We start from the raw sequence: 57671 nt of genomic DNA, 5'->3' as shown, positions 1-57671 counted from the left end.
GCTGAATGTCGGCTGAATCGTCCGTTCATCCGCCAGAGGCTTTTCAAGACCGGCACCGGGGCAAAATTTTGCAGGATCGACAAAATATTCTGGAAATTTCTGCTTTCACCGCCTCGAATTCGACGAAAATTGCCTAGCTATGACATCAACCGCGACATCCTCCCCTGCCTGTGGCCTGAAGAGCCAAGACGGGAGGCGCAAAGGACCTGGCCGCGGAAAACCGTTTGCCGTGCGACCGACAAGCCCATCAGGAGGGCGTGCTGCCCGATGAAGACGCTCTCCATTGCCTCACCGCTGCGACTGGGCCAGACCTGGATCAAGCTTGCCAAGAAAAAGGCCTTTGCCCGCGGCAGTGAGATCGGCCTGGTTCTCGCCGCGGTGCTGATTGGCCTTGCGGCGGGAACCGCCGTCAGCGGCATGAGCTTCCTGTCGCGCAGCCTACACAGCCTGATCTTCGGCATCACCATCGACGACTGGCTGAGTTCGTCCACCATCGAAAACCAGTTGGTGGTGCTGGTGGCGCCAATTATCGGCGGCATTCTGCTCGGGCTGGTGCTCTATATCCTCGCCCGGCGGCGCAAGCGCGCCATCGTCGACCCGATCGAGGCGAACGCGCTCTATGGCGGACGCATCTCGCTCACCGACAGCATTATCGTTGCCGGCCAGAACCTCATCTCCAACGGCTTCGGCGCCTCGGTGGGTCTGGAGGCGGGCTATACGCAGCTTTCGGCAGGCCTTGCCTCGAAGCTCGGCACCAAGCTCAACCTGCGGCGCGAAGACATGCGCATCCTCGTCGGCTGCGGGGCGGCCGGCGCCATTGCCGCGGCCTTCAACGCGCCGCTGACCGGCGCTTTCTATGCCTTCGAACTGATCATCGGCACCTACAGCATGGTGGCGCTTGCCCCCGTCGTCGTCGCCGCCATTATCGCAACCTTCGCGGCGCGGGCCTTTTCCGGCAACAGTTTCATCATCGAGGTGGGTGAGATCGGCGTGATCACACCGGCCGACTACGTGCCGGCCATCGTGCTCGGAGCCATCTGCGCCGGTGTCGGCATTCTCATCATGCAGGGCGTCGCCTTTGTCGAGGAACTGGCGCGTAAAAGCTCGCTGCCGCCTTATGTGCGCCCGGCGCTCGGCGGCATCGTCGTCGGGCTTCTCGCCATGGTCACGCCACAGGTTCTGTCTGCCGGCCACGGCGCGCTGCATCTCAACCTCGACAGCGAGGCGCCGGCCAAAATCCTCATCGGCATCCTGCTGCTGAAATCGCTCGCCTCTGCGGTGTCGATCGGCTCGGGCTTCCGCGGCGGCCTGTTTTTCGCCTCGCTGTTCATGGGCTCGCTGATCGGCAAGATTTTCGGCACGCCGGCCGACTTCATCACCACCGGCACGCTGACACCGACCGTGCTTGCGGTGGTCGGCATGAGCTCGCTTGCCGTTGCCATCATCGGCGGGCCACTCACCATGACGTTTCTGGCGCTTGAAATCACCGCCGACTTTCCAATCACCGCGCTGGTTCTGGCCGCCGTCATCACCTCGTCGCTCGTGGTGCGCACCACCTTCGGCTATTCCTTTGCCACCTGGCGTTTTCACCTGCGCGGTGAGAGCATCCGCAGCGCCCATGACGTCGGCTGGATCCGAAACCTCACCGTCGAAAAGCTGATGCGTGCCGATGTGAAATGCGCAAAGCTTGGCGTGCCGCTTGCGGAGTTTCGCGAGGCCTTTCCGCTGGGCTCGGCCAAGCGTGTCATCCTGCTCGACGACCAGGACCGCTATGCAGGTCTGATTTCCCTGCCCGACATCTATGCCGAAGAGGCGGAAACCGCCCGGCCGCGCACGCAGCTTGCCGATTTCGTCAGCCACCAGAACGATTTCCTGCTGCCGCAGATGAACGCCAAGCAGGCCGCCGAAATCTTTGACCATGCCCGTGCCGAAGCGCTGCCGGTGATCAGCAACTTGATCGACCGGCGGGTAGTCGGCCAGCTCAGCGAAGCTCATACGCTGCGCCGCTACAGCGAAGAACTGGATCGGCGCCGCCGCGAGGCCGTGGGCGAAGTCTGACACCTCCGCCCATGACGCACCGCGCTCCCTGAGTTGCGCCGCCTGCCTCAGCGCAAATGAAAAAGGCACCGGATTGCTCCGGTGCCCGTTCGTCATGAAAAGTCTTGGGTAAGAAGGCTTATGCAGCGCTCTTGGCGTAGTCAGCCGTCGGCACTTCGGCAATCGTCTTCAGAACGATGGAGGCGATCTGGTAGGGGTCGCCCTGCGAGTTCGGGCGGCGGTCTTCGAGGTAGCCGCGGTAGTCGTTCTTGACGAAGGAGTGCGGAACGCGGATCGAGGCACCACGGTCAGCAACGCCGTAGGAGAACTTGTTCCACGGAGCCGTCTCGTGCTTGCCGGTCAGGCGCAGATGGTTGTCCGGACCGTAAACGTCGATGTGCTCCTTCCAGTTCTTCGCGAACGCTGCCATGAGCGCTTCGAAGTACTCCTTGCCGCCAACTTCGCGCATGAAGGTGGTGGAGAAGTTGCAATGCATGCCCGAACCGTTCCAGTCGGTGTCGCCGAGCGGCTTGCAATGGAACTCGACATCGATGCCGTACTGTTCGCACAGACGCAGCAGAAGGTAGCGTGCGATCCAGATCTGGTCGGCGGCGCGCTTGGAACCCTTGCCGAAAATCTGGAATTCCCACTGGCCCTTGGCCACTTCGGCATTGATGCCTTCGTGGTTGATGCCGGCGGCGAGGCAGAGATCCAGGTGCTCTTCAACGATTTCGCGGGCAACCGAACCGACGTTCTTGAAGCCGACGCCCGTGTAATACGGACCCTGCGGAGCCGGATAACCCTGTTCCGGGAAGCCGAGCGGACGGCCGTTTTCGTAGAAGAAATATTCCTGTTCGAAACCGAACCAGGCGCCTTCGTCGTCGAGGATCGTGGCGCGGCTGTTGGACGGATGCGGCGTGACGCCATCGGGCATCATGACTTCGCACATGACCAGCGCACCATTGGTGCGGGCCGGATCAGGATAGACGGCGACCGGCTTCAGGACGCAATCGGAGCTATGACCTTCGGCCTGCATGGTGGACGAGCCGTCAAAACCCCAGAGCGGCAGCTGCTCAAGCGTCGGGAATTCGTCGAATTCCTTGATCTGCGTCTTGCCGCGAAGATTGGCGACCGGCTTGTAACCATCGAGCCAAATATACTCGAGCTTGTATTTCGTCATAGTCATCTCTCGTTTCTATGCTGCGAGGTGTGAGCACATCCCGCGCCAGGGCACCGCATCATGGGCGCCACCGCCGGGACTGCCAGTGGAAATGCATAATGCGTGCCAGTTGGAAGCAGAGCCTCTAGCGCTGCCCATTTCCCACCGTATCCGACAGTCCAGCCCGCGGCGGTGACGGCCATCACGTAGCGCCCTCAACAGCGCTTGGATGGAACCGGACGAAGCTTCGCGTGTTGAGGGGGGAGGATCGTCAAGCACGGCTCCACCCACGCCCCCTCATTCCTTAGCCCTCACTTATCGCAGTTGCCAAATGCGTAGATTCTGGGCATAATGCATAAAATTAGACCACCAAGAAGATGCAAAAGAATGCATCGTGATCGAAATTTAGGCAAATAAGCCTCCTGGAATGGAAGAATGAACGAAGGATAAGACCATGGCCACCGCAATCGAACCCACCACTGCGCAGATCATCCCCTTCCCCGCTGGCGGCATCCGCCGGCTGCGCGAGCGCGCACCGCGTGTCGAGGTTCAGAAGCAGGCAGAAGTGGTGCGTCATACCGACCTCGCCTTTGGCGGGAGCTGGTATCACGAAGAAGCGATCAGCGGATCCGACAAGCCCGTCAAGCCGCACGCTTGAGCGCATCTGCACACAAGACAGGCAGAACAGCGCAAATATTAGGCTAAAGCCTTCTCAATGGGCAATTGGGGAGGTGCGGCGGCTGCAAGCCGCCTCGCAGCCTGGAACACGCGCCTCATATTACGGCAGCCCGAAACATAAAAGGGCAGAAAATCAAGCTCTTCCGCAGAACGAGCGACAGATTTCGCCGCCGCATCATGGTAAAATGCCGCCCGCCGCTCCTCTCTTGTCCGGATCACCTTCCGGTCTGCTTGCGCATGCCGTCGCACTTTGCCGGATATGCGTGGAAGCGCCTTGCTTTCTTCTCCTGCATTGCACAAACTCTGGGCCTTCATGCGCGCCGGGTCCATTTGAGGGAACCCGACAAGGAGTTCCATGTCGATCAAGGCCAGTATCTATCACCTGACTCATTACAAATATGACAGGCCCGTTCGCCTTGGGCCGCAGATCATTCGACTGAAGCCGGCCGCGCATTCCAGAACGCGCGTCATCAGCCATTCGCTGAAAGTCTCGCCGTCGAACCATTTCGTGAACCTGCAGCAGGACCCTTACGGCAATTACCTTGCCCGCTACGTCTTCCCGGAACCGGTGACGGAACTGAAGATCGAGGTCGATCTGGTCGCCGACATGACGGTCTACAATCCGTTCGACTTCTTCGTGGAGGAGGAAGCCACCCGCTGGCCCTTCGATTATCCGCAGGATCTTATCGAGGACCTGTCGATCTATCGCAAGCCGGAAGAGCCCGGGCCGCTGCTGTCGGCCTTCATGAAGACGGTGGACTGGTCGCCGGACCAACCCACCGTCGATATGGTGGTCGGCCTCAATGCGCGCCTGCAACGCGATATCGGCTATGTCATCCGCATGGAACCCGGCGTTCAGACGCCCGAGCAGACGCTGCAGACGGCGCGCGGATCGTGCCGCGATACCAGCTGGCTGCTCGTGCAGGTGCTGCGCCACCTGGGCTTTGCTGCCCGTTTCGTTTCCGGCTACCTGATCCAGCTGACGCCGGACCTGAAGGCCCTCGACGGCCCGTCCGGCACGGAAGTGGATTTCACCGACCTGCATGCCTGGGCGGAAGTCTATCTGCCGGGCGCCGGCTGGATCGGGCTCGATCCGACGTCGGGGCTTCTGACCGGCGAAAGCCACATCCCGCTGGCCGCCACCCCGCATTATCGCAATGCCGCGCCGATTTCCGGCGGCTATTTCGGCGAGGCTGAAACCTCTTTCGAATTCGACATGCGTGTGTCGCGCGTCGCCGAGCATCCGCGCATCACAAAGCCGTTTTCCGACGAGAGCTGGCAGACACTCGATGCCTTGGGCCGCAAGGTGGACAAGGTGCTGGCCACCGAAGACGTGCGGCTCACCATGGGCGGCGAGCCGACTTTCGTGTCGATCGACGATTTCCAGTCGGACGAGTGGAATACGGCAGCCGTCGGGCCGACCAAGCGCGACAAGGCCGACATCCTCATCCGCAAGCTGCGCGAACGTTTTGCGCCGGGCGGCTTCCTGCATTACGGCCAGGGCAAGTGGTATCCGGGCGAAAGCCTGCCGCGCTGGACCTTTTCGCTCTACTGGCGCCGCGACGAAAAGCCGATCTGGCGCGATGCCAGCCTGATTGCCGAGGAAGGCGAGGACTACAAGGTCACCGAAGCGGATGCCGGACGCTTGCTGACGGCCATTGCCGGCGAACTGGACATTACGCCCGACATGGTGGTGCCGGCCTTCGAGGACCCGGGCGAATGGATTTTGCGGGAAGCAAACCTTCCCGACAATGTCGATCCGGCCAATTCCAAGCTGAAGGACCCGGAAGAGCGCAACCGCCTGGCGCGCGTGTTCGAGCGCGGGCTTACAAGGCCGTCCGGCTATGTGCTGCCCGTGCAGGCCTGGAACAGCCGGGCAAGCGGCATGCGCTGGGTGAGCGAAAAATGGCGCACGCGCCGCGGCCGCATCTTTCTGGTGCCCGGCGACAGCCCCGTCGGCTACCGCCTGCCGCTGAACTCGCTGCCATACATTCCGCCCTCGCAATACCCCTATATCAACCCGATGGACCCGACGATCGAGCGCGCGCCGCTGCCGGATTTCCATGAGGAACCAGCCGCTTCCCAGATCAAGGAGCGCAAGCTTTCGGCAGCGCATTTCGAGCCGACGGCCGAAAATTCGCAGCCGCAGCAGCGGGTGAGCGAGGAAATCATCGGTTTCGTGCGCACGGCCATCAGCGTGGAAGCGCGCGATGGACGGCTCTGCGTGTTCATGCCGCCGACCGTCAGCATCGAGGAATATCTCGATCTGATCGCGTCTGCCGAACGCGCTGCAACCCAGCTTGGCCTTGCCGTCCACATTGAAGGCTATGCGCCGCCGCACGACGAGCGGCTGAACGTCATTCGCGTCGCGCCCGATCCGGGCGTCATCGAGGTCAACATCCACCCGGCCTCCAGCTGGCAGGACTGCGTCGACATCACCACCGCCATCTATGAGGAAGCCCGCCAGAGCCGGCTCGGCGCCGACAAGTTCATGATCGACGGGCGCCATACCGGCACCGGCGGCGGCAACCATGTGGTGGTCGGCGGCGCCAATCCGAATGACAGCCCGTTCCTGCGCCGGCCGGACCTGTTGAAAAGCCTTGTCCTGCACTGGCAGCGGCACCCGGCGCTCTCCTATCTGTTCTCCGGCCTGTTCATTGGCCCGACCAGTCAGGCGCCCCGCATCGATGAGGCCCGCCACGACAGCCTCTACGAACTCGAAATCGCCATGGCGCAGGTGCCCCTGCCCGGCACCGGGCCGGCACCCCTGCCCTGGCTGGTGGACCGCCTGTTCCGCAACCTCCTGACCGACGTCACCGGCAATACCCACCGTTCGGAAATCTGCATCGACAAGCTGTTTTCGCCGGATGGGCCGACGGGACGGCTTGGGCTTGTGGAATTCCGCGGCTTCGAAATGCCGCCGAATGCGCGCATGTCGCTTGCCCAGCAATTGCTGGTGCGCGCGCTGATTGCCCGCTTCTGGAAAAACCCGCTGCAGGGCTCCTTCGTGCGCTGGGGAACGGCGCTAGCCGACCGCTTCATGCTGCCGCACTATGTATGGGCCGATTTCATGGACGTGTTGGCGGACCTTCGGGAGCATGGTTTCGATTTCCGCCCCGAATGGTTTGCCGCCCAGCTCGAATTCCGCTTCCCCTTCTTCGGAGAGGTGGAATACGAGGGCGTGAAGCTGGAACTGCGCCAAGCGCTGGAACCGTGGCACGTGATGGGCGAACAGGGGGCCATCGGCGGCACCGTGCGCTATGTGGATTCCTCGGTCGAGCGCCTGCAGGTCAAGCTGCAGACGGACAATCCGGAGCGCTACCGCGTCACCTGCAACGGCCGGGCCGTGCCGCTTGCCGCCACCGGCCGTTCGGGCGCGTCGGTTGCCGGCGTGCGCTTCAAGGCCTGGCAGCCGGCAGCCGGCCTGCATCCGGTCCTGCCGGTCAACACGCCGCTCACCTTCGATATCTACGACACCTGGTCCAGCCGCTCGATCGGCGGTTGCGTCTACCATGTGGCGCATCCGGGCGGTCGCAATTACGAGACTTTCCCCGTCAATGGTAACGAGGCGGAGGCCCGCAGGCTTGCGCGCTTCGAGCCATGGGGGCATACGGCTGGCCGTTACGACGTGGCGCCGGAGCGAGTCTCGCCGGAGTTTCCGCTGACGCTCGACATGCGTCGGCCGAGAGGAGTGTGATGTGGGAGTGACCCGGGCCGGCGATCTGAAGGCGCAAGACGAGGCGATCAGGGAAGACCCGATCCTCGGCTACCGCGCGCTGCCCGGCGTTTCCGACGAAATGCTCGACCGCGACGGCGAAATCCGCCCGGTCTGGCAGAACATGATCGATGCGCTCGGCCGCCTGTCGGAGGCCGAACTGCACGAGCGCTTTGCCCGTGCCGATCGTTATCTGCGCGATGCCGGCGTGTTCTACCGCGCCTATGGCGCCAAGGGCAGCGGCGAGCGCAGCTGGCCGATCTCGCATGTGCCGGTGCTGATCGACGGCAAGGAATGGGAAAAGGTCTCCGCCGGCCTCATCCAGCGCGCCGATCTCATGGAAAAGATCGTCGCCGACATTTATGGCGACAACACGCTGGTGCGCGATGGCATTTTACCCCCGGCGCTTGTTGCCAACAATCCGGAATTTTTGCGGCCGCTGGTCGGCGTGAAGCCCGCCAATGGCCATTACCTGCATTTCTGTTCCTTCGAAATCGGCCGCGGGCCGGATGGCAACTGGTGGGTGCTGGCCGACCGCACGCAGGCGCCCTCCGGCGCCGGTTTTGCGCTGGAAAACCGCGTTGCGACCACACGCGCCTTTTCCGACATCTATGGCGAAACTCATGTCCATCGGCTGGCCTCCTTCTTCGGGGCCTTCCGCAATGCGCTGCAGGCCCACAAGAAGAGCCCGGATGATCGGATTGCGGTCCTGACGCCCGGTCCCGCCAACGAGACCTATTTCGAGCACGCCTATATCGCCCGCTATCTCGGCTTCATGCTGCTGGAAGGCGAGGACCTGACTGTCGTCAACGACAAGGTGATGGTGCGCACCGTTGCCGGCCTGAAGCCCATCGGCGTGCTCTGGCGCCGCCTCGATGCCGCCTATGCCGACCCGCTGGAACTCAACCAGTTCTCGCATATCGGCACGCCGGGCCTGGTGCAGGCGCTGCGCGCCGGCTCTGTCTCCATCGTCAATGCGCTCGGCTCGGGCATCCTGGAAACGCGCGCGCTTCTCGCGTTTACCCCGACCATCTGTCACCACCTGCTGAACGAGGAACTGCTGCTGCCGTCCATCGCCACCTGGTGGTGCGGACAGAAGGCGGAGCGCCAGCATGTCGCCGACAATATCGGCCGCATGGTGATCGGCCCTGCCTATTCGCGCCTGCCCTTCTTCGATGACAGCGGCCAGTCGGTGCTCGGCGCCACGCGCAAGAACGCCAAGCAATCCGTCGAGGAATGGCTGGCAGCCGAGGGAAGCCGGCTCGTGGGCCAGGAAGTGGTGACCCTGTCGACCACGCCGGCCTATGTCGATGGCAAGCTCACACCTCGGCCGATGTCGCTGCGTGTCTTTGCCGCGCGCACCGAAAACGGCTGGCAGATCATGCCGGGCGGCTTTGCACGCATCGGTTCCGGCGCGGATGTCGCCGCCATCGCCATGCAGGCCGGCGGCACGGCAGCCGATGTGTGGATCGTCTCCGACAAGCCCGTCGAGCGCCAGACGCTGTTGCCGCCGGAAGAAAGCTTTTCGCGCAACATGCCCGGCAGCCTGCCGAGCCGTGCCGCCGACAACCTGTTCTGGCTCGGCCGCTATATCGAGCGGGCGGAAGGGGCGCTGCGCATCCTGCGCGCCTGGCACATGCGCTATGCGGAAGCCGCCGATCCCGGGCAGCCTCTGCTCGCCGATGTGACGCGCTACCTCAAGGGCATCGACATGGACATGGCCAAGGCCGTGCCGGAGCCGCTGATCCGCAACATCGACAGCGCCATCTATTCGGCAAGCAATATCCGCGACCGCTTTTCGCCCGACGGCTGGCTGGCGCTCAACGATCTCGCCAAGACCGCCAAGCGCTTCCACGAGGCGGTGCAGGCTGGCGACGATGCCGCGCATGCCATGACGGTGCTGTTGCGCAAGCTCGCCGGCTTTGCCGGTCTCGTGCACGAAAACATGTATCGTTTCACCGGCTGGCGCTTCCTGTCCATCGGCCGCTATCTGGAACGCGGCCTGCACATGACGCGGCTTCTCGGCCATATGTCAGGGCCGGATGCGCCGGATGGTTCGCTCGACATGCTGTTGGAAATCGGCGACAGCGTGATGACCCATCGCCGGCGGTATAATGTCAATACGGCGCGCCTCACCGTGACCGATCTTCTGGCGCTTGATCCGCTCAACCCTCGTTCCGTGCTGTTCCAGCTGAACGAGATCCGCACCGAAGTCGAGCAATTGCCGCATCCCTACGGCACGGGCCAGATGTCGGCGCTCGACCGGGAAGCCATGCGCCTGCATTCCGGCCTTGCGGTGATGACGCCGGAGGGCATGAGTGCCGATATCTACAGCAAGCTGGAGAGCGAGATGGAAAAGCTATCCGATCTCATCGGCCAGACCTATTTCGGATAATCCATGCTTTACGATCTGTCGCTGCACATGGGCTATCACTACGAGGCGCCTGCCTCCGGCGCACGGCACATGCTGCGCCTCATGCCGCTGTCGCTCACCGACCGGCAACGGCTGATCGCAGGCGCGCTCACCGTCTCGCCGACGGCCGACGAGCGCAGCACGTTTACCGATTTCTTCGGTCAGCAGACCACCTCCATCCTGTTTCGCGCCCCGCATGAACGCCTCGACATCCGCATGCAGGCGCGCGTGCAGGTGGATAGCGTCCCCCTGACAGCCGACCTTTCGCCGCAACTGCCGAAACTGCATCAGGAACTGGCCGATCTTCTGTCGGTCGATGCCGCTTCGCCGCATCATCTGTCGGGCGCCAGCCCGCTTCTGCCGGACGTGCCCGACATCGCAGCCTATGCGCGCGAGGTGCTGAAGCCCGGGCAGACGGTGCGCGAAATCGCCACCGCCCTTTGCGCCCGCATCCACAAGGACTTCAAATACGACCCCGACGCCACCACCGTCGATACGACGCCGCGCGAAGGGTTCCGGCTGAAGCGCGGCGTCTGCCAGGATTTTTCCCATATCATGATCGTGGCGCTGCGCAGCCTTGGCATTCCCTCCGGCTATGTCAGCGGTTTTCTGCGCACACTGCCGCCGCCCGGCAAGGAGCGGCTGGAAGGCGCCGATGCCATGCATGCCTGGGTGCGCGTCTGGTGCGGCAAGGCCGCCGGTTATATCGAGCTTGATCCGACCAACAACATTCCCGCCAGCAGCGACCATATCGTCGTCGGCTACGGGCGGGACTATGCCGACGTGGCACCGGTGATCGGCGTGGTCAAGACCTATGGCCGGCACAAGACCGAGCAGGCGGTGGACGTCATTCCGGTCAAGGGGTGAGCGAACCGTCGCCCGAAGGACGGCTGCACGACATCCTCTCAAGACCGTCGCCGGGGCAAACGAGCCGGTGAGGCCGCCTGCGCTTATCTTTTTTTCTCAGGATGTTGAGGGGTTTCCGGGCCGCTTTGCGATGAACGCCAAGAACATCGCAGAGGATGATTGCAAGTGCCTGCCAACGATGCATAAACTGTGTTCCGACACCATGGCGGATTGCGTTAGAACCATCCCTCCTCGTTTCAAAAAGCAAAGTTGGGCGACCTCATGAACAACAGCGTTTCCCCGGTAGATATCCCGCAGCCGGCCCCCCGCAGCTCGAACCCGGAGATCATGGCCGAAGAAATCATCGAGCGCCTGACCTACCGCATCGGCAAGGACGCCAAGGTTGCAAAGCCGCATGACTGGCTGACGGCAACCATTCTGGTGGTGCGCGACCGCATCATTGACCGCTGGATGGAATCCACCCGCAAGGTCTATGCCACCGGCGACAAGCGCGTCTATTATCTATCGCTGGAGTTCCTGATCGGTCGACTGATGCGCGATGCGGTGAGCAATCTCGGCCTGATGGAAGAGATCACCGATGCGCTGACCTCGCTTGGCGTCGACATCAACGTGATTGCCGGGCTTGAGCCGGATGCGGCGCTCGGCAATGGCGGCCTCGGGCGCCTGGCGGCCTGTTTCATGGAGAGCATGGCAACCGTCGAAATCCCGGCCTATGGCTATGGCATCCGCTATGTCCACGGCCTGTTCCGCCAGCAGATGGCCGATGGCTGGCAGGTGGAGCTGCCGGAAACCTGGCTTGCCCACGGCAACCCCTGGGAATTCGAACGCCGCGAAAGCTCCTACGAGATCGGCTATGGCGGATCCGTGGAGAGCGTCGGCGGTTACGACGAGCCCCCGCGCTACGTATGGAAACCGGCCGAGCGCGTCATTGCCATGGCCTATGACACGCCGATCGTCGGCTGGCGCGGCAAGCGCGTCAACACGCTGCGCCTGTGGTCGGCACAGCCGATCGACCCGATCCTGCTTGATGCCTTCAATGCCGGCGACCATATCGGGGCGCTGCGCGAAAGCAACAAGGCCGAGGCGCTGACGCGCGTCCTCTATCCGGCAGACGCCAATCCGGCCGGCCAGGAACTGCGCCTGCGCCAGGAATATTTCTTCTCGTCGGCCTCGCTGCAGGACATCCTGCGCCGCCACCTGCAGCAATATCCCGATTTCACCAACCTGCATGAGAAAGTGTCGATCCAGCTCAACGACACGCATCCGGCCGTGTCGATTGCCGAGCTCATCCGCCTTCTCGTCGACGTGCACGGCATGGACATGGACGAGGCCTGGGAGATTACCCGCCAGACCTTCTCCTACACCAACCACACGCTTCTGCCGGAAGCGCTGGAAAGCTGGCCGGTGCCGCTGTTCGAGCGCCTGCTGCCGCGCCTGATGCAGATCGTCTATGCGATCAACACCAAGATCCTGCTCGACGCGCGCAAGGAGAAGAAGTTCAGCGACAGCCAGATCCGCTCGATCTCGCTGATCGATGAAAACGGCGACCGGCGCGTGCGCATGGGCAATCTCGCCTTTGTCGGCTCGCACTCCATCAACGGCGTCTCGGCGCTGCATACCGACCTGATGAAGGAAACGGTGTTTGCCGACCTGCATGCGCTTTATCCCAAGCGCATCAACAACAAGACCAACGGCATTACCCCGCGCCGCTGGCTGATGCAGTGCAATCCGGGCCTGACCAGTCTCATCCGCGAGGCAATCGGCGACAGTTTCGAGGACGACACGCAAGCCCTGAAGGCGCTTGATGCCTTTGCCGACGACAAGAGCTTCCAGGAAAAGTTCGCCGCCGTGAAGCGCGCCAACAAGGTGAAGCTTGCCAATCTCGTCGGCAGCCGCATGGGAATCCGGCTCGATCCGTCGGCCATGTTCGACATCCAGATCAAGCGCATCCATGAATACAAGCGCCAGCTTCTCAACATCGTGGAAGCCGTGGCACTCTACGACCAGATCCGCTCGCATCCCGAACTGGACTGGGTTCCGCGCGTCAAACTGTTCGCCGGCAAGGCGGCGCCGAGCTATCACAATGCCAAGCTGATCATCAAGCTTGCCAATGACGTGGCGCGCGTGATCAACAACGACCCGGCCGTGCGCGGCCTGCTGAAGGTCGTCTTCGTGCCGAACTACAATGTGACGCTTGCCGAAACCATCGTGCCGGCAGCAGACCTCTCCGAACAGATCTCGACGGCGGGCATGGAAGCCTCCGGCACCGGCAATATGAAGTTTGCGCTGAACGGCGCGCTGACCATCGGCACGCTCGATGGGGCCAATGTCGAAATGCGCGATCATGTCGGCGCCGACAACATCGTGATCTTTGGCATGACGGCCGAGGAAGTGGCACGCGTGCGCGCCGACGGCCATGAGCCCCGCGCCATCATCGCGGCCTCGCGCGAGCTGTCGCAGGCGCTGGCCGCCATCGCATCCGGCGTGTTTTCACCGGACGACCGCTCCCGCTTTGCCGAACTGATCGACGGCATCTACAATCACGACTGGTTCCTCGTGGCGGGCGATTTCGATTCCTATGCCAATGCTCAGCGGCAGGTGGACCAGATCTGGACCGACCAGACGCTCTGGTACAGCAAGACAATCCGCAACACCGCCCGCATGGGCTGGTTCTCCTCGGATCGGACCATCCGCCAATATGCGACGGAGATCTGGAGAGCCTGATGAACCAGACGCCCATCCCCCTCGGCAAGGACGCAGCTGGCACCACTGAACTTCCCCTTCCCGAGATCGAGGCGATCATCCGCGGTTCCCACGGCAATCCGTTTTCGGTTCTCGGCACGCACAAGATCGGCAGCGGCGTGATCGCCCGCTGCTTCATTCCCGGCGCAGAAGCCGTCACGGCCCTGGCGCTTGATGGAACCGAAATCGGTGAACTGACCCAGCGTCACGTCGATGGCTTTTTCGAAGGGCGCGTGGCGATTGCGGTTCCGCGCGCAATCCGCTACCGCGCACGGCGCGGCGACGTGGAATGGGCGCTCACCGACCCCTATAGTTTCGGGCCGGTGCTTGGCCCGATGGACGACTATTTTTTGCGCGAGGGCTCGCATCTGCGGCTCTTCGACAAGATGGGCGCACATCCGCTGAAGCATGAGGGCGTGGACGGTTTTCACTTCGCCGTCTGGGCGCCGAATGCCTCGCGCGTCTCGGTCGTTGGGGATTTCAACGCCTGGGATGGACGGCGCAATGTGATGCGGCTTCGCATCGATACCGGCATCTGGGAAATCTTTGCGCCGGACGTGCGCCCCGGCGCCACCTACAAGTTCGAAATCATCGGCAAGACCGGTGAGGTGCTGCCGCTGAAGGCGGATCCTTACGCGCGCCGCGCCGAGCTTCGTCCGCAGACAGCTTCCATTGCGGCACCTGAACTCGTGCAGAAATGGGAAGACGCCGCCCACCGCGACTTCTGGGCCAAGGCCGATCACCGCCGTCAGCCGATCTCCATCTATGAGGTCCACGCCGGATCCTGGAAACGCCGCGCCGACGGCACGTTTCTAAGCTGGGACGAACTGGCCGCCGACCTCATCCCTTACGTGGTCGACATGGGCTTTACCCATATCGAATTCCTGCCGATTACCGAACATCCCTATGACCCGTCCTGGGGTTACCAGACGACCGGGCTCTACGCCCCGAGCGCCCGCTTCGGCGAACCGGAAGGCTTTGCCCGCTTCGTCAACGGCTGTCACAAGGTCGGCGTCGGCGTCATCCTCGACTGGGTGCCGGCGCATTTCCCGACCGACGCCCACGGGCTTCGCGAATTCGACGGCACCGCGCTTTACGAGCACGCCGATCCGCGCCAAGGCTTTCACCCCGACTGGAACACGGCGATCTACAATTTCGGTCGTCTGGAAGTGCTGGCCTATCTCGTCAACAATGCGCTCTACTGGTCGGAGAAATTCCATCTCGACGGGCTGCGGGTCGATGCGGTCGCCTCGATGCTGTATCTTGATTATTCGCGCAAGGACGGCGAATGGGTGCCCAACGAATATGGCGGGCGGGAAAACCTCGAGACAGTGCGCTTCCTCCAGAAGCTCAACACGGTGAGCTATGCCGCCCATCCCGGCGTCATGACCATTGCCGAGGAAAGCACCTCCTGGCCGAAAGTGTCGCATCCGGTGCATGAAGGCGGGCTCGGCTTCGGCTTCAAGTGGAACATGGGCTTCATGCACGACACGCTGAGCTACCTGAAGCGGGAGCCCGTGCATCGCAAGCATCACCACAACGAGCTGACCTTCGGCCTGCTCTACGGCTTTTCGGAAAACTTCGTGCTGCCCCTCAGCCACGATGAGGTGGTCCACGGCAAGGGTTCACTGATTGCCAAAATGGCCGGCGATGACTGGCAGAAGTTTGCCAACCTCAGAGCCTATTACGGTTTCATGTGGGGCTACCCGGGCAAGAAGCTTCTGTTCATGGGCCAGGAATTTGCCCAGTGGAGCGAATGGAGCGAGGCGCGGTCTCTTGACTGGAACCTGCTGCATTATCACCCGCACGAGGGCGTTCGCCGGCTGGTGCGCGATCTCAACTTCACCTACCGGTCAAAGAAGGCGCTGCACCAGCGCGACTGCGAGCCGGAAGGCTTCGAGTGGCTGATTGCCGACGATTCGGAAAACTCGGTCTATGCGTGGCTGCGCAAGGCGCCCGGTGAAAAGCCGGTGGCGGTGATCACCAATTTCACACCGGTGCTGCGTGAAAACTACCGCGTGCCGCTGCCGAGCGCCGGCCGCTGGCGCGAAGTCTTGAATACCGATGCGGAAATCTATGGCGGCAGCGGCAAGGGCAATGGTGGACGGGTGCAGGCGGTTTCGGCCGGCGGCGTCATCCATGCAGAAGTCACATTGCCGCCGCTTGCCACCATCATGCTGGAACCGGAAAACTAAAAGCCAGGCACATCAGGGAGGGATATCAATGACCACGAAACGTGTACAGCCGCTGGCACGCGATGCCATGGCCTATGTGTTGGCCGGCGGCCGGGGGAGCCGCCTGAAGGAACTGACGGACCGGCGCGCCAAGCCTGCCGTCTATTTTGGCGGCAAGGCCCGCATCATCGATTTTGCCCTCTCCAATGCGCTGAATTCCGGTATCCGCCGCATCGGCGTTGCCACGCAGTACAAGGCCCATTCGCTGATCCGCCACCTGCAGCGCGGCTGGGACTTTTTTCGCCCGGAGCGGAATGAGAGCTTTGACATCCTGCCGGCGTCGCAGCGCGTGTCCGAGACGCAGTGGTACGAAGGCACGGCCGATGCCGTGTTCCAGAACATCGACATCATCGAGCCCTATAACCCGGAATATATGGTGATCCTCGCCGGTGACCATATCTACAAGATGGACTACGAGCTGATGCTGCAGCAGCACGTGGATTCCGGCGCCGACGTGACCATTGGTTGCCTGGAAGTGCCGCGCATGGAAGCAACCGGCTTCGGCGTCATGCATGTGGATGACAAGGACCGGATCATCGCCTTCGTGGAAAAACCGGCCGATCCGCCGGGCATGCCCGACCGCCCGGATTTTGCGCTCGCCTCCATGGGCATCTACGTCTTCCACACGAAATTCCTGATGGAATGCCTGCGCCGCGATGCGGCCGACCCCAATTCCAGCCGCGACTTCGGCAAGGACATCATTCCGTGGATTGTGGCGAACGGCAAGGCGGTGGCGCACCGCTTCAACGAATCCTGCGTACGCTCGGATTTCGAAAAGCAGGCCTACTGGCGTGACGTCGGCACGATCGATGCCTACTGGCAGGCCAATATCGATTTGACCGGCATCGTTCCGGAGCTCGATATCTACGACAAGTCCTGGCCGATCTGGACCTATGCGGAGATCACGCCGCCGGCAAAATTCGTCCATGACGACGAAAACCGCCGCGGCTCGGCCGTCTCCTCCGTGGTGTCGGGCGATTGCATCATCTCCGGCTCCTCTCTCTACAATTCGCTGCTGTTTACCGGCGTGCGGGCCAATTCCTATTCACGCCTCGAAGGAGCCGTCGTGCTGCCCAATGTGCGCATCGGCCGGCGCGCGCAGCTTCGCAATGTCGTCATCGATGCCGGTGTAACCATTCCAGAAGGTCTGGTGGTCGGCGAAGAGGCCGAACTCGATGCAAAGCGGTTCCGCCGCAGCGAGAACGGCATCTGCCTGATCACGCAGGCGATGATCGACAAGCTGGACCTCTAGGGCGGATAACGGAGACACGATGAAGGTTCTTTCGGTTGCTTCCGAAATCTATCCGCTGATCAAGACCGGAGGGCTCGCCGACGTGGCGGGCGCTCTGCCGCTTGCGCTGAAACCCCAGGGGATCGAGACCAGGACGCTGGTGCCCGGCTATCCTGCAGTGATGGCCGCACTTGGGGAAACGACAGCCCTCATGCATTTCGAGGATCTGTTGGGCGCTTCCGCACAGGTGCTTGAAGCAACCGTTGCCGGGCTCGATCTGCTGGTCCTGGATGCCCCTGCCCTTTTCGATCGGGCAGGCGGGCCCTATCTCGACACCGATGGCAAGGATTATGCAGACAACTGGCGCCGCTTCGCAGCGCTCTCCAAGGCCGGCGCCGAGATTGCTGCGGGCGCCATTGCCGGCTGGCAGCCGGACCTTGTGCATGTGCATGACTGGCAGGCCGGCCTGCTTCCCGCCTACCTGCTTTATGGCGACAAGCCGGCGATCCCGAGCGTGATGACTATTCACAACATCGCCTTCCAGGGTAATTTTTCCGCCGGCATCTTTCCCGAACTCGGGTTGCCGGCCCATGCCTTTGCCGTGGAGGGCATCGAATATTACGGCATGGTCGGATATCTGAAGGCCGGCATCCAGACGGCGTGGGCCATCAGCACCGTCAGCCCTTCCTATGCGGAGGAAATCCTCACCCCCGAATTCGGCATGGGGCTGGAGGGGCTGCTCAACCGGCGCACGCTCGACCTTCACGGCATCGTCAACGGCATCGACACGGATGTCTGGGATCCGGCCATCGACCCTCTCATCCACAGCGACTACTCGGCCGCCGACACCTCGGCAAGGATTGCCAACAAACGGGCGCTGGAGTCACAGTTCGGGCTTCACGAGGATGACGATCCGCTGTTCTGCGTCATTTCGCGTCTGACCTGGCAAAAGGGCATGGACCTGGTGGCGGACGCCGTCGATGAACTGGTGGCGCTCGGCGGCAAGCTTGCCGTGCTCGGCTCGGGTGACGCAACGCTGGTCGCGGCCCTTCGCGAAGCTGCTGCCCGCCATCCCGGCCGCGTCGCCATTACCGTCGGATATAATGAGCCGCTGTCGCACCTGATGCAGGCCGGTTCCGACGCCATTCTCATCCCCTCGCGCTTCGAGCCCTGCGGCCTCACCCAGCTTTACGGCCTGCGCTATGGCTGCGTGCCTGTGGTGTCGCGCACCGGGGGCCTCAACGACACCGTCATCGACGCCAATCCGGCAGCGCTTGCCAGCGGCAGCGCCACCGGTGTTTCCTTCGGCCCTGTCACGCTCGACGGGTTGAAGCGCGCCATCCGCCGCACCATAAGGCTCTACCGGGAGCCCGAAACCTGGGCCGGCCTCCAGACGCAGGGCATGCACAGCGATGTCTCCTGGGACAAGAGTGCCGCCCTTTACGCCAAACTGTATTCCAGCCTTCTACCGAAAGGTTCGCATTGATGATCAAGACCGTTTCCACCACGCCCTACAAGGACCAGAAGCCCGGCACGTCCGGTCTTCGCAAGAAGGTCCCGGTTTTCGCCCAGGAAAACTATGCCGAAAACTTCATCCAGTCGATTTTCGACAACCTGGAAGGCTTTGAGGGCAAGACGCTGGTGATCGGCGGCGACGGCCGGTATTACAACCGCGAAGTCATCCAGAAGGCGCTGAAAATGGCCGCGGCCGCCGGTTTCGGCAAGGTGATGGTTGGCAAGGGCGGCATCCTGTCGACGCCGGCCGCCTCCCATATCATCCGCAAGTACGGCGCCTTCGGCGGCATCGTTCTGTCGGCCAGCCACAATCCCGGCGGCCCCACCGAAGATTTCGGCATCAAGTACAATATCGGCAATGGCGGACCGGCGCCGGAAAAGATCACCGATGCGATCTTTGCCCGCACCCAGGTCATCGACAGCTACAAGACGCTCGACGTCGCCGATATCGATCTCGACGGGATCGGCAGCTTTGATCTGGCCGGCATGGTGGTCGAAGTCATCGATCCGGTGACCGATTATGCCGATCTCATGGAAACGCTCTTCGACTTTGCCGCCATTCGCGGTCTCATTGCCTCCGGCTTCCGCGTGGTCATCGATTCGATGAGTGCCGTGACCGGCCCCTATGCCGTCGAAATCCTTGAAAAGCGTCTGGGTGCTGCCAAGGGCTCGGTGCGCAATGAAATTCCGCTGCCGGATTTCGGCCACCACCACCCGGACCCGAACCTCGTCCACGCCAAGGCGCTCTATGACGACGTGATGAGCCCCGAGGGCCCCGATTTCGGCGCCGCATCCGATGGCGACGGCGACCGCAACATGGTGGTCGGCAAGGGCATGTTCGTGACCCCGTCGGACAGCCTTGCCGTCATTGCCGCCAATGCGACGCTGGCGCCCGGCTATGCCAGCGGTATTGCCGGGATCGCCCGCTCGATGCCGACCAGTGCGGCCGCCGACCGCGTCGCCGAAAAGCTCGGCATCGGCATGTATGAAACACCGACAGGCTGGAAATACTTCGGCAACCTGATGGATGCCGGCAAGGTGACGGTCTGCGGCGAGGAAAGTTTTGGCACCGGTTCGTCGCATGTGCGCGAAAAGGACGGCCTATGGGCCGTGCTGTTCTGGCTGAACATCGTAGCCGCGCGCAAGGAAAGCGTGAAGGACATCGTGACCAAGCATTGGGCCGAATACGGCCGCAATTATTATTCGCGTCACGACTATGAAGAGGTCGACACGCAAGCCGCCAACGGCCTCGTTGCCAACTTGCGCGACAAGCTTGCGACGCTGCCCGGCCAGACCTTCGGCGACCTGACGGTCGAAAGCGCCGACGACTTCGCCTATCTCGATCCGGTCGATGGATCGGTCTCGAAGAACCAGGGCATCCGCATCCTGTTTAAGGGCGGCAGCCGCGTCGTGTTCCGCCTCTCGGGCACCGGCACATCGGGGGCGACGCTGCGCCTCTATGTGGAGCGCTACGAGCCCGACGCCTCGCGCCACGCCATCGAGACGCAGGCAGCCCTTGCCGACCTCATCGCCGTGGCCGACGAGATCGCCGAGATCAAGGCCCGCACCGGCCGCGATGCCCCGACCGTGATCACCTGATCCACCTGCACGAGCCTTGGCTTTCCTCCCTTGCCGGAGGGAAGCCGTCAACCTTCGCGAATGTCCGGCTCCACCAGAAGCGCCAGCTGGCCGAGCGATTCCTGCCAGCCGAGATAGCAGGCCGATTCCGGGATCATGTCTGGAATGCCAGCCTGGGTGATCTGGATGTCGGTTCCGACGGCGACCGGCTTGAACTCCACGGTGGTGATCATCTCGCCCGGCAGCGACGGATCATCGAACTTGTCGCTATAGCTGATCTTGCTGTCGGCAACGATGTCCAGATAGGTCCCGCCAAAGCTGTGCGTTTGCTGGGTCGAAAAATTGGTGAAGGACATGCGGAATGCGCCGCCCACGACCGGCTCGAAGGCGTGCATATGGGCGGTGAACCCATGCGGCGGGTTCCATTTCACCATGGCATCGGCATCGGTAAAGGCCCGAAAGACACGCTCGACCGGGGCTTTCAGAACACGGTGCAGGGAAATGGTGAAAGGCATGGCTTTTCCTCCTCGTTAAGCGCCAGGGACTATGGTGTAGAAGCGAGGGCGCGAATAGCCTTTTGATCAGCAGTTGCGGGACATTTTGCGAGTGTTCCGCCTCACCAGGAGCTGGAGTGTTCATGACCCGTGTCCCGCTCGGAGCCGTCGTGCATGACCACGGCACCACTTTTGGCGTCTTCTCCGCCCATGCGCAGACGGTGGATCTTTGCCTGTTCGACGGCGAGACCGAAGCGCAGCGCCTGGCGCTTGTGCCGGATGGCAAGGGACTGTTCAGCCTCGACGTTCCAGGCATCGGGCCAGGCACGCGCTATGGCTTTCGCGCTGGCGGCGTCTACGATCCGGACCGCGGCCTGTGGTTTGATCCTTCAAAACTTCTGACCGATCCTTATGCAAAGGAACTCGACGGCCCCTACCGTCACGATCCCCGCCTTGCGCAGTTCGGCGTGGATACGGCAGCGCTGGTGCCGAAAGCCCTTGTGGGGCAGGAGGTGCCGGTTCCCCGCCGGAAGGCGCTCTTTCAGCCGGGAGGCCTCATCTACGAGATTGCGGTGCGCCCGTTCACCCTGCTCCACCCGGACGTGCCGGAAAACCAGCGCGGCACGGTGGCAGCGCTTGCCCATCCGGCTGTTCTGGCGCATCTGAAACGGCTCGGCGTCGATGCAGTGGAGCTCATGCCGATCACCGCCTGGATCGACGAGCGCCATCTGCCGGCGCTCGGCCTCACCAATGGCTGGGGCTACAATCCCGTGGCCTTCATGGCGCTCGATCCGCGCCTTGTGCCGGGTGGCGTGGCAGAACTTGCAGCAACCGTGAAGACGCTGCACGACAACGGTATCGGCGTGATCCTCGATCTCGTCTTCAACCATGCCGGCGAAAGCGACCGCTTCGGCGCGACGCTCTCGCTGCGCGGGCTGGACAACCTCACTTATTACCATCACATGCCCGGCGCGCCGGGTGTGCTCGTCAACGATACCGGCACCGGCAATACGGTGGCCTGCGATCATCCCGTCGTGCGGCGCCTCATCGTGGATACGCTGCGCCATTTCGTCCTCCATGCCGGCGTGGATGGCTTCCGCTTTGATCTGGCGACCATTCTCGGGCGCAGCATGGAAGGCTTTGCCCGCGACAGCGATACGCTGGCGGCGATCCTTCAGGATGATGTGCTCTCGGATCGGATGATAATTGCCGAACCCTGGGACATCGGCCCGGGCGGCTATCAGCTCGGACAATTTCCTGCCCCCTTCCTCGAATGGAACGACCGCGCCCGCGACGACATGCGCTGCTTCTGGCGCGGGGACGCGGGAAAAACCGGCGCCCTCGCCTCCGCCCTTGCCGGCTCCTCTGGCCTGTTTGCCACCCATGGCCAGACGGAAAGCCGCAGCGTCAACTTCCTTGCCGCCCATGACGGCTTCACACTGATGGACCTCGTGTCCCACGCGCACAAGCACAATGAGGCCAATGGCGAAGATAATCGCGACGGCCATAACGAGAACCATTCCTGGAACAATGGCGTGGAAGGCAGAAGCGACGACCCCGGCGTCCAGGCCGCGCGGCAAAACGATATCAAGGCGCTGCTGGCCACCCTGTTTGCGACGCGCGGCAGCATCATGCTGACGGCGGGCGATGAAGGCGGCCGCTCGCAGCAGGGCAACAACAATGCCTATGCGCAGGACAATGCCCTCACCTGGCTCGACTGGGCGGCGCTGGATGATGATCTGGTGGCTCACACCGCCGCGCTATCGGCGCTCCGCAAGCGCTTTTCCGTCTTTTCCGACACCCACTTCTTCACCGGAGAGGAGGGTGACGTCGCCTGGCTGAATGAACAAGGCCAGCCGATGACGGTGGCGGACTGGGAAACGCCCGAGCGCGTGCAGCTCACCATGCTTCTGGCGACGGGCGACCGAAAGAGTGCTGCCGATGCGAAGTGCCGGACCTCGCTCGCGGTGATCTTCAATCGCGGCAATACGCCCCTCCCCGTCACGCTGCCTCCTGGAAAATGGGCAAATCTTATTTCCGGTCAGCCGCTTGGGGATGCACCGATTGCCCCGCGCAGCGTCGTCTGGGCAAGCAATTGCTGATGTGTGCACTGCACCCTATCGGCGCCACGGTTTTTCTGTAAGAGTTCCATCAGGGTTATCAAGGGACAGAGTCTGCAATGCCACGTGACGTTTCCCTGAGCGATGTAAAGGATCTGGTCGGGCAGGAAATCGGCGTTTCCGACTGGATCACCGTCGACCAGACGATGATCGATACCTTTGCCGATGCGACCAACGACCACCAGTTCATCCACACGGATCCGGAACGCGCCGCCGCCGAAAGCCCGTTCGGCGGCACCATCGCGCATGGTTTCCTGACGCTCTCGCTGCTGTCGGCGATGAATTATTCCGCCGTACCGCGCATCCGCGAGCAGACGATGGGGCTGAACTACGGCTTCGACAAGATCCGCTTCGGTTCTCCGGTGCGCGCAGGCCGCCGGGTGCGGGCGCATTTCACGCTGACGGAAGCGCGCTTTCGCGGCGCCAGCATGCTGATGGTGACATACGACGTGATGATGGAAATCGAGAGCGAAAAGAAGCCGGCGCTGACAGCCACCTGGAGCACCATCATCCAGTTCGACCCGAAAGACCGGCCACCCGAGGCCTGAATGAGGCGGCCATCTTTCGGCCACCTCAACACCCCAGTTTGCCAACCGGTCTCCCAGGAAAACAGATAGAGCATTCCCGCATTTCATCTCCAGCGAGGGTTTTGATGTTCCCGCTTTCCCACATGATGAAATCCTTCATTCGCAAGGGCCGCCTCACGGTGATCGATGCCGAAGGCAAGAGCCACGTCTTTGCCGGCACACCCGGCATCGAAGTCACCATGCGACTGACCGATCCAAAACTCTACAAATCGCTGATGTTCAATCCGGAACTGGCCGCGGGCGAGGCCTATATGGATGGCACGATGCGGTTCGAGCAGGGATCGACGCTGCGCGATTTCCTGCAGCTGTTTTCAGTCAACCGCCTGTCGCTCGGCTCCTATCCGCTGCAAAAGGTGCTGCGCGCCATCAAGATGAAATTCCGCAAGCGCCAGCAATCCAACCGCAAGGGTGAGGCCCAAGAGAACGTTGCCCACCACTACGATCTCGGCAATGATTTCTACAAGCTCTTCCTCGACAAGAACATGCTCTATTCCTGCGCCTATTTCCGCGATCCGGCCGAGACGCTGGAAGAGGCGCAGCGCAACAAGCTGCGGCTGCTGGCCGCCAAGCTCTGCCTGAAACCCGGCATGAAAGTGCTCGACATCGGCTGCGGCTGGGGCGATCTGGCGCTCTATCTGGCCACACTCGAAAATGTCGAGGTCACCGGCGTGACGCTGTCGAAGGAACAGCAGGCGCTGGCCTCCAAACGGGCGCAGGAGGCGGGTCTGTCGGACCGCGTGCGCTTCGAGCTGAAGGACTACCGCAACGTCAAAGAGCAGTTCGACCGCATCGTGTCAGTCGGCATGTTCGAGCATGTCGGCGTTCATCACTACGACGAATTCTTCAAGAAGCTCAACGCGCTGATGCCCGATGACGGACTTGCCGTCATTCACTCCATCGGCCATATGAGCCCGCCCGGCATGGCAAGCCCCTGGCTGCGCAAGTATATCTTCCCGGGCGCCTATTCGCCGGCGCTGTCGGAAGTGTTCGAGGTAGTCGAGCAGAACAGCCTTTGGGTGACGGACCTGGAGTTTCTGCGCCTCCATTACGCCGAAACGCTGCGCCATTGGACAGAGCGTTTCGAGGCAAACCGGGACCAGGTGATCGCGCTTTACGACGAGCGCTTTGCCCGCATGTGGGAATTCTACCTGATCAGCGCCGAGATGATGTTCCGCACCGGCAGCCAGCTCGTCTTCCACATGCAGCTGTCGCGCCGCCGCGACGCAGCCCCGATCGTGCGCGATTACGTTACGGACCAGCAGCGGCTCTATATCGAGCGCGAACGTGAGCTCAACATGTCGGTGGAACCCGCGCCGGCCTTTCTCACGCCGGCGCCCTGAGGATAGGGGCGGCCTCGTTCAGACCGCCGCGTCCTCCGCCGCGTCCTGAAGCAGGCCAAAGGCGTACTGCGAAAACGAGCGCCAGAATTCCACGCGGAAGGCATCCTCTGCGGTGCGCAGCACCACCACTTCGATCTTGCCGAAGAGGGTGCGGGCGCAGGCTCCGACGGGAAACATCTTCAGTGACAGGTCGAGCGGGCAGCCGCCGTTCAGCGTCTTTGCCGCCCCCGGACCGGCAACAAGAACGGCCGTGTTGCGATGCGACACATCGGTTGCCGAATGCAGCGCGCCAGAGCTGCCAAGCACCGCCATCAGGCCACCCTCGCCCTCGTCGATGACCAGCCATTCGTCCGGCCCGAGCCACAGGGCCGACCGCTTGCCGGCCGTTGCGGACGTTTTGGCCTGCGTGGGAAGCGACAGGCCGAGCGCTGCCGAAAGGGCTGCGACATCCTCCGGCCGTGCGCGCAGCGACACACGCTCGGCGGGCTGCGCCGGCGTCAGGCTAGTGACGGCCGATCCACCGTGGAAGCCGGAGAGCGGCAGGGTGCGGTTTGCAAGCTCAACCATGGATGCGGCCTCCTTCCTTGTCGAAGAACACCATATCGGTCACTTCGACGGCAATCGTCTTGTCCTTCATCGGCACGTAGAGCGTTTCGCCCATTCTCGCACGACCGCCGGCGACCAGCGCAATGGCAATCGAGCGGCCAAGCGTTTCCGACCAGTAGGCCGAGGTCACATGGCCGAGCATGGTCATCGGCTTCGGCTGGTTCGGGTCGGCAACGATCTGGCCGCCCTCCTCCAGCACTTCCGTCGGATCCTTGGTCAGGAGGCCGACAAGCTGCTTGCGGTTCTCGCGGATGAGATCGGGGCGCTGCAGGCCGCGAATGCCGACGAAATCCGGCTTCTTCTTCGACACCGCCCAGCCATAACCGGCATCATCCGGCGTCACCGTGCCATCGGTATCCTGGCCGACGATGAGATAGCCCTTTTCGGCGCGCAGGACGTGCATGGTCTCGGTGCCGTAGAGGCAGGCGCCGAGCGCTTGCCCGCGCTCCCAGATGGCCTTCCAGACGGACGCGCCATAATCGGCCGGCACGTTGATTTCAAAGCCGATCTCGCCGGTGAACGAGACGCGGAACAGGCGGGCCGGCACGCCCATCACCGTGCATTCGGCCACACTCATGTGCGGGAAGGCCTCATTCGACAGGTCGAGACCCTCGACGAGCGGCGCGATGATGTCGCGTGCCTTCGGTCCCTGTACCGCAATCACCGCCCATTGTTCGGTGGTGGAGGTGAGCCAGACCTTCAGATCCGGGAATTCCGTCTGCAGATAGTCTTCCATATGGGCGAGCACACGCGGCGCACCGCCCGTCGTGGTGGTCACATGGAAGCGGTCTTCCGTCAGGCGCCCGACGACACCGTCGTCATAGATGAAACCGTCCTCGCGGGTCATGATGCCATAGCGGCATTTGCCGGGCTTCAGCGTATCCCAGGCATTGGTATAGAGGAGGTTGAGGAACTTTGCCGCATCCGGCCCGACGACCTCGATCTTGCCGAGCGTCGAGGCATCGAAAATGCCGGCCGTTTCGCGTGCCGTGCGGCATTCGCGGTTAACGGCCTGATGCATATCCTCGCCGCGACGGGGAAAATACCAGGCACGCTTCCAGTTGCCGACATCCTCGAATTCTGCACCCTGCGTCGCCAGTTCATCGTGCAACGGCGTCTTGCGGGCGGGGTCGAACAGGTCGCCGCGCGAATGCGCAATCAGCGTGCCATAGGTGACGGGCGTATAGGGCGCGCGGAACGTCGTGAGACCGACCTCGGGAATATCCTTGCCGAGCATTTCGGCGGCGATCGCCAGCCCGTGCATGTTGGAGAGCTTGCCCTGGTCGGACGCCATGCCGTTGGTGGTGAAGCGCTTGATATGCTCGATAGACTGCATGCCTTCGCGCACGGCGAGGCGGATATCCTTGGCCGTCACGTCGTGCTGGAAATCGACGAAGGCTTTGACGGCGGTTTCCGGGCCTGCCCCTTCGGCCGCCCCTATCATGCCACCCGTCCAGCCATAGAGCGAACTGCCGGAGACAGACAGCGTGCCGCCGCCGGCAGCCGCCGCCTCGGCAAGCAGGGCCGGGAGATCGTCAGTGCCGTTGCAGGCGCCGATGGAAACGCCATCCTGCACATGGAGACCGGGCAGGAAGCGGTCTTTGGCCTTGTCGAATTTCAGCTTTCCGCGCGACTGCGAGAACAGATGCACCGAGGGCGTCCAGCCGCCGGACATCAGCAGCGCATCGATGGCGATGCGGCGCTTGCCGTTGCCACCATTTGGCGCAACCGTCATGGAGGAGACCCGCAGGCGCCCGGCCGTATCCAGCACGCTGTGGCCCGTCAGAACCTCGATGCCAAGCGCACGGGCGGCAGACACCACAGCCTCGCCGGGATGGGTGCGGCAATCGACGATGGCGGCAATCTCGACACCGGCATGCTTGAGGTCGATCGCTGCCTCGTACGCGCTGTCATGGGCGGTATAGACGCCGATCTTTTCGCCGACGGCCACGCCGTAATGGTTGAGATAAAGCCGTGCGGCCGAGGCGAGCATGATGCCCGGACGGTCGTTGTTGGCAAAGACCATGTGCCGCTCGATGGCGCCGGTTGCCATGATCACCTTTTTCGCCCGGACCTGCCACAGCCGCTCGCGCGGCAGATGCTTGCCGGGGCGCGGCAGATGGTCGGTGACGCGCTCGGCAAGGCCGATAAAATTGTGGGTGTAATAACCGAAGGCCGTGGTGCGGGTGAGCACCGTGACGTTCGCCATGGCTTTCAGCCGGGAGAGCACATCCTGCGCCCAGTCATAACCGGGTCTGCCGTCAATCATCGTGGACGTATCAAACAGCAGCGCGCCGCCGACCTCTGCCCGCTCGTCGACGAGGATCACCTCGGCGCCGGTTTCTGCCGCAGACAGGGCTGCCGTCAGACCGGCAACACCGGCACCGGCCACCAGCACATCGCAATGGGCAAAGCGGTTGGCATAGTGGTCGGGATCGTCTTCCTTCGGCGCCACGCCAAGGCCTGCCGCCCGGCGGATGATCGGCTCATAGAGCTTGGCCCAGGCCTCTTTCGGCCACATGAAGGTCTTGTAGTAGAAACCGGCGGCGAAGAAGGGCGACAGAAGATTGTTGATCGCGCCCGTATCAAAGGCCAGCGTCGGCCAGCGGTTCTGCGAACGGATGATGGCGCCGTCGAACACGTCCTGAACGCTGGCGCGCACATTCGGCTGGCGGCGGGCAGCATCGCGCGCCACGTCGATGAGCGCATTCGGCTCCTCAGCACCGGCCGACAGCACACCACGGGCGCGGTGATACTTGAACGAACGGCCCATCAGGTGGACGCCGTTGGCAAGCAGCGCAGAGGCCACCGTATCGCCCTCATAGGCGGTATAGGTCTTTCCATCGAAGGTGAAGCGAGCGGTACGAGCCGGCGTCAGGCGGCCAGCACCCTTGATGCGGAAGGATTTTTTCGTCATGCGGCACCGCCTTCGGGGGCATCGGGGGTCACAGGCTGAGGCCCGGGCACGGGCTGGCGTGGCAGGCCGGCCTTGTAGGTCAGGAGGAAATTATCGCTCACGGTATCGCGGATGGCATTAAAGAAGCGGCCGCAGCCATGGATATGGCGCCAGCGCTCGTATGCCACACCCTTGGTGTTGTCGCGGAGGAAGAAATACTCCGCAAATTCCTCGTCGGAAATTGCCGCGATGTTTTCCGGCCGTGCAATATGCGCCTCGCCAGCCCAGCGGAATTCCAGCTCGGAACGCTCATCGCCGCAATAGGGACATTTGATCAGAAACATGGTGTCCCTCCCCTCAATGCGCGACGGCGGCGGCGGCCGCTTCGTCGATCAGGCGGCCGGTACGGAAGCGGTCGAGCGTCAGGCCGGCAGCCAGCCGATGCGGTTCACCGCGTGCGATGAGATGCGCGAACAGATTGGCCGAGCCGGGCGTTGCCTTGAAGCCGCCGGTTCCCCAGCCGCAATTGACGAACAGGTTCTTGACCGGCGTCACGCTCTGGATGGCCGAGCGGTCCGGCGTGTTGTCGGTGATGCCGCCCCATTGGCGCATCATCTTGACGCGCCGGAAGATGGGGAACAGCTCGCAGATCGCATCCAGCGTGTGGGTGATGATCTGCAATCCGCCGGTCTGGCTGTAGGAATGATACTGGTCGGTGCCGGCACCGATCACCAGCTCGCCCTTGTCGGACTGCGAGATATAGGCATGCACGGTGTTCGACATGACGACGCAGGGGAAAATCGGTTTGAGCGGTTCCGAGACCAGCGCCTGCAGCGGATTGCTGGTCAGGGGCACGCGCACATCGGCCATCTGCATGATCATGGAGGAATGGCCGGATGCCGAGACGCCGATCTTCTTGGCGCCGATGAAGCCACGTGCGGTTTCGACGCCGGTGACTTCGCCGCCCGGGCCGCGGCGAATACCCGTCACTTCGCAGTTCTGGATGATATGGACGCCGAGATCGGAGGCGGCGCGCGCATAGCCCCAGGCCACCGCATCATGACGGGCCGTGCCGCCACGCTTCTGCAATGCCGCACCGTTGATCGGGTAGCGGGCCGTCTTGGAGATATCGAGCGGCGGACAGAAGGCCTTTGCCTGTTCCGGCGTCAGCCATTCATTGTCGATGCCGTAGAGGCGGTTGGCGTTGATATGCCGCTTGAAGCTCTGCTGGTCATGGGTGTTGTGCGACAGCATCATGACGCCGCGCGGCGAATACATGACGTTGTAGTTCAGCTCCTGGCTCAAGCCTTCCCACAGTTTCAGGGAATGCTCGTAGATATCCATGCTCTCTTCATAGAGATAGTTGGAGCGGATGATGGTGGTGTTGCGGCCGGTATTGCCGCCGCCGAGCCAACCCTTTTCGATCACCGCGACATTGGTAATGCCGTGCTCCTGGGCCAGATAATAGGCGGCCCCCAGACCATGGCCGCCGCCGCCGATGATGATCACATCATAGCTGGCGCGCGGTTCCGGAGAGACCCATTGCGGCTCCCATCCCTTATGGCTGCGCATGGCCTCGCGGGCCACAGCAAAGACCGAATATTTGCGCATGTTCGCCTATAGCTCCTTCGCCACCCCAAGCCTTGGGTAGAAGCATACTGATCGCAAATCAACCGGCGTCGCAATGGCTGCTTTGCGACGCATTGTGTCCCTTGTTTCGACACGGGCGGAAATAACGTCCCGCCACGCAACGACGATTGGCGTCGTGCTGCGCGACGGGTGCGGGTCAATCCTGCAGGCTGAGCAGAACCTTGCCCTTGCGCCCCGATTCGGCGGCTGCGGTCATCGCGGCGGCAGCGTCCTTCATTGTGTAGATGCCATCGGTCTGTAGTCGCATCTCGCCGCTTGCGGCGCGTGTCACGAGTTCGGAGACCAACCGGCGCATGCGTTCCGGCTCCATGGTGGTCATCAGCTTTGCGAGCCAAAAACCCTTCACCACCGCCTGCTTGAAGATGACGTCGCCCGAGGAAATCTGCATCGGCTGGCCGGACATGACACCGAAGGAGATGAGCTGCCCGCCCTCCCCTAGAAGCGACAGGAGGTCTCCGGAGGCGGTTCCGCCAACGCCATCGACGCCGACGGCAATGGGCTGACCGGCGGTGATCTCGCGCACGCGGTCCTTCCAGCCGTCATTCGACGTTGCCACGACATTGTCGATACCAAGCTCTGTCAGTTCGGCAACCGCGTCTTGGCGGCGAACGAGGTTGATCACGTGGATGCCGCGTGGTCGGGCAAGCTGGGACACCACTTTCGCCACGGCGCCATTGGCGGCATTCTGGATCAGCCACTGCCCTTCAGCGATTCCGGTGAATTCCAAAAGCGTAAGCGCGCTCAGCGGCATGGCGATCAGCTGCGCGCCGACCTCATCGGAAATCGCATCCGGCAGCGGCACGACGGAGGCGGCACGTGCGATGGCAAAATTGCTCCAGGCGCCTTTAAGCCCGCTTGCGGCAACGCGCTGGCCAACGGCAAGCCCTTCGACGCCCTCTCCCAGGGCATCGACCACGCCCATGCCTTCGCTGCCCGACAGCGCCGGCAGCTCCGGCTTGTAGCCATACTGGCCGCTGATCGTCAGCAGGTCATGATTGTGAATGGGGGACAGGCGCATGCTGAGCCGCACCTCCCCGGCCCCCGGCTCGGGCTGCGGCTGGTCCGAAACCTGAAGCACTTCGGCGGGCTTGCCGAAACGGGAATAGGATAAACTGTGCATGTAACACTCCTTGAAGGCTTGCGTGAGACTCAACATCCTGTCAGGGCCTCCACATGGTGCCGGAGACGTGGATTGCAAACCGCAACCCCTCTTTTGCACCCCGTTGAAAGGCCGTGCAGGCCCTGCGGCATAAGGGATGCGGGGATTTTGGGAGATTTTCGTTTGGCAGGCTGGAAGGCCGCTAGACTTTGAAAAAACCTTCTGTTATGTGCCTTCCCCAATTGCACGGCCTTTGCCGCGCGACCCACTTGTTTCGTTCCGGACTGGGCAGTTTCGGAGCGGTAGATTTAAAAAAACCAAAGGAACGGGATTCACGTGCAGGTACTTGTCCGCGACAATAATGTCGATCAGGCTCTCCGCGCTCTCAAGAAGAAGATGCAGCGCGAAGGCATTTTCCGTGAAATGAAGATGCGCGACTACTACGAGAAGCCCTCGCAGAAGCGCGCCCGCGAAAAGGCTGAAGCCGTTCGCCGCGTTCGCAAGCTGGCCCGCAAGCGCATGCAGCGCGAAGGCCTGATTGCAGCACCGCGTCCCGCCGCTCGTTAATCGGCCGTTTTTTCGACGTTTTTCCGTGATTTAGGGGCGGGGGCGAATTTATTCGCCACCGCCTTTTTCGGTTTATCCGCACCGCCCCATTCCCATGAGTGACACGAGGATCTGCGCCTGATGGCCAAGACCGCCGCAAATTCGCATTCCGCCTGCCCGTCCGTTCAGCCGACGCGCAGAAAGCGCATTTCACGCGGTGGTCTTCCGGGAACAGCCCTCCTGCTTGCGGGCCTTGCACTCGCCGGTTGCCAGACCAATACCAGCACCGATCTTATCCGGCTCGACCGCGCGCAAGGCTCCGAGCAGAACATTGCCTCCCTCTCCTCCGTCATCCAGTCCAATCCGCAGGATCCGGAAGGCTATAACGTGCGCGGCACGGCTTATGGTCGCGCCGGCGACTTCCGCAAGGCACTCGACGATTTCAACCGCGCTCTGCAGCTCAACCCGCGCTATTACCAGGCCTATGCCAACCGGGCGCTGGTCTATCGCAACATGGGCAAGCCTGCCGAAGCGGTGAACGACTACAATGCCTCGCTGCAGATCAACCCGAATTACGACGTGGCGCTAATCGGGCGCGGCAATATCTATCGCCAGGCCGGACGCACGAACGAAGCCTTCAACGACTTCAACCGGGCCATCCAGCTGGAAACGACCGATGGTCGCGCCTTCCACAATCGCGGCCTGATCTACCAGCTGCGCAACCAGCATGCGCAGGCCATCGAAGACTTCTCCAAGGCCATCTCGCTGTCGCCCTCTTCGCCCGAGCCCTATAACGGCCGTGGCGTCTCCTATCTGGCGCTGAACGATGACGAAAATGCCTTCGCCGACTTCAACCACGCCATCGACCTCAACGACAAGCTGGCCGAATCCTGGGTCAACCAGGCGCTGGTTTATGAACGCAAGGGCGACAAGGCCCGCGCCTTCAAGTCCTACAACCACGCCGCCCGCCTCGACCCGAACTATAAGCCGGCGCAGGACGGCGTTGCGCGCACGCGCTCGGGGTCTGCCGAGTAAGGACAGGCCCGCAAGCCGCCTGTCACCGAGGGTTCATTCGCGCCTGATAGATCGGCCGTATGATGCATGTCGACGAACTTATTGCGGATGAGGAGGCGGTTTTTCGCCTCATAGAGGCGCAGGCGCCCGAATGGGCCGACCTTGCCCTTTCTTCGATTGCCTCGACGGGCACGGACAACTGGCTCTTTCGCCTTGGAACCACGCAGGTGCTGCGGCTGCCGCGCCGGCCCTCCGCCATCGCCCTGATGGCAAAGGAGCTTGACTGGTTGCCGCATCTCCAGGGCTTATCCCTCGATGTGCCGCATCTTCGCTTTCGCGGCCATGCCGATCTTGGCACCCTTTGCGAATTCGGTATTTTTGACTGGATGGACGGTGACATCGCGTCTGCCGATGCCATTGCAAACTGGGCCGATGCGGCGCAGGCGCTTGCGCGGTTTCTCCTGTCCCTGCAGGCAAAAAGCACGGCCGGCGCACCAAGGGCCGGGCCGAGTAACAGCCGCCGCGGCGTGCCGCTCCACGATCTCAACGACGTGACGCTTTCCTCCATCGACGTCCTTTGCGACGAGATCGACGTATCCGCAGCAAAAGCCATCTGGCACAAGGGGCTGAGCGCGCCTTATGCCGGCCCCGGCGTCTGGCTGCATGGGGACCTGAAGGCCGACAACCTGATTGCGAGATGCGGCGCGCTTGCCGGCGTCATTGACTGGGGTCTCGCAGCGGTTGGAGATCCCGCCGCCGATTACGCCAGCGCCTGGTCCTGGGTAGACCCGTCCGCGCGCGACGTCTTTCGCACGCAATGCGCAATCGACGATGGTGACTGGCACCGCGCCAGAGCCTGGGCACTCTACGGCGCCGTCATCGCCCTCAGCTATTACCGCGGCGGCAAGAACGAGGCCTTGTGCCGTCAATCGCGCCAGACGCTTACCCGGCTCGGCCTATTGCTGTGATTAAAGTCCTTGCGCGACAGGCATGAAAAGCCCGGATCGCTCCGGGCCTCTTTCAGTGTCAGTGCTTCATCGCCTTGACGATGTCTTCCGTCATCTTCTTGGCATCGCCGAGCAGCATCATCGTGCCGTCCTTGTAGAACAGCGTATTGTCGATGCCGGCATAGCCGGAGCCGAGGGAGCGTTTGACGAAGAGGCAGGTCTTGGCCTTGTCGACATCGAGGATCGGCATGCCGTAGATCGGCGACGACTTGTCGTCGCGGGCGGCCGGGTTGGTGACGTCATTGGCGCCGATCACATAGGCGACGTCCGCCTGGGCAAATTCGGCATTGATGTCTTCCAGTTCGAACACTTCGTCATAGGGAACGTTCGCTTCGGCAAGCAGCACGTTCATGTGACCGGGCATGCGACCGGCGACCGGGTGGATCGCATATTTCACCTCCACACCGTGTTCCTTCAGCGTATCGGCCATTTCCCGCAGCGCATGCTGGGCCTGGGCGACCGCCATGCCGTAACCGGGCACGATGATCACCTTGGTGGCGTTCTGCATGAGGAAGGCGGCGTCGTCGGCCGAGCCCTGCTTGACCGTGCGCTGCACGCCGTCATCTGCGCCGGCTGCTGCCGTCTCCCCGCCGAAGCCGCCGAGGATGACCGAGATGAACGAGCGGTTCATGCCCTTGCACATGATATAGGAGAGGATGGCGCCCGAGGAGCCGACGAGCGCGCCGGTGATGATCAGCGCCAGGTTACCGAGCGTAAAGCCGATACCGGCGGCTGCCCAGCCGGAATAGGAATTCAGCATCGAAACGACGACCGGCATGTCGGCGCCGCCGATCGGCACGATGATGAGTACGCCAAGCACCAGCGCCAGCGCGACGATTAGCCAGAAGGCAAGATGGCTTTCGCTGGAGGCAAGGCTTGCGATCGCAAGCACCGTCAGCACCAAAAGCGCGATGTTGATGACATGGCGATAGGGCAACAGGATCGGCTTGCCGGACATGCGCCCGTCGAGCTTCAGATAGGCGATGACGGAGCCGGTAAAGGTGAGCGCGCCGATGGCCGCACCGAGCGCCATTTCCACCAGCGCCTGCGCATGAATGGCGCCGACCGCGCCGATGCCGAAGGCGGAGGGCGAGTAAAGGGCAGCCGCGGCCACCATCACGGCGGCAAGGCCGACCAGCGAATGGAAACCGGCAATCAGCTGCGGCATGGCGGTCATGGGAATGGTGCGGGCAATATAGGCGCCGCCGCCGCCGCCGATGGCGATCGCCAGCACGATCAGCACGAAGCCGCCAAAGTTCGGGGTTGCCAGCAGAAGCGTCGTGACGATGGCAATCGCCATGCCGACCATGCCGTAGATATTGCCCTTGCGGCTCGTCGTCGGATGCGACAGGCCGCGCAGCGCCATGATGAACAGGACGCCGGAGACGAGGTAGAGGAAGGCTGCAAAATTCTGTGACATCGGCCCGCCTCAGCGCTCTTTTTTCTTGTACATGGCCAGCATCCGGCTGGTGACCAGGAAGCCGCCAAAGATGTTGACCGAGACCAGGATCAGCGCCACGAAGCCGAAGCCGGTGGCAAGGCCGCTCAGCGACACACCGACCGCCAGAAGCGCGCCAACGACGATGACCGAGGAAATGGCGTTGGTGACGGCCATCAGCGGCGTGTGCAGTGCTGGCGTGACCGACCAGACGACATAATAACCGACGAAGATCGACAGCACGAAGATCGCGAGCTGGAAGACGAACGGATCGATCGCACCGCCGGAGACGCCATGGGCGGCAAGGCTCACCGCATCCGGGGTCTGCTCGGCAGCACTCCTGACGGCAGCGACGGCCTGATCAAGCGCGTTCAACGCCGTGTTCATGGTTTCGCTTGCCATCACAGCTCCTCCTTGTTGTCCGGTGCGTCCGTCAGTGCTTCAGGTGCTTGCGCCTTTTCCGCCGGTTTTCTGCGGGCGCGCGGTTTTGGCGCCTCGGGCGCTTCGGCCGCTGCTGTCACGACGACAGGGGCGGCAAGCCGGGCCGCATCGGCAGCCTCGCGAAAGGTCGGGTGAACCACGGCGCCGCCATGGGTCAGCATGGTCGCCTTCACCAGTTCCTCGTCCGGGTTGAACGAGAATTCCTTCGTTGCCTTGTCCACCATGGTCTCAAGAAAGGCGTAGAGGTTGCGTGCATAGAGCGCAGACGCCGAGGCAGCGACCCGGCCCGGCACGTTGGCATAGCCGATGACCTTCACGCCCTCGACATCGGCGATGGTGCCGGCAACCGAGCCCTCGATATTGCCGCCGCGCTCGACGGCGAGATCGACGGCGACGGAACCGGGCTTCATCGCCGAAAGCATGGCGCGTGTGACGAGCCGTGGCGCGGCGCGCCCGGGGATCAGCGCCGTGGTGATGACGATATCCTGCTTGGCGATATGATCGGCCACCAGCGCCGCCTGCTTGGCCTGATAGGCTTGCGACATCGGCTTGGCATAGCCGGCGGCGGTTTCGGCAGCCTTGAATTCCTCGTCCTCGACCGCGATGAATTTTGCGCCGAGCGAGGCGACCTGTTCCTTGGCGGCGGGTCGCACGTCGGTTGCGGTGACGACAGCGCCGAGACGCCGGGCCGTTGCAATCGCCTGAAGCCCGGCAACGCCGGCGCCCATGACGAAGACTTTTGCCGCCGGAACCGTGCCGGCTGCCGTCATCATCATCGGAATGGCCCGGCCATATTCATGCGATGCATCGATCACCGCCCGGTAGCCGGCAAGGTTTGCCTGGCTCGACAGCACGTCCATGGATTGGGCGCGGGTGATACGCGGCATCAGTTCCATGGCAAGGGCGGTAATGCCGGCATCGGCAAGCCGGTTCAGCGCTTCAGCGCTGTCATAGGGATTGAGCGTCGCCAGCAGAACTGCGCCGGGCTTGGCCGCGGCGATCACCGCATCGGGCGGCGAGACGACCTGCAGCAGGATATCGGCGCGGCCCACATCGGCAATCGACCCGATCGTCGCCCCGGCTGCGGCAAAATCTTGATCCGGCACACCGGAGCGAAGACCCGCGCCGCTTTCGACGATCACCTCAAATCCAAGTCCCACCAGCCGTTTCACCGTTTCCGGCGATGCAGCAACGCGGCTCTCCTCCCCGGCCTCCCGGCCGACAAATATCAGCTTTGCCAAATCCGTCCCTTCCCGTCATGGAAATTTTGGGCATGCGCCATCGTTCGGCCAAGAGATGCCGCTCAGACGCCACCGCTGAAGGCATGCGTCAACGCAGCAGGTAGAAACCGGCCGCGTTCAGGATGATGAAAAGAAAAAGGCCGCCGATGAGGCCGCCGCCGGCGAAAAAGCCGCCAAGCATGGCAAGAAGCAGCACGACCACCATCATGGTGCTCCATTTGGCACCGGCAAGGAACATGGAATAGGTCTTTTCGTGCTCCCGGTAATCCATGGGTGCGCCGGTTTCGACCGTTCCGCCGTGATGATCGTTCATGTAACTGCTCTCCCGAAACGCCTTGCAGCACCGATGCGCGCAGACAAGGCTCATGTCCTACCTACCAAGTATAGGGTTACACAAAACACCCGGAAAGAGCAATGCGGCGCATCGGCTGATGGTCCGTCCAAGAGAACCGCATCCGACACTGTATCCGACAGGGAACGCGGAACCGCCCGCGCTTGCCGCGATTTGGACGGAAGTCCAATAGGAGCAGGACTTTTCTTTTGACCGTGCTTCCTATACGGCTCGTTGCAGGGGATAAAAAGATCGACTGCGGAGGGGAATCATGCAGGCTTTCATCGGCTTGAGCCGAGCCATCGATCGTGTCAGCGAGGTCATCGGCAAATTTTCCGGCTATCTTGTGCTTGCCTGCTGTCTGGTGAGCGCCGGTAACGCCATGATCCGTTACCTGTTCAACTACAGTTCCAACGCCTGGCTGGAAATACAGTGGTACATGTTTGCCTTCATCGTGCTCTTGGGCGCAGCCCACACGCTGCGCGCCAATGAACATGTGCGGGTCGACCTCATCTACGGCGGCCTGTCAGACCGCAAGCGGCTATGGGTGGATGCCATCGGCATCGTGCTCTTCCTGCTGCCAGCCTGCATCTATCTCGCCTGGCTGTCCTTCCCGGTCTTCTGGCTGTCGCTGAAGGAGATGGAGATTTCGTCCAACGCCGGCGGTCTGATCCGCTGGCCGGCGAAATTCATCATTTTTGCCGGCTTCACGCTCATCGCACTTCAAGGCATTTCCGAACTGATCAAGCGGGTTGCCGGCCTGATGGGCGTCATCGACATCGACACGAAATACGAAAAGCCGCTGCAATAAGCAGCGCGTCCGGGGGGACTTACAATGTTCGATTTTGGCATCATCCCGCCATCGATGTTCGTCGGCATGGTCATTTTCATGCTCTACGGCTTCCCGGTGGCGTTTTCTCTGGCCGCAGTCGGCCTCATGTTCGGCGTCATCGGCGTGCTGACCGGGCACTTCGAGCAGGCCTTCCTGCAGGCCCTGCCGCTGCGTATCTTCGGCATCATCTCCAACGACCTGCTGCTCGCCATTCCGTTCTTTACCTTCATGGGCGCCATCCTTGAGCGCTGCGGGCTGGCCGAGGATCTCCTGGAGGGCACGGGGAAACTGTTCGGCGCCATTCCGGGCGGCCTTGCCTATGCCGTCATCCTCGTCGGCGCGATCCTGGGCGCCATCACCGGAACGGTTGCCGCATCCGTCATCACCATGGGCGTCATCTCGCTGCCGATCATGCTGAAATACGGATACAACCCGCGTCTCGCCACCGGCGTCATCGCCGCATCGGGCACCATCACGCAGGTCATCCCGCCGTCGCTGGTGCTGATCGTGCTGGCAGACCAGCTCGGCCGCTCCGTCGGCGACATGTATCTCGGCGCCATCGGCCCGTCGATCCTTCAGGTCGCCATCTTCATGCTGTTCATCCTCGGTATGTCGATCTTTCGCCCGAAGGATCTGCCGGCCCTGCCCCCGGAAGCCCGCGGCGAGCTGAACCGGGCACTGGTGCTGCGGGTGCTGGCCGGCATGGTGCCGTCGATCGTGCTGATCTTTCTTGTCCTCGGCACGATCTTCATGGGCCTTGCCACGCCGACGGAAGCCGGCGCGCTGGGTGTCGTTGGCGCCATGGCGCTTGCTGCCATGCACCGTCGCCTCACTTGGGATCTGGTCAAGCAGGGCATGCATTCCACCATGCACATCACCTCCATGGTGGTGTTCATCCTCGTCGGCGCCACCTGCTTCAGCCTGGTCTTTCAGGGCATGAACGGCGGGCTGTGGATCGAGCACATGCTGTCGCATGTACCGGGCGGTGCGGTCGGCTTCCTGATCTTCGTCAACATCTTCATCTTCGTCCTCGCCTTCTTCCTTGATTTCTTCGAAATCGCCTTCATCGTCATTCCGATGCTGGCTCCCGTTGCAACCGCGCTCGGCATCGATCTCATCTGGTTCGGCGTGCTGATCTGCATCAACATGCAGACGAGCTTCATGCATCCGCCCTTCGGCTTTGCGCTGTTCTACCTGCGCTCCATCGCACCGCGCTCGGTTAAGACCAAGGATATCTATCTCGGCGCCATACCGTGGCTGTGCATGCAGCTGATCCTGGTCGCGATCGTGATTTTCTGGCCCGAAACCGTCACCTACTGGCTGGAAAAGACGCCGGAAATCGACCTCAACAGCGTCAAGATCGAGGTGCCGGGCTTCGGCAATATGGGCGGCGGCAACCAGATGCCGAATTTCGGCCTGCCTCCTGCCGGCGGTGGCGGCCTGCCCGGCGGCCCGCCGCCCGTCAACCTCAGCGAGCCACCGAAATTCTGATCGGCGACACAAACAAAACCCCGGCAAGCAGGCCAGCTTGCCGGGGTTTTCGTTTGCGAGAAGTCGCCGGAACGGTGTGCGTCAGAGCTTGCCGTTGCGCTGCTGGATCATCATGAACGTGTCATAGGTGTATTCGGCCAGCTGCATCCACAGATAGCCTTCCTTCTTGAAAGCCACCTGGTCCTCGTAGATCTTCTTGAACCACTCGTTCTTGGCGCTGATATCGGCATAGACTTCCTTGGCCGCATTGAAGCAGGCCTCCAGGATTTCCTGACTGAAGGGCCGCAGGATCGTGCCCTGGGCGACGAGCTGCTTGATGGCGACCGGGTTCTTGATGTCGTATTTCGCCATCATGTTGGTGTTGGCAAAGGCGCAGGCATCCTGCAGCACTGCCTGATAGGATTTCGGCAGCCCCTCGAACTTTTCCTTGTTGACGAAGGCGTGGATGACCGGGCCGCCTTCCCAGAAAGCCGGATAGTAATAATACTTGGCGACCTTGTAGAAGCCGAGCTTCTGGTCGTCATAGGGGCCGACCCATTCGGCGGCATCGATCGTGCCTTTTTCGAGCGCCGGATAGATATCGCCGCCGGCAATCTGCTGCGGCACGACGCCAAGCTTTTCGACGACGCGGCCGGCAAGACCGGCAATGCGCATCTTCACGCCCTTGAAGTCATCGACCGTGTTGATTTCCTTGCGGAACCAGCCGCCCATCTGCACGCCGGTATTGCCGGCGATGAAGCCCTGCAGGCCATGAGTGGCATAGAACTGGTTGAGCAGCGTATTGCCATTGCCTTCATAGAACCAGGAATTGGTCAGGCGGGCGTTGAGCCCGAAGGGAATGGCCGTGCCGATGGCAAAGGTCGGATCCTTGCCGACATAATAGTAGGAGCAGGTGTGGCACATTTCGACGGTGCCGGCAGACACGGCGTCAGCCGCCTGCAGCCCCGGCACGATTTCACCGCCGGCAAAGGTCTGGATGGTAAAGTTGCCATCAGTTGCGGCAGAGACGTGCTTTGCAATGTCTTCGGCGCCGCCATAGATCGTGTCCAGAGATTTCGGGAACGATGACGTAAGACGCCAGGTGATCTTCGGCATCGATTGCGCAAGGGCCGGAGCCGCAAGCCCCACCGCGCCGGCAGCGCCAGCCCCGGTCACAGCCGCTTTCTTGAAGAATGAACGACGATCCATGAATATCCTCCCAGTGTTGACAGCCCGGGAAGGTCCATTTTCCCCCGTTTCCCGGCCCTGAGCGAAGTAAACATGGCAGACTAGGCCTTGCAAGGCGCAAGCTAATATTCATGCGTTGCAGACCTGTCGAAACGCCCGAGACTTTCGTCTAATAAGACGTCTGCGACAGAACCTGTCCGGGTTTCGCGAAAGGCAGCAAGCCGAAGCTGGCGCGCAGCTGCGCCTGAGTTGTGCGCCTGACTTGTGCGCTTGACTTGCACCATGCGCCGGATCAAGAACGCGAGCGACAGTCCTGCCGGAGACAGACCCCATGCCGTTCATCGCCATTCCCGCCGACATCCGCAGCTTTGACAACACCATCTGGCACGGCGTTCAGCGGCAATATGTCGATGCGGCCGTCAAGGTTTCCGGCGCCGTTCCCATGCTCATCCCGGCGCTGGAAGATGGTCATGACATCGACGGCGTGCTCGACCGGGTGGATGGCGTGCTGATTTCAGGCTCTGCCAGCAATGTGCATCCCTCGCTCTACGGCCGCGAGGCGACCGACGCCGATGGGCCTTTCGATCCGGCACGCGATGCAACCTCGCTGCCGCTCATCCGGCGCGCCATCGAACGCGGCATTCCGCTGCTGGCGATCTGCCGTGGCATTCAGGAGCTGAACGTCGCCCTTGGCGGCACGCTCGCCAGCGAAATCCAGGAACAGCCGGGTATCTGGGACCACCGCAAACCGCCGGTCGAAAGCCGTGACGAAATGTATTCGATCCGCCAGCCGGTGTTCGTGCGCGACGGCTCGTGCATTGCCAATCATCTCGGCCTGTCGGGCGAGGTGCAGGTGAATTCGCTGCATCGCCAGGCAATCGCGCAGACGGCGCCATCGCTGCAGGTGGAGGCCGTGGCAGAGGACGGCACGATCGAGGCGGTATCGGTCATCGATGCCAAAGGCTTTGCCATCGGCGTGCAATGGCATCCGGAATACTGGGCCGAGACGGACAGCCCGTCGCGCGCCCTGTTTGAAGCCTTCGGCGAGGCGGTGCGGGCTTACGCCCGCAACCGCTGAGGTCATCCCTTAACGGGCGTTTCCGGCACCGGCGTGAGCACCTTGCGCTCCCTGAACCATCCGACCAGATTGTCGACGACGAGATCGGCCATGTCATTGCGCGTCGGCACGGAGGCCGAGGCGACATGCGGCAGCAGGCAGGCATTGTCGAGATCGAACAGGCCCGAAGGAACGCGCGGCTCGTCATAGAAGACATCGAGACCGGCAGCGGCGATCACCTTGTTCTTCAGCGCTTCGATCAGCGCCTCCTCATCGACGCTGGTGCCGCGGCCGACATTGATGAACACGCCATTTGCGCCCAATGCTGCCAGCACGTCGGCATTGATGATCTTGTGCGTCTCGGGCGTGGCCGGAATGATCGAGATCAGCGTGTCGACCGATGTCGCCAGTTCCATCAGCGAGGCCGCATAGGTATAGGGCACGTCCTTGCGTTCGGTGCGGGTGTGATAGCTGATCTTCACCTTGAACGGCTCCAGCCGCTTGGCGATCTCGAGACCAATGCGACCGAGGCCGAGAAGGCCGACATGACGGTTCTTCAGGGAGAGCGGCGTCAGCGCGAACGGGCCTTCCTTTTCCCAGCGGCCAGCCCGCAGATAGGTTTCGGCCACCGGCAGGCGGCGTACGGTGTTGATGAGGAGGCCGATCGTCGTATCGGCCACCTCGTCGTTCAGGACGTCCGGCGTATTGGTCACGATGACGCCCTTGGTCGCGGCATGCTTGGCATCGACGCCATCATAGCCGACGCCGAAATTCGAGATGATGTCGAGGTTCGGGAGCTTGTCGATCCACTCCGCGCGCATGCCGTTCAAGGTCGCGACGCCACGGATCTTCTCCAGCGTTTCGGCAGGCAGGTCCAGCTCTGCACCGGCAGTCGTCTGCACCACGTCGAAGGCGGCGCTCAGGCGCTCGAGCGCGCGGGGATGCATGCGGCCCGGAATGAGCACGGTGGTCTTCTGTTCGGTCATCGGCTTAAATCCTGTCTCTGTCAGGCACGAGGGTGATGCGGGCTGGTGGACTGGCGGATGCGCATTTCCGGCTTGATCAGATGGATTCCATCCGGGTCATGGCTGCCGGCCAGGCGATCGAGCAGAGCGCGGGCGGCAAGCCGGCCGACCTCCGTCTGGCCGTTCCACACGGTTGTGAGCGCAGGCGTGGCGATGGAGGCTTCCTCCAGGTCGTCATATCCGGTCACAGAAATATCCTGCCCCGGCACGAGCCCGGCACGGGCAATGCCGTTCATCAACCCGATGGCCACGAGATCGTTCCAGCAGACGGCGGCCGTCGGCTTTTGCGGCAGCGAGAGAAAATGCACCGCCGCCTCAAACCCGCCCTGCTTGGAGCGCGGGCCCGGAATGCGCAGGTTCGGATCCACCTCGATACCGGCCTTGCGCAGCGCATTGACATAGCCCTGATAGCGGTCGCGACCGGTCGAGGTCTGGTCGGTGCCGCCGATCATCGCAATGGTGCGGTGGCCAAGCCCGATCAGGTGATTGGTCGCCAGGGAAATGCCGTAGCTGTCGTCGCCGCGATAGGTCGGCAGATCGACGCCGTCCATCGAGCGGGCAACCAGAATGGCCGGCATGCCGTTGGCTTCGGCGAGCTTCACATCCTCGATCGGTGTCCCGATGGCCGGCGACATGATGACGCCGTCGCCGCCGAGCTGCAGCAGCGTCTCGATGAAGGTGCGCTGCTTCTCCACCGAATCATAATGATTGGACAGGATGAAGGTGTGGCGGCTGCGATCCAGTTCGCTTTCGATGGCTTTCAGGATTTCGCCGTAAAACGGGTTCATGATGTCATGCACGACGACACCGATAATGCCCGAGCGCGAGGTGCGAAGGCTTGCGGCGCGCCGGTTGTAGATATAGCCGAGCGCGCGGGCCTGATCTTTGATCTTTTCGCGCGTGTCGATGGCAACCAGCGGGCTGTCGCGCAAGGCGAGCGATATGGTGGCCGTCGAAAGACCGAGACTTTCTGCGATGGTGGACAGCTTGACCTTTTGAACCACGACCCCTCCCCTGGCGGATTCGCCTGCCGATTTAAATTATTTAAACATTTTAATTGCGGCAGGCAATCTTTTGTCACAATCGACTTTCGTTTCAGTCCTCATCATCTCCCGTGACCTGCCCATGCAGGTTCCGATCCAGCGCCTTCAACAGCTTGATGAGGGTGCGGATCTCCTTGTCGGAGAAATCGCGCAAGGCCGCGGCACCGCTGTCGGCCAGCGCCTGCTGAATGGCTTGAACACTGTCTTGCCCGGTCGGCGTCAGATAGACCTTTATCAGCCGTCCATCGGCGCTGTCGGCCTTGCGCTGCACGAAGCCCTGCGCCTCCATGCGCCCGATCGTGCGCGTCATCGTCGGGGCCTTGACGGCCAGCTGTTGCGCGAGCTGCCCGGGCGTCAGCCCCGGCGCCTGCGATAACTGCAGGATCACGCCGTCCTGGCCGGCATACAGGCCTGCCTGCGCCAGTTCCTGGGAAAGCGTTGTGCGCAGCGAACGGGCCGCCTGGGTCAAAACCGGCGCAAGCTCGGCCAGCGAGGCGAGATCCTTCTTGCGGGCCGATTTGTCCTTCTTCTCGTCCTTTTTATCGCCCTTCTTTTTGGCCATCGGCTCCGTCCGGGTTTCCCACCTCGATCACAACCGCTATAGACGGTGCGCGACCATCCATAGCGAAAGCAGGAGGTTACCGCCAGATGCCGCTGCCGACACCACGCTTCAACCACAATGACCGCAGCCTTGCGCCGGAGGCGCGCGCCGACTGGATCGCCGTTCTGCCGCTGGGCGCCCACGAGCAGCACGGTCCGCACCTGCCGTTTGATACCGACAGCCTGATTGCGGGCGGACTTGTCGAACGCCTCATCGCACAAAAGCCGGCAGACCTGCCCGTCACCTTCCTGCCCGTCGAGCGCATCGGCTATTCGCTCGAACATATGGATGTCGAGGGCAGCCGCACGCTGACCTTTGCCCAGGCGATCAACCGCTGGCTGACGATTGCCGAAAGCCTGAGCGACATCGGCATCCGCAAATTCGTCATGCTGAACGCCCATGGCGGCAATTCCCCGCTGATGACGGTGGTGGCGACCGAAGCGCGGGTGAAACTCAACATGCTGGCCGTTGCCACCAGCTGGACGCGTTTTGGCCAGCCGGACCAGTGGATTTCGCCTGCCGACAAGGCGACCGACATCCACGGTGGCGATATCGAAACCTCGGTCATGCTGGCGCTGTACCCTGAGCGCGTGGATATGCAAAAGGCGGCCGCCTTCTCCTCGCGCCAGAGCGAATTTGCCGCAAACTTCCGCCATCTGCGCGCCTATGGACCCCATGCCTTCGGCTGGAAAATGTCCGATCTGAACCGTTCCGGCGTTGCCGGCAATGCGGCAGCGGCCACGGCCGAACGCGGCGAGGCCCTGCTTTCCCATGCGGTGAACGGCATTCTGGAACTGCTCGACGACGTGCATCGGTTTGACATGTCGGATTTTGCCTGATCTTGCAGCGGGATGCGCCAGGGATTACATTTCTGGCACACCGGAGATCATGGCCATGCAGATATCCGTCAGAGATGCGCAGGAAAACCTCGAACAGGTGCTTGATCGCATGGAGCGCGGCGAGGACATCCTGCTGACACGCGAAGGCAGAACGGTTGCCCGGATTGTTCCGGCACAGCATGAGACGAGCCGGGAAGAGCGCCGCGCGGCACTCGGCAGGGTCAGAGCCATGGCGCCGCCGAAGAAACCTGATGGGCCTGGCGCCGATAGAAGCCATGACGATCTCTACGACGAGGACGGGCTTCCCGCTTGATCGTCGTCGATACATCGGCATTGATGGCAATCATCCTCGATGAACCGTCAGCCGATTCCTGCACTGCCGTGCTCGAAGATCCCACCCAGCGCCTTCTTCTTTCCGCCGGCACCTTGCTGGAGGTCTATATCGTGGCGGCCCGCAAGAACTGCCGGCCAGGACTGGACGCCTTGCTCGCCGCCATTCCGTTCGACATCATCACCGTCACCGCCAGCCGCGCCGAAATGGCAGCGGCCGCGTACCGGCGCTTCGGCAAGGGATTTCACAAGGCCGGGCTCAATTTCGGCGATTGCTTTGCCTATGGGCTGGCACGTGAGCTGGACTGCCCGCTGCTTTTCGTCGGCGGTGATTTTGCGCGCACCGATATCGTTCCGGCGCGGGCTGAAGCATGATGTGATCTTATAACATACAAAAGCCTTTGAACTGCCGGACCCAAGGCCTTATATGCTCCCCAACCGTTGTCGCTCCGCCCCATGAGCGCCCATCTCCGGAGGTTTTTATGGCCGATACCGCAATCACCAAGCCCATTCCCGTCACCGTTCTCACCGGCTATCTCGGCGCCGGCAAAACGACGCTGCTCAACCGCATCCTCACCGAAAGCCATGGCAAGAAATATGCCGTCATCGTCAACGAGTTCGGCGAGATCGGCATCGACAACGACCTCATCGTCGAATCCGACGAGGAAATCTACGAGATGAACAATGGCTGCATCTGCTGCACCGTGCGCGGAGACCTCATCCGCGTGGTGGAAGGCCTGATGCGCCGCCCCGGCCGGTTTGACGGCATCATCGTGGAAACGACGGGCCTTGCCGATCCGGTGCCGGTGGCACAGACCTTCTTCATGGACGATGACGTGCGCGCCAAGACCGAGCTTGATGCGGTCGTTGCACTGGTGGATGCAAAGCACCTGCCGCTTCGCCTGAAAGACAGCCGCGAAGCCGAAGACCAGATCGCCTTTGCCGATGTCGTCGTCGTCAACAAGACCGATCTCGTGACGCCGGACGAACTGGCGGTGATCGAGGACATCGTTCGCGCCATCAACCCGACGGCGCGCATCTACAAGACGACCCGGTCCGGCGTCGATCTGGCTCGGGTGCTGGACCAGGGCGCCTTCAACCTGGAACGGGCGCTGGAAAACGATCCGCATTTCCTCGAGCATGGCCACGAGGATCATGTCTGCGGTCCCGATTGCGACCATCACCACCATGATCATGGTCACGACCATCACGGACATGATCACGACCACCATCATCATGATCACCACGATCATGACCATCATGGGCATGACCATCACGGGCATGCCGTGGCATCGGCCATTCATGACGTGACGGTGAAATCCATTTCGCTGCGCGGCGGCGAGATGAACCCGGAGCGCTTCTTCCCGTGGATCCAGAAGATCACCCAGACGCAAGGCCCGAATATCCTGCGTTTGAAGGGCATCATCGCCTTCAAGGGTGATGCCGAACGCTATGTGGTGCAGGGCGTCCACATGATCGTCGAGGGCGATCACCAGCGTGCCTGGAAGGACGGCGAAAAGCGCGAAAGCCGCCTCGTCTTCATCGGCCGCGAGCTTGATCGCGAAAAGATCGAGCAGAGCTTCCTCGCCTGCCAGGCAACGGCCTGATCCCTCAACCGGCGTGAACCGGCCTTTGGCCGCGTCACGCCGGACACGCAAGATCTCCACCAGAAAGACTGCCTGATGCCCACCGTTGCCCCTCTCGATCTCGATGGACATGTCGTCGCCGCGCATTTTCTCGGCGATGTTCCCTTCTTTGCCACCGCTGCCGGCGAAATCCGCCGGCTGGATGGCGGCGAGAAGGTAACGCAGGCCCATGACGGGCTTCTGACCTGCATCCGCGATCCGTTCAGCGTCAGCCTGATCACCGGCGGCGAAGACGGAAAGGTGATGCGCATCGCAGCCGATGGCAGCGCAAGCCTTGTGGCGGAAGCGCCGCGCAGGTGGATTTCGGTCGTTGCCGGCGGCCCGCAGGGCGCGGTTGCCTATGGCCTTGGAAAATCGACCGCCGTCGTTCTTGCAGACGGCACGGCGAAGGAATTTGCCGAGGAACGCACGGTCGAGGCACTGGCATTTGCGCCAAAGGGCCTGCGCATCGCAGCCGCCCGCTATAATGGCGTATCGCTGCATTGGGTGGCGACAGCCTCGGCCCCGGTCGATCTCGACTGGAAGGGTGCCCATAACGGCGTGACCTTTTCACCCGATGGAAAATTTCTCGTCACCCAGATGCAGGAGAATGCCCTGCACGGCTGGAAGCTGGACGGCAAGCCCGGCGAGGCCCGCCACATGCGCATGACGGGCTATCCCTCCAAGGTCAAATCGCTGTCCTGGTCGGCCAAGGGCAAATGGCTTGCCTCGTCCGGCGCACCGGCCGCCATCGTCTGGCCGTTTTCCGGCAAGGACGGCCCGATGGGCAAGGCACCGCTGGAGCTTGGCACGCGCGCCAACATCATGGCCACCTGCGTGGCCTTTCATCCGGTCGAAGAGGTGCTGGCCATCGGCTTCATCGACGGCATGATCCTTGGCGTGAGGGTTGGCGACGGCAAGGAAGCCCTGCTGCGCCGTCCCGGCAAAGGGGCCATCACCGCCATGAGCTGGAGCGGCAATGGCAAGCTTGTCGCCTTCGGCTCGGATGCCGGCGATTGCGGCATCATCGACATTTCTGCGTAATCAGGGGTGAAACGGTGCGCCCTCTTCAGGGCGCATAGATCATCTTGCGGGTCATGCCGCCGTCCAGCGTCAGCACCTGCCCCGTCATGAAGCCGGCTCCCGTCAGGTAAAGCACGGCTTCGGCAATATCCTGCGCCTGTCCGACACGGCCGACCGGATGCTGGCTATGATCCTGCGGGCGAAGGTCGTCGTCGCCGGCAATCCAGCCGGGCGCAATGGCATTGACGCGGATCCTGGGGCCAAGACTGACGGCAAGCGCATGCGTCAGCGCCACCAGCCCACCTTTTGAGGCGGCATAGGCTTCCGTCTTCGGCTCCGACATGAAGGCACGGGTGGAGGCCATGTTGATGATGCTCGCCCCTTCCCGCATCAGGGGAACGGCGGCACGCACCATCAGGAAGGCGGCGGTCAGATGACTATCCGTCACCCGGCGCCAATCCTCCAGCGACAAGGTCTCGATCGGTCCATTGACGGGGCCGGCAATGCCGGCATTGTTGACCAGAAGATCGAGACGATCCCAGCCAAGCTCGGCAAAGGCGCCGGCAACGGAGGCTTCGTCGCCGACATCGCAGAAGACATGCGTCACGCCCTGATCCTGCAGGTCCTGCGGGGTATCCTTCATGTCGAAGGAAGCAACAGTCCAGCCGGCATCGATCAGAAGCCGGCAGATCCCTGTGCCGATGAGGCCGGCACCGCCTGTGATAATGGCTTTGTTCATGCCCAAGGAGATAGGAATGCCGCGGCATTCGTCCAGCCCGGACAGATGCAGCGGGCCAGATCCTGATGAAGCCTCACAGCCAGTCGCGACCATCTGCGCCGGCTTGGCAGCCATAGGGTGGCAGCATATTGCCGAAGGTCACGTGCAGCCTGTCGCATCCCCATTTGCGCAAGGGGCCGGGCATGCGGCTGTTGATCTCGATGCCGCTCTCGTTATACGGGCTGTCCGTATTGGTGACATAGCTATACCAGCGGCTGCCGATAACGCCGGCAAAGCCGATAGCCAGAATGAAGACGAGGCGGATGATTCTCATAACAACGGTCTTTCTTTCTCGCACAGGTGCATAACCTGCAGTGTGCAGGCTTTGCGACTGCATCGGGCGCCGCCCTTAGACCGAAGAGCGGTTAACAAATCGTATCGCGACTGCGTGATGGCCGTCAGGCTGCGGCCTTGATGATCCCGGCCAGCAGGTCGTGCAGGCGGTCGCGGTAGCCATTGGCGGCCGAGGGCGAATCGGCCTGCGAGGTCATCGTCACGGTGAGCCCGCGCGACGGCACGATGTAGAGCATCTGCCCACCATAGCCCCAGGCAAAACGCACATCCTCACCCCCGATGCGCTTCAGGAACCAGCCATAGCCGTAACCGTCGCCGGAATAGCGGGAACTGGTGCGCGGCTGGAACGAGGTCTGGACCCAGTTTTCCGGCACCACCTGGACGCCGTCTGCCGTTCGCCCGCCGCGCCGGTAAACCTCGCCAAAGGCGTGAAGCGAGCGCGCCGTCATCGCCATCTGGTTGCCGCCGAGATAGATGCCCTGCCGGTCGCGATCCCAGGCGCCGATGCGAAAGCCGTTGATCGGCGCAAACCATGCGCGCGCCAGGGCAAGCGTCGACGTCTTGCCGACGCGGGTGAGGATGGCGGAGAGAAGATGCGTTGAGGCGGTGGAATAAAGCATGGATCCGCCGGGGTCCTGAACAAAATCCTGCGCCAGCGCAAAACGCACCCAGTTGCGGCTCGCGACAAAGCGCCCGTAATTGGGACCGGACAAGGGGTCGAGCCCCGACTGCATGGACAGCAGGTGGCCGATGGTGACCCTTGCCAGGCGCGGATCGGGATCGGCGGGAAGATCCGCCTTGAGGATGGGGGCGATCGGCTGGTCCGGCCCCTCCAGGAGTCCCTTGCCGATGGCAATGCCGATCATTGCAGAGATGATCGATTTCGAGGCGGACTTGATGTTGGTCGAGGTGTCCGGCGAGGCACCGTGATAGCCGCGGGCGGCCAGCTGCTGCCCCGCCTTCGACACGATCACGGCCTTGAGCGGTGCCATTTGCGCAGCGCGCGACAAGACATCGGACAGGGAGGCATCCGGCTCGGTCTGGGCCGAAGGCTCGGATGCCGCGGGAGGCTCATCCTCGCTCTGAGCACGCGCAGTAAGTCCTGACAAGAGAAGGGGAACTGCTGCGATAAACTGGCGGCGATCAATCATGATGATGGAGATAGGGCCCCGCCGGCCCACGGACCATGGTGGGCGGGGCCGACTCACGGCGTTGTGAGGCCCCTCCTCGATACGCCGCCGCATCCTGGAGTGAAACGGAAACGGGAACCGATGCGCCCAGCGCACCGGCTCCCGTCCTTCCCCTCAGGCCGAAGCTACCTGCCACGGTGCCGGATGCCCCCATCCGGACGATGCTTCAACCCAGGTGGCTCGTGACCGCCTTAGAAGCGGTAAGTCACACCGGCGCCGACCAGCCACGGATCGAGCTTGGCCTTGCCGGCAATCGGAGTGCCGCCCATGTCGGCGCTCCATTTCGTGTCGAGAAACAGCTTCTTGGCATCGACGTTCAGACCCCAATGCTCGTCGAACATATAGTCGAAGCCAACCTGCAGGGCGGCGCCGACATGCGAATCGACCTTCAGGTTGCTGAAGCCGGGTTGCGTGCTCTCGTTATAGAAGAAGGTGTAGTTCACGCCCGCACCGACATAGGGCTTGAACGCGCCAAAATCGGTAAAGTGATATTGCAGTGTAAGTGTCGGCGGCAGGATCCAGGTCTTGCCGACATTGACGCCAGCGAGCGAGCCGGCCCCGGTAATCCGCGAACTGGTAGTGCCCAGGATGAGCTCGGCGGCAATATTGTCGGTGAAGAAATAGCTGATATCGAGTTCCGGCGTGACCGAGTTCGAATAATTGAGATCAGAACCTGCGACGCCGTTCACAGAACCCTTGTCATTCGGGATGACGCCCAGTGCGCGCACGCGAACCTGCCACGGACTTTTTGCCGATACCGCATCGGCGGCAACCGGTGCCGGGGTATTCTGGGCCATATCGGCAGCCTGTACGGCGCCGGACAGAACGACCGTTGCAGTTCCCAGAAGGGCTGCTATGGCGGCTGCGTTCCTCATCATGTCATTCTCCTTGCGACATCGTCTTTTGATGCTGCAAGCCTACCGACACCGGCAGATCACGCCGTTGATCCTGATCAAGCGGACCTGACGATGATCAAGTCCAGAGCGGTTTTACGGCAAAAAAGTGTTCATGGAGTTGATAGATGCTCATGAAAAAGCCCCTTCCCAGGTGGATCCGGGAAGGGGCTGACTGGAGCTTTCAATGAGGAGGCGGTCAGGCGGCGCGGCGCTCGATCGGGCGCGTCAGCTTGACGCCGCTCGCCGTCAGCATGCCGGCGGCGCCATCGAGCCAGCCGGTCTTCAGCTCAAGGCCGAGGAAGCGCTCGCGCTGGAAGGGGCCGGGCATGATCAGGTGCTGGGCCTTGTCGGCGAAGAAGCCGAATCGCTCATAATAGGGCGCATCGCCGACCAGCAGGATGGCGCCGTGGCCGCGGGCATGGGCTTGGGCAATGGCGGCGCGCATCAGGGCGCCACCGATTCCCTTGCCCTCATGGGTTGAATCGACGGCGAGCGGGCCAAGCAGCAGCGCATCCACCGGCGCGCCATCGCGACCGACGCCGGCCTCGACGTTCCACAGCCGCACGGTGCCGATGACATGGCCGTCACGATCGCGCGCAACCAGGGCCAGCCCCTGCGCCGGCACACGGCCACGGCGCAGCTTTTCCGACGACTTCTTGCGCCGGTCAGCGCCCATGGCGCGATCGAGCAGGTTTTCGCGGGCCACCACGTCTGCCGGGGTTTCCTCGGAAATAACGAAAGCATTCGGCGCAAGGAATGCGCGCACAGCATCAAGAACAGCGGCCATCTTGGCCTCCGAAGCTCAAAACCGGTCTAAACGGCTCAAAAAATCAGGGTGAATGCGGCTCCGACACAACAGCCGGAGCCTGCAAGATCAGATCACATAGGCCTTCAGCGGATCAAAGCCGTTAAAGGCAACCGCCGAATAGGTCGTCGTGTAGGCACCGGTGCCCTCGATCAGAACCTCGTCGCCGATCGAAAGCGTGAGCGGCAGCGGATACATGTTCTTCTCGTACAGCACGTCGGCCGAATCGCAGGTCGGGCCGGCCAGCACGCAGGGCTCCATCTCGTCGCCGTCCCGCTCGGTGCGGATCGGATAGCGGATGGCCTCGTCCATGGTTTCGGCGAGACCGCCGAACTTGCCGATGTCGAGGAAGACCCATCGGTGTGCGTCATTGTCCGACTTGCGCGAGACGAGAATGACTTCCGCCTTGATCACGCCGGCATTGCCGACCATGCCGCGGCCCGGCTCGATGATGGTCTTGGGCAGGCTGTTGCCGAAATGCTTGCGCAGGGCGGCAAAGATGGCCTGGCCATAGGCCTCGGCAGAGGGCACGTCACGCAGGTACTTGGTCGGAAAACCACCGCCCATGTTGACCATCTGCAGGTAGATGCCCTGCTTGGCGAGCTGCGCGAAGACGCGCTTGGCATCGGCAAGGGCTGCATCCCAGGCATCGACCTTGGTCATCTGCGAACCGACATGGAAGGAGACGCCGTAGGATTCCAGACCCAGCTGGTGGGCATAGACCAGAACGTCGACCGCCATCTGCGGAACGCAGCCGAACTTGCGCGACAGCGGCCATTCGGCACCTTCTCCATCGGTCAGAACGCGGCAGAACACGCGGGCGCCGGGGGCTGCACGGGCAACCTTTTCGACTTCCTCGTGGCTGTCGACGGCAAAGAGACCGACGCCCAGCTCGAAGGCGCGCGCAATATCGCGCTCCTTCTTGATGGTGTTGCCGAACGAGATGCGGTCAGCCGTTGCACCGGCGCCGAGCGCCATCTGGATTTCGGCAACCGAAGCGCAGTCGAAGCTCGAGCCCATGGAGGCGAGCAGCTTCAGGATTTCCGGTTCCGGATTGGCCTTGACGGCATAGTAGATGGCGCTGTCCGGCAGAGCGTGGCGGAACGCCTTGAAATTGTCGCGCACGACATCGAGGTCGACGACAAGGCAAGGGCCTTCCGGGCGTTCGGTGCGCAGGAAGTCGCGGATGCGAGCAGTGGTCATGGTCAGTCCCTTCCATATCTCAAGGCTCCGGCTTGCGAACCGGAGGACAAAGGACGAATGAACATGCGCCGGGAACCAGTCGGTGGAGACACCGATTCCCTGACACGCTCAAACGCGCGGTAAGTGGAACAACGCTCTGCCAAGAACGATGATCCGGCTTTGTCTGCCATGGATTGGAGGGAAAACCCTACCGCACTTCCGGCAATGATGGTGTGCCTCTTCAGTAACCCCGGCTGTTGGAAAGCCGGGAGAGAACAAAAAGGCCCGCACCGTCGTTGCTTCAGATGTCCTCGCATTTCCCGGATGGCCGGAATAGCGACTGGAGGGGTTAATTCCAGGTACCTTACCGATGACCTCACCAAATAGAGGGTCGGCGGACACCCATGGGCACGTGCGACTTTGGGCTGACCGGGAAATAAGAACATTCGCATTCATAATCAAGAGATTTTTTCGGCTGCCTCGCAAATTTCACATTGCAGGAGGAAGGCTCGAACGCCACGGTAAACGTGGGGGCAAAAAAGGATGATCGTGTGGATACTCTGACGCGCATGCGTGCATTCATCGACGTGGTGGAAGCCGAGGGATTCTCAGCCGCCGCAAGGCGCACCGGACGCTCCAAGGCGCTGCTGTCCAAATATGTGCGCGAACTGGAAGACGACCTGGGCGCCCTGCTTTTGAACCGCACGACGCGCCAGTTCTCCATGACGGAAGCCGGGCACACCTATTTTCGCACCGCAGCCGACATTCTGAAGGAAATCGACAACCTCGCCGACCTGGTGCGCGAGAACAATGCGGACCTCAAGGGGCGCCTGCGCATTTCCGTGCCGCGAACCTTCATGGATGCCGATGTCGGGCAATCGCTGATCGACTTTGCAAAAAGCCATCCGGACGTGTCGCTGGATATCGTTGCCGAAGACCGATTCGTCGACCTGATCGAGGAGAGCTTCGATCTTGCCATCCGAATCACCAAGCTCGAAGATTCCGGCATGATTGCCCGCAAGCTTTCCGATTTCCGGGTCTATGCCTGCGCCACCGCCGAATATGTGGCGCGATTCGGCCCCCTTGCCCATCCGCAGGACCTTGTCGGCAAGCCGGTCATCATCGACACCAACCTGCGCTCCCACAACAGCATCCGCTTCCAGGCGCCCGATGGCACGGTGTTTTCGGTGCCGGTCTCCGGGTCGATCGAGGTCAACAGCCCGCAGGGCACGGTGAGAGCCGCCCGCGCCGGCCTCGGCGTTGCCATGGTGCCGGATTTCATTGCCCTTCCCTATATCCGCTCCGGCGAACTGGTCTCGCTGTTTGACGATTACATCCCCACCGATCGCGGCATCTATGCCGTCTATCCGCATCGGCGTTACCTGCCGGCCAAGGTGCGCAGCTTCGTGGATTTCCTCTCCGCCTGGTTCCGCCAGCAGCCGTAAGCGCCTTGTGATCTCGGCGCTGATTGACTGAAGCCGAAATTCCGTCCCATTTGCGCGACACACCGCAGAAACGACGGGCGACGGGATTTTGGTCATGACCTTCAAAAAGTGGCTTTCGGCCACTCTCTTTCTTCTGGCGCCTTTTCCGGCCCTTGCGCATCCGCACATCTTCGTCGAAGCGCGGCTGGAAGTGCTGGCGGCCGATGACGGCACCATTTCGGAACTGCGCAATGTCTGGCGGTTCGACGAGTTGTTCTCCTCGAGCGTGCTCCTGGACTTCGACAAGAACACCGATCTGAAGCTCGACGAGCACGAACTTGCTGATCTCGGCGAAGTCATGCGCACCTCGCTCAAGGATTTCCACTATTTCACGACCATCACGCAGAACGGCAAGACGATCCCGATTGCGCCGCCGGACGTGATCCACGTCACCTACAAGGACCAGCAGGTGATGGTGTTCTTTGCGGTAAAACCACAGGAGCCCCTGCGGCTGAAGGGCCGCATGACGTTCGGCATCTATGACCCCTCCCTCTATACCGCGATCGATTTCCCGACCGATGGCGATCTCGTGCCGGAAGGCAAGGCGTTTGCGGCCTGCCAGCACAAGGTGGTGCGGCCGGACCCGGACGAGGTCATCGCGCAGAACAAGACCAGCCTGACGGATGCCTTCTTCAACGATCCGAGCGGAACAGACATGACCAAACTGTTTGCGACGCGCCTGGAGGTGACATGCTGAAACGCAGCCTTCCCCTTGCCCTCCTGATGACGCTCGGCGTCGTTGCGCTGGCCCATGCGCAGTCTCCCCTCGGTGTCGGCTCGGCGGAACCATCGTTCAACACGGCAGGCTACCTCGGCCCCTTCTTCGGCTTCATCAACAGCTACCAGCAGAGTTTCTACCGGGCGCTCACCGGCGCGCTGAAGGCGATGCGGCAGGATCCCTGGGCGGTAAAGGGTCTGGTGGCGCTGTCCTTTGCCTACGGCGTCTTCCACGCAGCCGGCCCCGGCCACGGCAAGGCGGTGATCTCCTCCTACATGATCGCCAACGAGACGGCGCTGAAGCGCGGCATCGCCATTTCGCTGGTCTCGGCCCTGTTGCAGGGCGTCGTGGCCATCGGTCTGGTGGCCGCGGCCTATGTGGTGCTGCGCGGCAGCGGCATCACCATGACGCGCGCCACGCAGGCCATGGAAGTGGCAAGCTTTGCCATGCTCGTTCTCTTCGGCGGCTGGCTGCTGGGCCGCAAGCTCTATGCGCTTCGCCCGCGCCGCTCGTCGCTGCCGATCTTTGCCGGCGCAAGTCCAGCCTCCGGGCCGACAGGCCTTTCGTTTCGCGCAACGGAAGTGGGCCACGGTCACGACCAGCTTGCAGCGGGCGATTACTGCATGGATTGCGGACAGATGCACCTGCCCGATCCGCAAGCCATCGGCGGGCGCGATTTCAGCCTGCACGAGGCCTGGTCAGCCATTATCGCCGTCGGGCTTCGCCCCTGTTCCGGCGCCATCCTGGTGATGAGTTTTTCGCTGTTGAACGGACTTTATCTCGGCGGCGCGCTGTCGGTGCTGTTCATGTCGCTCGGCACGGCGATTACTGTATCGCTGCTGGCGCTGATGGCGGTTTCAGCCAAGGATCTGGCCGTGCGCTATGTCGGGAAGGGTTCCCGCACCGCCGGCCGCATCACCAACGGCATCGAGATCGTCGGGGCGCTGTTCATTCTGCTGATGGGCCTGTCGCTGCTCGGGGCGGCCCTCCAGGCCTGACCCCCAGCACGTCAGTTCTGGTCGCGACCGCGCTGATGGCGGGCGCGCAGCCAAAAAATCAGGAAAAAGGACAGGACGGCCAGAGCTCCAAATCCTGCCGCAAGCCAGGGCGAAAACTGTGAAAGCCACAGCACGATGCTCGGCATGACCAGAAACAACAGCGTGAAGCCGAGGAAGATGATGGCCGCGGCAATGGCCGGTGAACGGGCCTTGCCCCCGCTCACGCCTTCACCGCCTGAAGCGCTGCCCGGATATCTTCCAGCCGCTCCTTCTGGTGGCCGTGATCGTCAAAATTCTCCGGGCGCAGCCAGGCCTGAAAGGCTTCGGCCAGAAGCGGCCACTCGCTGTCGATCATCGAGAACCAGGCCGTATCGCGATTGGCGCCCTTGGAGACCATGTGCTGGCGGAACACGCCCTCGAAGGTGAAACCGTAGCGAACCGCAGTCTTCTTGCTCGGCTCGTTTTCGTTGTGGCACTTCCACTCGTAGCGGCGATAGCCCAGGTCCTCGAACACATGGCGCGCCATCAGGTAATGCGCCTCGGTGGAAAGCGGCGAGCGCTTCATGGCCGCGCCATGGGCCACCGAGCCGACCTCGATGACACCGTTTGCCGGATCAGGCCGCATATAGCTTGCCATGCCAACCACCTCGCCATCCTCCTTGTCGCGGAAGACGAGCGTGATGAGGTTGCCGGCACGGTTCATGCCCTCCAGCCAGTCGGCAAATTCGTCCGGCCCACTGTAAAGCTTGTTCGGAAAATAGCGGATGAGGTCGTTGAGGCCCTCGTCGCCGCCCAAAGCCTCCCACAGCGTCTGAAGATGCACGGCCCGCTCATAGGGCTCGGCAATGACATAAAGGCCCTCGAGCCGCACCGGCTGGGGCGCCGGGCAGCCGTTGAAATTTTTAAGATCACGCATCAAATATCCCCTCACCTGCCAAGAGAATTAAGCGAGGGCGCGGCCAAAGGCAATCGCCGCCTTGGGCCACCGCACCGCAATTCGGAGGCAAGCTGTCAAAGCGAAACCTTTGCCGAGGAAACCGTCGCCTCGATATGATCGACGAGCGGATCGGGCAGTTTCAGGCGACCGGCCAGAAGATCGAGATAGCCGCGCTCGGCGCGCGTATCGGGATCGATGGCAAGCCGCGAGGCGGTATAGATCTCCACCCGCTGCTCCTCGGTGCGGCCCGCGGCCACCAGCGCATCGAGATCGATGGGATCGGCCAGTTCCTGCGCGATAAAGGCTTCCGCCTCGGCCCCGAGATCCACCGCATGCACCTTGTCCATGATGCGCTTCCGCTCGGTTGCATCGATATG

The 57671-nt window shown here is 62.3% G+C and carries 52 protein-coding genes (1 of these 52 cut by a window edge); 27 read left to right on the top strand and 25 right to left on the bottom strand.

Features of this window, described 5'->3' with window-relative positions; genetic code table 11:
• Positions 1-267: 267 nt before the first annotated feature.
• Positions 268-2058, top strand: a complete 1791-nt coding sequence (locus J2858_RS14765; RefSeq protein WP_210105563.1) for a chloride channel protein — start codon at positions 268-270, stop codon at positions 2056-2058.
• A gap of 118 nt (positions 2059-2176) precedes the next feature.
• Here J2858_RS14765 and J2858_RS14760 read toward each other — a convergent pair whose 3' ends face one another.
• Positions 2177-3217, bottom strand: coding sequence for a glutamine synthetase beta-grasp domain-containing protein (locus J2858_RS14760; RefSeq protein WP_210105665.1), 1041 nt, complete (start codon positions 3215-3217; stop codon positions 2177-2179).
• Positions 3218-3650: 433 nt separating this feature from the next.
• On the opposite strand from J2858_RS14760, the gene J2858_RS14755 reads away from it, so the two are divergent.
• Positions 3651-3854, top strand: coding sequence for a DUF2735 domain-containing protein (locus tag J2858_RS14755; protein ID WP_210105562.1), 204 nt, complete (start codon positions 3651-3653; stop codon positions 3852-3854).
• A 38-nt stretch (positions 3855-3892) separates the two neighbouring features.
• On the opposite strand, the gene J2858_RS14750 is transcribed toward J2858_RS14755, so the two are convergent.
• On the bottom strand, positions 3893-4240 hold the full coding sequence (locus J2858_RS14750) for a hypothetical protein (RefSeq protein WP_210105561.1): 348 nt from the start codon (positions 4238-4240) through the stop codon (positions 3893-3895).
• Between J2858_RS14750 and J2858_RS14745 the strand changes: the two genes are divergently transcribed.
• From J2858_RS14745 to J2858_RS14710, 8 genes are all read left to right on the top strand, one after another.
• Complete coding sequence (locus J2858_RS14745) at positions 4230-7571, top strand: DUF2126 domain-containing protein (RefSeq protein WP_210105560.1); 3342 nt, start codon at positions 4230-4232, stop codon at positions 7569-7571. The two genes, J2858_RS14750 and J2858_RS14745, sit on opposite strands and share 11 nt — an antisense overlap.
• Positions 7572-7578: 7 nt before the next feature.
• Positions 7579-9984 (top strand): circularly permuted type 2 ATP-grasp protein, encoded by a 2406-nt coding sequence (locus tag J2858_RS14740; protein WP_432443360.1) that lies wholly within the window; start codon positions 7579-7581, stop codon positions 9982-9984.
• Positions 9985-9987: 3 nt separating this feature from the next.
• Positions 9988-10869, top strand: a complete 882-nt coding sequence (locus J2858_RS14735) for a transglutaminase family protein (RefSeq protein ID WP_210105559.1) — start codon at positions 9988-9990, stop codon at positions 10867-10869.
• 261 nt (positions 10870-11130) lie between these two features.
• Positions 11131-13593 (top strand): glycogen/starch/alpha-glucan phosphorylase, encoded by a 2463-nt coding sequence (locus J2858_RS14730; protein WP_210105558.1) that lies wholly within the window; start codon positions 11131-11133, stop codon positions 13591-13593.
• On the top strand, positions 13593-15806 hold the full coding sequence (glgB, locus tag J2858_RS14725; protein WP_210105557.1) for a 1,4-alpha-glucan branching protein GlgB: 2214 nt from the start codon (positions 13593-13595) through the stop codon (positions 15804-15806). The genes J2858_RS14730 and glgB overlap by 1 nt, the downstream gene beginning before the upstream one ends.
• 28 nt (positions 15807-15834) lie before the next feature.
• Positions 15835-17097, top strand: a complete 1263-nt coding sequence (gene glgC / locus J2858_RS14720; RefSeq protein WP_210105556.1) for a glucose-1-phosphate adenylyltransferase — start codon at positions 15835-15837, stop codon at positions 17095-17097.
• 19 nt (positions 17098-17116) lie between these two features.
• Positions 17117-18562: a glycogen synthase GlgA gene (glgA, locus tag J2858_RS14715; RefSeq protein ID WP_210105555.1), complete on the top strand. Its 1446-nt coding sequence runs from the start codon at positions 17117-17119 to the stop codon at positions 18560-18562.
• Entirely contained in the window at positions 18562-20190 is a 1629-nt protein-coding gene (locus tag J2858_RS14710) for an alpha-D-glucose phosphate-specific phosphoglucomutase (protein WP_210105554.1), read from the top strand. The genes glgA and J2858_RS14710 overlap by 1 nt, the downstream gene beginning before the upstream one ends.
• Positions 20191-20237: 47 nt before the next feature.
• Here the strand turns inward: J2858_RS14710 and J2858_RS14705 are convergent, their stop codons facing one another.
• On the bottom strand, positions 20238-20684 hold the full coding sequence (locus tag J2858_RS14705; protein ID WP_210105553.1) for an SRPBCC family protein: 447 nt from the start codon (positions 20682-20684) through the stop codon (positions 20238-20240).
• A gap of 122 nt (positions 20685-20806) precedes the next feature.
• Here J2858_RS14705 and glgX point away from each other — a divergent pair, with 122 nt between their 5' ends.
• From glgX to J2858_RS14690, 3 genes are all read left to right on the top strand, one after another.
• On the top strand, positions 20807-22765 hold the full coding sequence (gene glgX / locus J2858_RS14700) for a glycogen debranching protein GlgX (RefSeq protein ID WP_210105552.1): 1959 nt from the start codon (positions 20807-20809) through the stop codon (positions 22763-22765).
• A gap of 77 nt (positions 22766-22842) precedes the next feature.
• The gene (locus tag J2858_RS14695; protein ID WP_210105551.1) at positions 22843-23331 is read left to right on the top strand and encodes a MaoC family dehydratase; all 489 of its coding nucleotides are present in this window, start codon (positions 22843-22845) and stop codon (positions 23329-23331) included.
• 104 nt (positions 23332-23435) lie between these two features.
• Positions 23436-24710, top strand: a complete 1275-nt coding sequence (locus tag J2858_RS14690) for an SAM-dependent methyltransferase (RefSeq protein WP_210105550.1) — start codon at positions 23436-23438, stop codon at positions 24708-24710.
• Between the two features lie 18 nt (positions 24711-24728).
• Here J2858_RS14690 and J2858_RS14685 read toward each other — a convergent pair whose 3' ends face one another.
• The 5 genes from J2858_RS14685 to J2858_RS14665 all read right to left on the bottom strand — a co-directional run bounded on the left by J2858_RS14685 (position 24729) and on the right by J2858_RS14665 (position 30982).
• A complete protein-coding gene (locus J2858_RS14685) occupies positions 24729-25277 on the bottom strand; it encodes a sarcosine oxidase subunit gamma (protein WP_210105549.1) in 549 nt (182 codons plus the stop codon).
• Positions 25270-28233, bottom strand: a complete 2964-nt coding sequence (locus tag J2858_RS14680) for a sarcosine oxidase subunit alpha (protein ID WP_210105548.1) — start codon at positions 28231-28233, stop codon at positions 25270-25272. Before J2858_RS14680 ends, J2858_RS14685 begins: the two co-directional genes overlap by 8 nt.
• Positions 28230-28556 carry a sarcosine oxidase subunit delta gene (locus J2858_RS14675; RefSeq protein ID WP_210105547.1) on the bottom strand — a complete coding sequence of 109 codons (327 nt, stop codon included), beginning with the start codon at positions 28554-28556 and terminating at the stop codon, positions 28230-28232. Before J2858_RS14675 ends, J2858_RS14680 begins: the two co-directional genes overlap by 4 nt.
• 13 nt (positions 28557-28569) lie before the next feature.
• Positions 28570-29823 (bottom strand): sarcosine oxidase subunit beta family protein, encoded by a 1254-nt coding sequence (locus tag J2858_RS14670; protein WP_210105546.1) that lies wholly within the window; start codon positions 29821-29823, stop codon positions 28570-28572.
• Between the two features lie 175 nt (positions 29824-29998).
• Entirely contained in the window at positions 29999-30982 is a 984-nt protein-coding gene (locus J2858_RS14665) for a zinc-binding dehydrogenase (RefSeq protein WP_210105545.1), read from the bottom strand.
• 315 nt (positions 30983-31297) lie between these two features.
• On the opposite strand from J2858_RS14665, the gene rpsU reads away from it, so the two are divergent.
• From rpsU to J2858_RS14650, 3 genes are all read left to right on the top strand, one after another.
• Entirely contained in the window at positions 31298-31528 is a 231-nt protein-coding gene (gene rpsU / locus J2858_RS14660; RefSeq protein WP_137131503.1) for a 30S ribosomal protein S21, read from the top strand.
• 120 nt (positions 31529-31648) lie between these two features.
• Entirely contained in the window at positions 31649-32542 is an 894-nt protein-coding gene (locus tag J2858_RS14655; RefSeq protein WP_210105544.1) for a tetratricopeptide repeat protein, read from the top strand.
• Between the two features lie 59 nt (positions 32543-32601).
• Positions 32602-33489 carry an aminoglycoside phosphotransferase family protein gene (locus J2858_RS14650; protein ID WP_210105543.1) on the top strand — a complete coding sequence of 296 codons (888 nt, stop codon included), beginning with the start codon at positions 32602-32604 and terminating at the stop codon, positions 33487-33489.
• Between the two features lie 58 nt (positions 33490-33547).
• Here J2858_RS14650 and J2858_RS14645 read toward each other — a convergent pair whose 3' ends face one another.
• The 4 genes from J2858_RS14645 to J2858_RS14630 all read right to left on the bottom strand — a co-directional run bounded on the left by J2858_RS14645 (position 33548) and on the right by J2858_RS14630 (position 36961).
• A complete protein-coding gene (locus J2858_RS14645) occupies positions 33548-34948 on the bottom strand; it encodes an NAD(P)(+) transhydrogenase (Re/Si-specific) subunit beta (RefSeq protein ID WP_210105542.1) in 1401 nt (466 codons plus the stop codon).
• 9 nt (positions 34949-34957) lie between these two features.
• On the bottom strand, positions 34958-35368 hold the full coding sequence (locus tag J2858_RS14640; RefSeq protein WP_210105541.1) for an NAD(P) transhydrogenase subunit alpha: 411 nt from the start codon (positions 35366-35368) through the stop codon (positions 34958-34960).
• Positions 35368-36648 (bottom strand): Re/Si-specific NAD(P)(+) transhydrogenase subunit alpha, encoded by a 1281-nt coding sequence (locus J2858_RS14635; RefSeq protein WP_210105540.1) that lies wholly within the window; start codon positions 36646-36648, stop codon positions 35368-35370. The genes J2858_RS14640 and J2858_RS14635 overlap by 1 nt, the downstream gene beginning before the upstream one ends.
• Positions 36649-36736: 88 nt before the next feature.
• Entirely contained in the window at positions 36737-36961 is a 225-nt protein-coding gene (locus tag J2858_RS14630) for an aa3-type cytochrome c oxidase subunit IV (protein WP_210105539.1), read from the bottom strand.
• 289 nt (positions 36962-37250) lie between these two features.
• On the opposite strand from J2858_RS14630, the gene J2858_RS14625 reads away from it, so the two are divergent.
• Both J2858_RS14625 and J2858_RS14620 read left to right on the top strand, forming a co-directional pair.
• Entirely contained in the window at positions 37251-37790 is a 540-nt protein-coding gene (locus J2858_RS14625) for a TRAP transporter small permease subunit (protein WP_210105538.1), read from the top strand.
• 24 nt (positions 37791-37814) lie between these two features.
• On the top strand, positions 37815-39302 hold the full coding sequence (locus J2858_RS14620) for a TRAP transporter large permease (protein ID WP_210105537.1): 1488 nt from the start codon (positions 37815-37817) through the stop codon (positions 39300-39302).
• An 81-nt stretch (positions 39303-39383) separates the two neighbouring features.
• On the opposite strand, the gene J2858_RS14615 is transcribed toward J2858_RS14620, so the two are convergent.
• Entirely contained in the window at positions 39384-40490 is a 1107-nt protein-coding gene (locus J2858_RS14615) for a TRAP transporter substrate-binding protein (RefSeq protein ID WP_210105536.1), read from the bottom strand.
• A gap of 310 nt (positions 40491-40800) precedes the next feature.
• Here J2858_RS14615 and J2858_RS14610 point away from each other — a divergent pair, with 310 nt between their 5' ends.
• On the top strand, positions 40801-41547 hold the full coding sequence (locus J2858_RS14610; protein ID WP_210105535.1) for a gamma-glutamyl-gamma-aminobutyrate hydrolase family protein: 747 nt from the start codon (positions 40801-40803) through the stop codon (positions 41545-41547).
• A gap of 2 nt (positions 41548-41549) precedes the next feature.
• Here J2858_RS14610 and J2858_RS14605 read toward each other — a convergent pair whose 3' ends face one another.
• From J2858_RS14605 to J2858_RS14595, 3 genes are all read right to left on the bottom strand, one after another.
• The gene (locus J2858_RS14605; protein ID WP_210105534.1) at positions 41550-42512 is read right to left on the bottom strand and encodes a 2-hydroxyacid dehydrogenase; all 963 of its coding nucleotides are present in this window, start codon (positions 42510-42512) and stop codon (positions 41550-41552) included.
• Between the two features lie 20 nt (positions 42513-42532).
• Positions 42533-43555: a LacI family DNA-binding transcriptional regulator gene (locus J2858_RS14600; RefSeq protein WP_210105533.1), complete on the bottom strand. Its 1023-nt coding sequence runs from the start codon at positions 43553-43555 to the stop codon at positions 42533-42535.
• Positions 43556-43646: 91 nt separating this feature from the next.
• Positions 43647-44156, bottom strand: a complete 510-nt coding sequence (locus J2858_RS14595; RefSeq protein ID WP_210105532.1) for a MarR family winged helix-turn-helix transcriptional regulator — start codon at positions 44154-44156, stop codon at positions 43647-43649.
• An 86-nt stretch (positions 44157-44242) separates the two neighbouring features.
• On the opposite strand from J2858_RS14595, the gene J2858_RS14590 reads away from it, so the two are divergent.
• The 5 genes from J2858_RS14590 (at position 44243) to J2858_RS14570 (ending at position 48033) form a co-directional block, all read left to right on the top strand.
• A complete protein-coding gene (locus J2858_RS14590; RefSeq protein ID WP_210105531.1) occupies positions 44243-45034 on the top strand; it encodes a creatininase family protein in 792 nt (263 codons plus the stop codon).
• 55 nt (positions 45035-45089) lie between these two features.
• Positions 45090-45347 carry a type II toxin-antitoxin system Phd/YefM family antitoxin gene (locus tag J2858_RS14585; RefSeq protein ID WP_210105530.1) on the top strand — a complete coding sequence of 86 codons (258 nt, stop codon included), beginning with the start codon at positions 45090-45092 and terminating at the stop codon, positions 45345-45347.
• On the top strand, positions 45344-45739 hold the full coding sequence (locus tag J2858_RS14580) for a type II toxin-antitoxin system VapC family toxin (RefSeq protein WP_210105529.1): 396 nt from the start codon (positions 45344-45346) through the stop codon (positions 45737-45739). The genes J2858_RS14585 and J2858_RS14580 overlap by 4 nt, the downstream gene beginning before the upstream one ends.
• A gap of 107 nt (positions 45740-45846) precedes the next feature.
• Entirely contained in the window at positions 45847-46971 is a 1125-nt protein-coding gene (locus tag J2858_RS14575; RefSeq protein WP_210105528.1) for a CobW family GTP-binding protein, read from the top strand.
• 75 nt (positions 46972-47046) lie between these two features.
• Positions 47047-48033, top strand: a complete 987-nt coding sequence (locus tag J2858_RS14570; protein ID WP_210105527.1) for a WD40 repeat domain-containing protein — start codon at positions 47047-47049, stop codon at positions 48031-48033.
• A 25-nt stretch (positions 48034-48058) separates the two neighbouring features.
• Here J2858_RS14570 and J2858_RS14565 read toward each other — a convergent pair whose 3' ends face one another.
• The 6 genes from J2858_RS14565 to odc2 all read right to left on the bottom strand — a co-directional run bounded on the left by J2858_RS14565 (position 48059) and on the right by odc2 (position 53178).
• Positions 48059-48751 carry an SDR family oxidoreductase gene (locus tag J2858_RS14565; RefSeq protein ID WP_210105526.1) on the bottom strand — a complete coding sequence of 231 codons (693 nt, stop codon included), beginning with the start codon at positions 48749-48751 and terminating at the stop codon, positions 48059-48061.
• A gap of 73 nt (positions 48752-48824) precedes the next feature.
• Positions 48825-49064 (bottom strand): hypothetical protein, encoded by a 240-nt coding sequence (locus J2858_RS14560; RefSeq protein WP_210105525.1) that lies wholly within the window; start codon positions 49062-49064, stop codon positions 48825-48827.
• A gap of 124 nt (positions 49065-49188) precedes the next feature.
• Complete coding sequence (locus tag J2858_RS14555) at positions 49189-50235, bottom strand: serine hydrolase domain-containing protein (RefSeq protein WP_210105524.1); 1047 nt, start codon at positions 50233-50235, stop codon at positions 49189-49191.
• A 230-nt stretch (positions 50236-50465) separates the two neighbouring features.
• On the bottom strand, positions 50466-51149 hold the full coding sequence (locus tag J2858_RS14550; RefSeq protein ID WP_377296900.1) for an OmpW/AlkL family protein: 684 nt from the start codon (positions 51147-51149) through the stop codon (positions 50466-50468).
• Positions 51150-51366: 217 nt separating this feature from the next.
• The gene (locus J2858_RS14545; protein ID WP_210105522.1) at positions 51367-51957 is read right to left on the bottom strand and encodes a GNAT family N-acetyltransferase; all 591 of its coding nucleotides are present in this window, start codon (positions 51955-51957) and stop codon (positions 51367-51369) included.
• An 87-nt stretch (positions 51958-52044) separates the two neighbouring features.
• Positions 52045-53178, bottom strand: coding sequence for an ornithine/lysine decarboxylase (gene odc2 / locus J2858_RS14540; protein WP_210105521.1), 1134 nt, complete (start codon positions 53176-53178; stop codon positions 52045-52047).
• A gap of 530 nt (positions 53179-53708) precedes the next feature.
• On the opposite strand from odc2, the gene J2858_RS14535 reads away from it, so the two are divergent.
• From J2858_RS14535 to J2858_RS14525, 3 genes are all read left to right on the top strand, one after another.
• Positions 53709-54602: a LysR family transcriptional regulator gene (locus J2858_RS14535; protein WP_210105520.1), complete on the top strand. Its 894-nt coding sequence runs from the start codon at positions 53709-53711 to the stop codon at positions 54600-54602.
• A 94-nt stretch (positions 54603-54696) separates the two neighbouring features.
• Entirely contained in the window at positions 54697-55338 is a 642-nt protein-coding gene (locus J2858_RS14530) for a DUF1007 family protein (protein WP_210105519.1), read from the top strand.
• Positions 55332-56357: a nickel/cobalt transporter gene (locus J2858_RS14525; protein ID WP_210105518.1), complete on the top strand. Its 1026-nt coding sequence runs from the start codon at positions 55332-55334 to the stop codon at positions 56355-56357. The genes J2858_RS14530 and J2858_RS14525 overlap by 7 nt, the downstream gene beginning before the upstream one ends.
• A gap of 11 nt (positions 56358-56368) precedes the next feature.
• Here J2858_RS14525 and J2858_RS14520 read toward each other — a convergent pair whose 3' ends face one another.
• From J2858_RS14520 to J2858_RS14510, 3 genes are all read right to left on the bottom strand, one after another.
• Positions 56369-56581: a hypothetical protein gene (locus J2858_RS14520; protein ID WP_210105517.1), complete on the bottom strand. Its 213-nt coding sequence runs from the start codon at positions 56579-56581 to the stop codon at positions 56369-56371.
• Positions 56578-57273 (bottom strand): GNAT family N-acetyltransferase, encoded by a 696-nt coding sequence (locus J2858_RS14515; protein WP_210105516.1) that lies wholly within the window; start codon positions 57271-57273, stop codon positions 56578-56580. Before J2858_RS14515 ends, J2858_RS14520 begins: the two co-directional genes overlap by 4 nt.
• A gap of 95 nt (positions 57274-57368) precedes the next feature.
• A protein-coding gene (locus J2858_RS14510; RefSeq protein WP_210105515.1) for a tellurite resistance TerB family protein crosses the window boundary here: on the bottom strand, positions 57369-57671 show its 3' portion. Its footprint extends 396 nt past the window's final position; only the last 303 of its 699 coding nucleotides appear in the window; its start codon lies off the right edge, out of view — the gene reads right to left on this strand; its stop codon occupies positions 57369-57371.

The sequence above is a fragment of the Neorhizobium galegae genome, from assembly GCF_017877135.1.
Lineage (GTDB): Bacteria > Pseudomonadota > Alphaproteobacteria > Rhizobiales > Rhizobiaceae > Neorhizobium > Neorhizobium galegae_A.
This window is presented reverse-complemented; position numbering and strand designations above follow the sequence as displayed.

What these genes read in the sequence shown, in the direction of transcription:
- J2858_RS14565 (WP_210105526.1), bottom strand. Translation starts at nt 48,751, where the DNA reads ATGAACAAAGCCATTATCACAGGCGGTGCCGGCCTCATCGGCACAGGG.
- J2858_RS14570 (WP_210105527.1), top strand. Translation starts at nt 47,047, where the DNA reads ATGCCCACCGTTGCCCCTCTCGATCTCGATGGACATGTCGTCGCCGCG.
- J2858_RS14730 (WP_210105558.1), top strand. Translation starts at nt 11,131, where the DNA reads ATGAACAACAGCGTTTCCCCGGTAGATATCCCGCAGCCGGCCCCCCGC.
- J2858_RS14630 (WP_210105539.1), bottom strand. Translation starts at nt 36,961, where the DNA reads ATGAACGATCATCACGGCGGAACGGTCGAAACCGGCGCACCCATGGAT.
- J2858_RS14705 (WP_210105553.1), bottom strand. Translation starts at nt 20,684, where the DNA reads ATGCCTTTCACCATTTCCCTGCACCGTGTTCTGAAAGCCCCGGTCGAG.
- J2858_RS14735 (WP_210105559.1), top strand. Translation starts at nt 9,988, where the DNA reads ATGCTTTACGATCTGTCGCTGCACATGGGCTATCACTACGAGGCGCCT.
- J2858_RS14625 (WP_210105538.1), top strand. Translation starts at nt 37,251, where the DNA reads ATGCAGGCTTTCATCGGCTTGAGCCGAGCCATCGATCGTGTCAGCGAG.
- J2858_RS14575 (WP_210105528.1), top strand. Translation starts at nt 45,847, where the DNA reads ATGGCCGATACCGCAATCACCAAGCCCATTCCCGTCACCGTTCTCACC.
- J2858_RS14605 (WP_210105534.1), bottom strand. Translation starts at nt 42,512, where the DNA reads ATGACCGAACAGAAGACCACCGTGCTCATTCCGGGCCGCATGCATCCC.
- glgA (WP_210105555.1), top strand. Translation starts at nt 17,117, where the DNA reads ATGAAGGTTCTTTCGGTTGCTTCCGAAATCTATCCGCTGATCAAGACC.
- J2858_RS14755 (WP_210105562.1), top strand. Translation starts at nt 3,651, where the DNA reads ATGGCCACCGCAATCGAACCCACCACTGCGCAGATCATCCCCTTCCCC.
- J2858_RS14675 (WP_210105547.1), bottom strand. Translation starts at nt 28,556, where the DNA reads ATGTTTCTGATCAAATGTCCCTATTGCGGCGATGAGCGTTCCGAGCTG.
- glgX (WP_210105552.1), top strand. Translation starts at nt 20,807, where the DNA reads ATGACCCGTGTCCCGCTCGGAGCCGTCGTGCATGACCACGGCACCACT.
- J2858_RS14515 (WP_210105516.1), bottom strand. Translation starts at nt 57,273, where the DNA reads ATGCGTGATCTTAAAAATTTCAACGGCTGCCCGGCGCCCCAGCCGGTG.
- J2858_RS14765 (WP_210105563.1), top strand. Translation starts at nt 268, where the DNA reads ATGAAGACGCTCTCCATTGCCTCACCGCTGCGACTGGGCCAGACCTGG.
- J2858_RS14680 (WP_210105548.1), bottom strand. Translation starts at nt 28,233, where the DNA reads ATGACGAAAAAATCCTTCCGCATCAAGGGTGCTGGCCGCCTGACGCCG.
- glgB (WP_210105557.1), top strand. Translation starts at nt 13,593, where the DNA reads ATGAACCAGACGCCCATCCCCCTCGGCAAGGACGCAGCTGGCACCACT.
- J2858_RS14745 (WP_210105560.1), top strand. Translation starts at nt 4,230, where the DNA reads ATGTCGATCAAGGCCAGTATCTATCACCTGACTCATTACAAATATGAC.
- J2858_RS14545 (WP_210105522.1), bottom strand. Translation starts at nt 51,957, where the DNA reads ATGGCCGCTGTTCTTGATGCTGTGCGCGCATTCCTTGCGCCGAATGCT.
- J2858_RS14560 (WP_210105525.1), bottom strand. Translation starts at nt 49,064, where the DNA reads ATGAGAATCATCCGCCTCGTCTTCATTCTGGCTATCGGCTTTGCCGGC.
- J2858_RS14525 (WP_210105518.1), top strand. Translation starts at nt 55,332, where the DNA reads ATGCTGAAACGCAGCCTTCCCCTTGCCCTCCTGATGACGCTCGGCGTC.
- J2858_RS14665 (WP_210105545.1), bottom strand. Translation starts at nt 30,982, where the DNA reads ATGCACAGTTTATCCTATTCCCGTTTCGGCAAGCCCGCCGAAGTGCTT.
- odc2 (WP_210105521.1), bottom strand. Translation starts at nt 53,178, where the DNA reads ATGACCACTGCTCGCATCCGCGACTTCCTGCGCACCGAACGCCCGGAA.
- J2858_RS14590 (WP_210105531.1), top strand. Translation starts at nt 44,243, where the DNA reads ATGCCGCTGCCGACACCACGCTTCAACCACAATGACCGCAGCCTTGCG.
- J2858_RS14670 (WP_210105546.1), bottom strand. Translation starts at nt 29,823, where the DNA reads ATGCGCAAATATTCGGTCTTTGCTGTGGCCCGCGAGGCCATGCGCAGC.
- J2858_RS14690 (WP_210105550.1), top strand. Translation starts at nt 23,436, where the DNA reads ATGTTCCCGCTTTCCCACATGATGAAATCCTTCATTCGCAAGGGCCGC.
- glgC (WP_210105556.1), top strand. Translation starts at nt 15,835, where the DNA reads ATGACCACGAAACGTGTACAGCCGCTGGCACGCGATGCCATGGCCTAT.
- J2858_RS14710 (WP_210105554.1), top strand. Translation starts at nt 18,562, where the DNA reads ATGATCAAGACCGTTTCCACCACGCCCTACAAGGACCAGAAGCCCGGC.
- J2858_RS14650 (WP_210105543.1), top strand. Translation starts at nt 32,602, where the DNA reads ATGATGCATGTCGACGAACTTATTGCGGATGAGGAGGCGGTTTTTCGC.
- J2858_RS14760 (WP_210105665.1), bottom strand. Translation starts at nt 3,217, where the DNA reads ATGACGAAATACAAGCTCGAGTATATTTGGCTCGATGGTTACAAGCCG.
- J2858_RS14555 (WP_210105524.1), bottom strand. Translation starts at nt 50,235, where the DNA reads ATGATTGATCGCCGCCAGTTTATCGCAGCAGTTCCCCTTCTCTTGTCA.
- J2858_RS14640 (WP_210105541.1), bottom strand. Translation starts at nt 35,368, where the DNA reads ATGGCAAGCGAAACCATGAACACGGCGTTGAACGCGCTTGATCAGGCC.
- J2858_RS14595 (WP_210105532.1), bottom strand. Translation starts at nt 44,156, where the DNA reads ATGGCCAAAAAGAAGGGCGATAAAAAGGACGAGAAGAAGGACAAATCG.
- J2858_RS14685 (WP_210105549.1), bottom strand. Translation starts at nt 25,277, where the DNA reads ATGGTTGAGCTTGCAAACCGCACCCTGCCGCTCTCCGGCTTCCACGGT.
- J2858_RS14620 (WP_210105537.1), top strand. Translation starts at nt 37,815, where the DNA reads ATGTTCGATTTTGGCATCATCCCGCCATCGATGTTCGTCGGCATGGTC.
- J2858_RS14695 (WP_210105551.1), top strand. Translation starts at nt 22,843, where the DNA reads ATGCCACGTGACGTTTCCCTGAGCGATGTAAAGGATCTGGTCGGGCAG.
- J2858_RS14550 (WP_377296900.1), bottom strand. Translation starts at nt 51,149, where the DNA reads ATGAGGAACGCAGCCGCCATAGCAGCCCTTCTGGGAACTGCAACGGTC.
- J2858_RS14645 (WP_210105542.1), bottom strand. Translation starts at nt 34,948, where the DNA reads ATGTCACAGAATTTTGCAGCCTTCCTCTACCTCGTCTCCGGCGTCCTG.
- J2858_RS14610 (WP_210105535.1), top strand. Translation starts at nt 40,801, where the DNA reads ATGCCGTTCATCGCCATTCCCGCCGACATCCGCAGCTTTGACAACACC.
- J2858_RS14585 (WP_210105530.1), top strand. Translation starts at nt 45,090, where the DNA reads ATGCAGATATCCGTCAGAGATGCGCAGGAAAACCTCGAACAGGTGCTT.
- J2858_RS14615 (WP_210105536.1), bottom strand. Translation starts at nt 40,490, where the DNA reads ATGGATCGTCGTTCATTCTTCAAGAAAGCGGCTGTGACCGGGGCTGGC.
- J2858_RS14530 (WP_210105519.1), top strand. Translation starts at nt 54,697, where the DNA reads ATGACCTTCAAAAAGTGGCTTTCGGCCACTCTCTTTCTTCTGGCGCCT.
- J2858_RS14655 (WP_210105544.1), top strand. Translation starts at nt 31,649, where the DNA reads ATGGCCAAGACCGCCGCAAATTCGCATTCCGCCTGCCCGTCCGTTCAG.